This is a genomic window from Psychromonas sp. 14N.309.X.WAT.B.A12 (assembly GCF_030397575.1).
Classification (GTDB): Bacteria; Pseudomonadota; Gammaproteobacteria; order Enterobacterales; family Psychromonadaceae; genus Psychromonas.
This window is the reverse complement of sequence record NZ_JAPNXS010000006.1, coordinates 115344-173014: the sequence shown is the minus strand read 5'-3', so window position 1 is coordinate 173014 and position 57671 is coordinate 115344. Positions and strand designations below refer to the sequence as shown.

The following is a 57671-nucleotide window of genomic DNA, read 5'->3' as shown; positions in this document are numbered from 1 at the left end:
GCATATATATTAATAGCGAATTAGAAGAGATTCATAAAGTACTGGATGGCGCGTTAGATATTTTAGCGATCGGTGGACAGCTTTCTGTGATCAGTTTCCATTCCTTGGAAGATCGCATTGTAAAACGCTTTATTCGCAAACAAGAAAAAGGGCCAGAGTATCCAGCAGGTTTACCGTTGACTGATGCACAAATGCAAGTAGGTAAAAACGTGAAATCAGTAGGGAAGGCGTTAAAACCAAGTGCCGCAGAAATTCAAGCAAACCCGAGATCGCGTAGCTCGGTGTTGCGTGTTGCTAAAAAACTTAGACAGCCAGAGGCAAACTAAGATGGTGGCATCGCGTGATAACTTATTGTTAATTATTTTGGCTGATTTACGTCATAACGTTATTTTGGTCATACTTGGAATAATGATACTAATCAGTGCGTTATATAATATTTATGTTACACACGAAACACGTGAGTTAGTGACAAAAAAAGAATACCTGTCACAACAAAAAGACAACTTAATGATTGAATGGCGAAACTTATTGATCGAAGAGCATACGCTTGATGAGCATAGTCGGATCCGTTCCGTAGCTGGTGACCAATTATCAATGGCGCAGCCAACTAAAAAAAATAGTGTATTAGTGGAAATTCGATGAATAGAAAACGCAGTACATCAAGGCCTAAAGCGGGCCCGCAAACGCGCAAGAAAAAAGTCTATCCTACTTATTCGTCGGGTAGATATATTTTTGTTGCGGTGACTATCTCTTTGATCGCGGTTGCATTGATCTCTCGCCTTGCTTTTATCCAAATTTTAGAGCCTGAATACCTTACTAATGAAGCTGATAAACGTAGTTTACGTGTAACGAGCTCTGTTGCACATCGTGGTAATATCGAAGATCGTAACGGAGAAGAGTTGGCGATCAGTGTGCCTGCATATGCGATTTGGGTGGATCCTAAAGAAGTTAAAAAACATTTCGCTTTTACTAAAGACGAGTGGGAAAACAGTGTTGTTGTTAATCCTAAAACGGGTCTTGAACGCCATACCAAAAAATTCTTTTACGAATCTAAAAAGTGGCCAGCATTAGCTGAAGTACTAGATATCCCAATGGCTGAGCTTGCAAAAACTTTACAAAAGCCTAGATCTCGTTTTGCTTATTTGAAACGTCAAGTCAATGATCCAGTTGTACAGTATGTTAAACAATTAAAGCTGTCTGGTATTGCTAGCCAATTAGAATCACATCGTTTTTACCCTACCGGCGAAATTAATGCCAATATCCTAGGGTTAACAGATCTCGATGCACAGGGCATTGAAGGTATTGAAAAAAGTTACAACGATTATCTAGAAGGACAAACGGGTAAAAGACGTGTTCGTAAAGACCGTTTAGGTAATGTTATCGACGATATCGAAGTACTAAAAGAGAAAAAATTAGCTGGTAACTTGCAATTAACCATAGACCAACGCATCCAAGCCGTTGCATACAGTGAGTTAAAGCGCGCTGTTAAAATGAATAATGCGACTTCTGGTTCGATTGTGGTCATTGATATTCATAGTGGTGAAATCTTTGCTATGGCTAACTATCCTTCATTTAATCCTAATGATCGTAATCAATATCAAGCTTATAAATTACGTAATCGCGCTATTACAGATACCTTTGAGCCTGGTTCAACGGTTAAACCTTTAGTGGTTGCAAGTGCGCTAATTCACCATAAAACTAATGTTGACGAGGTCATTGATACTTCTCCAGGGTGGATGAATTTAGGTGGTCGTCGAGTACGTGATAGCCACAACTACGGTAAAATGCATTTAGGTAAGATTCTTAAAAAGTCCAGTAATATTGGCGTCAGTAAATTAGCTTTACGTTTAAAGCCTGAAGAGTTACAGCAAACTTTTGCTGACTTTGGTTTAGGTAATGATACGGGTATTGGGTTAATTGGTGAAAGTGTTGGCCGTTTACCGATACGTCATCGTTGGTCTGATTTCGAATTAGCGACCATGTCTTTTGGTTATGGTATTACTGCAACGACATTACAATTAGCTAAAGCTTACGGAATTTTAGGTAGTGGTGGTGTGCAATACCCACTGTCCATTATTAAAGGTGCAAAACAGCCTGGTGAACAAGTTATCCCGGAAAACATTGCGCGTGAAGTAGTCGAAATGATGGAAGGCGTAAGTGAAAAAGGCGGTACGGCACCTAAAGCGAAAGTAGATGGTTATCGTATTGCAGGTAAAACAGGGACTTCGCGTAAAGCGGAAGCAGGGGGATACGGTGATGATTACGTTGCTGTCTTTGCTGGGTTAGCACCAGCCACTCGCCCACGTTTTTCAATTGCTGTGATGATTAATGAGCCGCAAGGCGACCGTTATTATGCCGGTGATGTCGCTGCGCCTGTTTTCTCTGAAGTAATGAAAAGTACATTATTATTAACTCATGTATTACCTGATGGTGGAGATGAGAGTTACACCTATTTGGAGGCTAAGTAATGGCCTCGGATACACAGCAATCTCACCCTAGCTGTGTGCTGTCTTGGTTGTTGGCAACAAGCTTACCAACACCAGACGACTCGCTATCATCATTATCTACTATTATTTCTGGTATGACCTTAGACAGTAGAGAGGTTAAACAAGGTGATTTGTTTGTTGCCTTACAAGGCGCAGTCAACGATGGCCGCCAGTTTATTAATAATGCAATTCAGTCAGGTGCGGTGGCGGTTTTATCTGAAACTTTAGTGCAGGATGAAAATGGTTATCTAAGTTACCAAGGTGGCGTCCCTGTTATTCAGCTTTTCCAGCTACAACGGAAAATAAGCGCGATTGCTATGCGTTATTATTTCCCACAATCGAATTTACATAAGGTGACGGCGGTTACTGGTACTAACGGTAAAACAACGATTGCCAGTTTATTGGCCAATAGTTATACCTTGCTTGGACAACAAAGTGCACAAATGGGCACCATCGGTAATGGGTTGTATAACCAATTACAAGCGAGTTTAAATACTACATTAGACGCTATTTCAGTTTGCCGCGAATTAGCTAGTTATCAAACGCAAGGCGCAACACGTACCATCATGGAAGTCTCTTCTCATGGTTTGGTGCAAGGGCGTATTGCTGCAGTCCCTTTTAACACGGCTATTTTTACCAATTTAACCCGTGATCACCTCGATTACCATGGCACTATGCAAGCTTATGCTGATGCCAAACAAACGTTATTTGAAAAATTCCCATTACAACATCGTATTATCAATGCCAATGATCAAGTAGGACGAAATTGGTTAATGTTATACCCAGAAGCTATCGCTTACGGCTTAAACATCGACTTTAATTTCACAGAGCGTCAATATTTTAACGTCACCAAAGTAGACTACTTAGCGCAGGGATTAGCTTTTGAATTTATGTCAAGCTGGGGCTCTGGGGTTATTAACACACCCTTTTATGGTGATTTTAATGTGCTGAATATTGCTGCAGTTAGCTGTGCATTATTAGCCGACGGTTTCTCGTTAGCTGCCATTCAACAAGTGATGGCCAAACTAACTGTTGTACCAGGTAGAATGGAACAATATTTCTTCCCTAAACAGCAAGTCACTTTTGTCGTTGATTATGCTCATACACCGGATGCTTTGGATAATGCGCTTCAAGCATTACAACATCATAAGCAGCAAGGTCGTATTATTGCTGTATTTGGTTGCGGAGGTGACCGAGATAAAGGCAAGCGCCCACAAATGGCCAATGTTGCTGAGCAAGTGGCGGACTTAGTGATGATTGTTGATGATAATCCACGAAGTGAAGATGCAAAGTTAATTGTGGAAGATATTAAAGCAGGATTAACGGCTCCAGAGAAAGCCTTAGTAATACATGATCGTCAACAAGCGATTCAATATTTATTAGCAAACTCAAACCCAGATGACATTGTTTTATTAGCAGGTAAAGGCCATGAAGATTATCAAATATTTGGTGATAAGAAAGTGCATTACAGCGATCGAGAATGTCTGCAAACATTGTTAAACGAAGAAGCAATACAGGACAATGATAATGATTGAACTCACAATTGAACAGTTATGTGAAGCTACCCATGGTCGTTTGAGAAAAGGTTATCATAGCGCTGCAAAATGTGCCTCTGTTATTATTAACAGTGTCAGTACCGACACGCGCACCCTTCAAGCAGGTGATCTGTTTATTGCGTTAAAAGGGCCGTCTTTCGATGCTCACCAATTGCTGCCAAGCGCAGTTGAGCAAGGTGCTGCGGTATTACTGGTCGAAGAGGCAAGTGAACTTGCGATCTCTTTTAATAATGCAGTGATTGAAGTTCCCGATACGCGTATTGCATTAGGTTTATTAGGGCGTTATGTCAGACAGCAAATAACCGGTTTAAAGTGTGCTGCGATTACTGGCAGTAATGGTAAAACAACCTGTAAAGAGTTATTGAGTGCGATTCTTAGTGCGCATTGTGATGATCAAAACGCTGTACTGGCCACGGCGGGCAATTTTAATAACGATATTGGTTTACCATTAACCTTATTGAGATTATCTACTCAGCATCAATATGCAGTAGTCGAATTAGGCGCGAATCATATTGGTGAAATTGCTTATACTTCTGCATTAGCAAAACCTGATGTAGCTTTGGTTAATAATATTATGCCTGCGCATTTAGAGGGGTTTGGTTCTCTCGAAGGCGTTGCAACGGCAAAATCAGAAATTTGGTCAAACTTAAGTGCAACAGGGACTGCCGTCGTTAATTTAGATGCTAAGTTTGCACAACCGTTTATCGACAAACTAACTAATCAGCAACAGTCTTATCTTAGCTTTTCAAAAGATCCAAATATTAAAACTGCAGATGTGTTTGCTACTGATATTAATAGTAACCCATTAGGGCAGGCTCAGTTCAAATTGAACATTAATCCAGCAAGTTTCCCAAACTCTGCAAATATCCAACAAAATATTACCGTCCAGTTGAACCTTCCTGGGTTACACAATGTCAGTAATGCATTGGCTGCAAGCAGTATGGCGTTGGCTCTAGGTTGTTCATTGGCAATCATTAAAAAAGGGCTTGAATCCTTACAACAAGTCGCTGGTCGTGTTAATTGTTCTGTAGTGACTGAACAACTGACAGTGATTGATGACACCTATAATGCAAATTCTGCATCGGTTAATGCAGGGATTGATTTATTGGCACAATATCAAGGTCTACGTCTGTTAATTTGTGGTGATATGGGTGAATTAGGCGATTATGCAGAACAAGAACATGGTGCCGTGGGTGAGTATGCTCAACAACAGGGCATTGATAAATTATTTACAGTTGGACATTTGAGTCAACTAGCAACAAATGCGTATAATGCTGCCTCTCCAAATGCAGGGGCGGAACACTTCTCAGACAAACAACAACTTGAATTAGCTATTGATGCTTTTTTGAGCGGTCAAAAATCGAAAGTAGTGGTGCTTGTTAAAGGCTCGCGTAGTGCAAGGATGGAAGAGATAGTGGCTTTCATTAAAGGGAAATTTAGTGCGTAAGCTTTCATCATCAGCTATTAAGCTGCTTTACAAAATAGGATTTTAAAAAATGGTCGTCTGGTTAGCAGAGTTACTTTCGAGTCATTATACTTTTTTCAATGTTTTAACATACTTATCCGTGAGAATGGTATTAGCTGTGTTAACGGCACTGGCATTTTCATTATGGGCCGGGCCTAAATTAATTCGTTACTTACAAAGCCAACAAATTGGTCAAATTGTGCGTGATGATGGTCCTGAGTCTCATTTCAGTAAAGCGGGTACACCAACCATGGGTGGCGTGTTAATCCTTGCTGCTATTGTATTAAGTACACTGTTATGGGCACGACTCGATAACCTTTATGTGTGGATTGTATTGTTTACCACCGTTTCTTTTGGAGCGATTGGGTTTATGGATGACTACTTAAAAGTAGTGCGTAAGCATCCTGATGGTTTGATTGCTCGTTGGAAATACTTTTGGCAATCAGTTACTGCGTTAGTATTAGGTGTTGTTTTGTACCTTACGGCACAAGGCGATGCGCAATTAACATTAGTGGTACCTTTCTTTAAAGAGTATATGCCTTACTTAGGTTTATTATTTATTCCGTTGGTGTATTTCACTGTGGTAGGTAGTAGTAACGCCGTTAACCTAACAGATGGTTTAGATGGGTTAGCTATTATGCCAACTGTGATGGTCGCTTCTGCATTTGCATTAGTTGCTTACTTAACAAGTCATGTTAATTATTCTCATTACTTGTTTATCCCTTATATTCCACAGGCTAGTGAACTGGTGATCATTTGTGGCACCATTGCCGGAGCTGGTTTAGGCTTTTTATGGTTCAACACTTACCCTGCACAAGTATTTATGGGCGATGTAGGCTCATTGGCATTAGGTGCCATTTTAGGTGTTATTGCAGTATTAGTGAGACAAGAGATTTTATTGGTTATCATGGGCGGTATTTTTGTATTAGAAACTGTCTCGGTTATTCTACAAGTTGGCTCATATAAAATGCGTAAACAGCGTATCTTTAGAATGGCTCCAATTCATCATCATTATGAGAAAAAAGGGTGGCCAGAACCGCGTGTTATTGTGCGCTTTTGGATCATCACAATTGTATTAGTCTTAATCGGACTAGTGACACTGAAGGTACGTTAATATGACAAGCAAGCGAGTTGCTATTATTGGGTTAGGTGTCACAGGCTTATCTTGTGTTACATTTTTCAATAAGAAAGGGATTGATGTTACTGTCTTTGATACTCGCTCTACTCCTCCAGGTAAAGATAAGCTGGATGTTAATACTGAGTTGGTGATTGGCCCTTTATCCGCAACACGTCTTGCTAGTTTTGATCTATTAGTTGTTAGCCCTGGTATTGCCATTACTACGCCAGCGATTGCGAAAGCAATTGAAGCCGGTGCTGAAGTTGTCGGCGATATTGAGCTATTTGCTCGAGAGCTAGCAACACCTGCTTACCAAAATACTAAATTAGTCACCATTACTGGGTCAAATGGTAAGAGTACAGTTACCACGTTACTGGGTGAAATGGCTTCTCATGCTGGTGTTAATGTAGGTGTTGGCGGTAATATTGGTGTGCCAGCCCTAGATCTATTATCCCCAGATATTCAACTTTATATCTTAGAGCTTTCGAGTTTCCAGCTAGAAACAACAGAATCTTTAAACGCAGATGTATCAACTATTTTAAATATTAGTGAAGATCATTTAGATCGCTACCCAAGTTACCAAGCTTATATAGATGCAAAGCATAAAATTTATATGCAAAGTAACATGTGTGTAATCAATCGAGATGACCCTCTTACTTTTACGCAACAGCAACCGCAAATTAGCTTTGGTTTTGACCATTCAGAGTTTGGTATTGTATTGCAACAGGACGAGCCTTTTTTAGCTAAAAATCAGCAACCTCTATTACCTTGCAGCGCAATCAAATTAAGCGGTAAGCATAATTGGATGAATGCGTTAGCAGCCATTGCGCTAGGTGAGCAAGTTGCTTTGCCGATGGATCTGATGTTGGCAGCGTTACAGGCATATAAAGGCCTTAATCATAGGTGTGAGTTTGTTGCTGAACATCGAGGCGTACGTTGGATTAATGACTCTAAAGCCACCAATATTGGTGCCACTCAAGCGGCATTACTTGGTTTGTCTGAAACTATTTCAGGTAAAGTACATGTTATTTTAGGTGGAGATGGTAAAGGTGCAGATTTTACTGAACTAGCGAGTGCATTAACTGAAATTAAAGGACAGATTGTTTGTTTTGGTCAGGATGCCGCGTTAATTGCTGCGCAACATCCTGCGGCAGTTATTGTCGAGGATTTAGCACATGCGGTTGCTCATATTGAACAACAGGCAAAATCTGGAGATTTAGCTATTTTAACGCCTGCCTGTGCGAGTTTAGATATGTACAAAAATTTTATGGCGCGTGGTGAACACTTCATGCAATTAGTAAATGCGCTCACGGAGGCATCAGAGTGATGTTTGCTGCAATATTAGCTAAGTTGGGCAATATATATCAATCACTCACCGTGGAATCTGAAACACATCCTAGGGCATACGACCGTTCTTATTTGGTTTTAGTATTCACCTTGATGGGAATTGGCTTGATTATTGTTGCCTCTGCTTCAATGCCTGAAGGGATTGCGCTATCTGCCGACCCATTTCGTTTCTTAAAGCGTCACCTGATCTACATTATTCTCTGTTTATTTATCTTAGCGGCTGTGGTGTCTATTCCCATCGATCACTGGCATAAATATACGCCGATTATTTTATTACTTTCTGGTTTAGGTTTATTAGCGGTTCTGATTGTGGGTACTGAAGTAAATGGCTCATTACGTTGGTTACGTTTAGGTCCGTTAAATATTCAACCGTCAGAATTTGCGAAACTTTCTGTTGTCTTATTCATCTCTAGCTACCTTTTACGTCGTCAAAAGGAAGTGATCGACACCATTAAAGGCTTTATCAAGCCTCTAGTGGTATTAGCGATATTTGCTATGTTGTTACTATTACAGCCAGACTTAGGATCAACAGTCGTAATTGTAGTGATCATGATGGGCATGTTATTTATTGCGAATGCAAGAATGATCTCCTTCGTGGGTATTGCAGTTGCCTTGTTGTCAGTAATTATTTTGCTAATTGTGACGTCGCCTTATCGTATGGCAAGGGTATTTGGTTTTTTAGATCCATGGTCAGATCCGTTTGGTCGAAGCTACCAGCTAACCCAATCATTAATGGCCTTTGGTCGTGGTGGTTGGTTTGGTGAAGGGTTGGGTAATTCGGTTCAAAAACTAGAGTACTTGCCAGAAGCGCATACTGATTTCATCATGGCTATCTTGGCTGAAGAGTTGGGTTTTATCGGCGTAAGCATCGTTATTATTTTAGAGTTTGTTTTGGTTTATAAGGCTTTTACTATCGGTAAAAAAGCTTTAGAAAAAAACCTTATTTTTTCAGGGTATGTTGCTATTGGTATTGCTATTTGGTTTGCTTTCCAAACGGCGGTAAACATAGGTGCTGCGTCAGGTATTGCTCCTACTAAAGGTTTAACATTACCTTTAATCAGTTATGGTGGTTCAAGTTTGATCACTATCGCGATAGCGGTTGGTTTAGTGTTAAGAATAGATTTTGAAACGCGTATTCATTCAGCGCAAGCGCGTATAACTAGAAAGAATAATAAGAAAAAGCCGAGTGTTGCTCATAAAGCAACTAAGCCTGTGGTGGAAAATAATGAATAAAGCAAAAACGTTATTAGTAATGGCCGGAGGCACTGGAGGACATGTTTTTCCTGGCTTGGCTGTGGCTAATAAATTAAAAAATGAAGGGTGGCAAGTAAGCTGGTTAGGCACTGCTGCACGAATGGAAGCTAGACTGGTACCTGAGCATGGCTATGAAATTGACTTCATCGACGTCGTGGGCGTGCGAGGTAACGGTATTAAACGCTTATTAGCAGCGCCATTTCAAGTTATAAAGTCTATCTTTCAAGCTCGTAAAGTATTAAAAAAGCGCAAGGTTGATTTAGTATTAGGGATGGGCGGCTTTGCCAGTGGACCCGGTGGAATTGCGGCTTGGACAATGGGCATTCCGGTTGTGTTACATGAACAAAATGCAACGGCTGGATTAACCAATCGAATTCTTTCTTATTTTTCTAAAAAGGTATTAATGGGTTTTAGCGGTGCATTTTCTGGTGAAAAGGCTGTTTTAGTAGGAAATCCAATCAGAAAAGAGTTGTTAGACTTACCTGAAAAAGTCTTTTCTGCGCCAGAGCAAGCTTTAAAAGTATTAGTGATTGGTGGAAGTTTAGGCGCTCGTGTTTTAAATGAAACGGTTCCTGATGCTTTGCTGAACTTCGATGCTCAGCAGGTGTCTATTTTACATCAAACAGGTAAAGGCTTTGCTGAGTCGGTAACTGCTAGTTATCAACAAACTCAGGTTGATTATCAAGTACAAGAATTTATCAGCGACATGGCTTCGGCCTATCAGTGGGCAGACCTTATTATATGTCGAGCAGGTGCCTTAACCGTAGCAGAAGTTGCGGCTGTAGGACTACCAGCTATCTTTGTTCCTTTGCCACATGCTGTGGATGATCATCAAACTAAAAATGCACAGAACTTAGTGAGTGCAGATGCAGCAATATTGATTGCGCAAAAAGAGTTGAATGCAAATAAATTAAGTGAATGTTTAGTGACATTAAGTCAAAATAGGCATTTGCTTAATGAAATGAGCCAAAATTGTAAAAATATAGCTATTAGAGACGCTACGCAGCAAGTTGCAGCCGTTTGTCAGTCTTTAGTGTTAAAATAAAGTAGAAGTGAATCCTAATGATAAAAATTGAACTAGCAGAAATTCGTACCATGATCCCTGAAATGCGTCGTGTAAAACAGATTCATTTTGTCGGTATTGGTGGTGCGGGTATGGGCGGTATCGCCGAAGTATTAGCCTATGAAGGTTATAAAATTACTGGTTCTGATATCGCAGAAAATACAGTCGTCAAACGTCTGCGTTCATTAGGTGTTGAAGTATTCATTGGTCATGCTCAAGAAAATATCTATGGCGCCTCTGTGGTGGTTGTTTCCACAGCGATTAACCCAGAAAACCCAGAGTTATTAGCCGCTAAACAAGCGCGTATTCCTGTCGTTCGTCGAGCTGAAATGCTAGCAGAATTAATGCGCTATCGCCATGGCGTCGCTGTTGCCGGTACACACGGTAAAACAACTACAACCAGTTTGATTGCTAGTATCTACCGCGAAGCTGATTTAGATCCCACCTTTGTTATCGGTGGACTGTTAAATAGCGCAGGCACCAATGCTAAATTAGGGCAAAGTCGTTATTTAATCGCTGAAGCGGATGAAAGTGATGCTTCTTTCTTACACCTTCAGCCAATGGTTTCTGTCGTGACTAATATCGAAGCAGACCATATGGATACTTATCAAGGTGATTTTGAAGTATTAAAAGATACTTTTATTCAGTTTATTCAAAATCTGCCGTTTTATGGCACTGCGGTTGTGTGTTTAGATGACAAAGTCGTTGAAGAATTGATCCCGCGATTTGCTCGTCAATGTGTTACATATGGTTTTAGCGAACAAGCTGATGTGCGCATATCTAGCTTCAAACAAACAGTGAACCGTAGTGAGTTTGTTGTTCATAGAGCTAATCGCCCAGATTTAATTATTCATCTTAACTTACCCGGGAAACATAATGCATTAAATGCGGCTGCGGCCATTGCAGTTGCAATGGAAGATGATATTGAAGATGCTGCTATTCTTGCCGCATTGGAGAGTTTTGAAGGTATTGGCCGTCGTTTTGAACACTATGGTGAATTCGAAACTGGTCGCGGTAAAGCGATGCTAGCTGATGATTACGGCCATCATCCAACGGAAGTACAAGCTACGATTAACGCTGCACGTGAAGGTTGGCCAGAGAAGCGCTTAGTAATGGCATATCAGCCACACCGTTACACACGTACGCGTGATTTATACGAAGATTTTGCAAATGTGTTATCACAGGTTGATCAACTACTACTGTTAGATGTGTATGCTGCCGGTGAAACACCAATCGCTGGCGCTGATAGCCGCTCTTTGTGTCGTACTATCCGTCAGCAAAGTAATAAAGAGCCTATCTTTGTTCCCTCTCCAGCAGCATTACCAAGTGCATTGGCCAAAGTGCTACAAGATGGTGACTTAGTGTTAACACAAGGCGCAGGTAATATCGGTGCAGTAGTGAAAACACTAGCAGAATTGAAATTAGATATTGAAAAAATGCAACAAGCGAGCACAAATTAATGACAACTGAGTTTGGTAAAGTAGCGGTTTTATTTGGCGGTGATAGCGCAGAGCGTGAAGTCTCATTAAGCTCTGGTAAAGCAGTATTAAACGCATTGGTTCGTCAAGGCGTTGATGCCCATGCTGTTGACCCAAAATATGATGATGTATCGCAAATTAAAGCCTCAGGTTTTGAGCGTGTATTTATTGTACTTCATGGCCGTGGTGGTGAAGACGGCACTATCCAAGGTTTTTTAGATACACTACAAATTCCATATACGGGAAGTGACGTCTCTAGCTCTGCCATTGGTATGGATAAGGCAAAAACTAAACAAATTTGGCAAAGTTGCGCATTACCCACTGCAGCGTATCAAATTATTGTCAAAGAAAACTTTGAACCTGCGCAGGCTAAAGATATACTAAGCGCCTTGTCTGGTACTGTGATGGTAAAACCTGTACATGAAGGCTCAAGTATTGGAATGGCAAAGGCGGAAACGCCAGAACAACTGATTGAAGCATTAGAAGACGCGTTTAAGTACGATAAAAAAGTATTGTTAGAATCTTGGATCACTGGAGATGAATTTACGGTTTCCATGCTTAATGGTAAAGCATTACCGGCTATTAGTATGAAAACCACTAATACGTTTTATGATTACCAAGCAAAATATCAATCAACTGACACACAATACCTGTGTCCTTGTGGTTTAGATGACCAGCAATTGAGTGAATTAAATCAATTGGCTGAAGAAGCATTTATGGCGGTGGGATGTAGCGGTTGGGGACGTGTTGACTTTATGCGAGATCAACAGCATAACTGGTATTTGTTAGAGGTTAACACTGTGCCAGGTATGACTGAGACCAGTTTAGTACCCAAAGCGGCAAAACAAGCAGGTATTAGTTTCGATCAACTTGTATTACGTATATTAGAGCAAACCTTATAATTTATGTGGCTGAAGCTAAAAAAAATCACCATCAGCAAATGGCTTAGCTTCTTTGTTTTTTTGCTGTTGATTTATACTTTACAGGATGGTTTTTTCAAACTTAAGCATTGGCTAACGGATGAGAAGTCTTTACCCCTCACTGGTTTGATTTTAACTGGTGAGCGACACCATGTAACGGAAGATGTGGTTAGAAGTGTACTCGTAAAGCAAAAAGATAAATTAAACTTTTTTACTTTGCGAATTACTGAGATACAAAAGCAACTAGAAGCGAAACCTTGGGTTTATTCAGCGTCAATTCGTAAACATTGGCCTGATACATTAAAGATACATATTGTAGAGCAAGCGATAGCTGCTTCTTGGAATGAGAAGTCATTGTTGAATCGATTTGGTGAAATTATCGATGTAGTACCTGACCAAACAGATCAGTTTGTTGCGTTATCCGGTGAGGATGAGCAATCAGAGGCGGTGTTAAATACCTACTTACAACTAAAGCAGTTATTAGCGCCTAGCCATTATCGCATCGCGGCCTTGTCTAGTGACAAACGTAATGCCACGCAACTAGTGTTAAAAAATGGCATTAGTTTAAAACTTGGTAAAGAACAAAAGCTGGAGCGTATTCAGATATTTTTAAAAGCATTTCCTAGGATTGCTGAAAATTACGATATCAATACCATCGATTACGTAGATTTACGTTATGACACGGGGTTAGCAATCGGCTGGAAAGAAGCACAAGAAGAAAAATAGTTATGTTGAATATTTTCAACATAATCGGCTTAGTAAAATAGGCTAATTTAACTGTTTAAATTGTCTATATCGTTATGAGTAGAATTTAAAATAGTGAAATTAATCATATATTTACTATAATTAGTATTACAATAAAGTTAATTATTCTCTTATACGTAGAGAAAATGGTGATGAACGAATGGAAAGTAATTACACAGTTGGTTTAGACATCGGTAGTCATAAAGTTGTTGTCTTGATTGGTGAATTATTAGCAAATGATGCGATTAATATTGTTGGTGTGGGCTCTGCTCCTTCTAAAGGTGTCGATAAAGGCTCTGTGACTAACTTAGACTCTGTCGTTGAGTCTATTTCAAGTGCATTAAAACAAGCTGAAGATATGGCTGACTGTCGTGTTTCATCGGTGAACTTATCTGTGTCAGGTTCTCATATTGAATCGATTAATGAAACGGGTACATGGGCAATAGAAGCACATGAAGTCACAGCTTATGATGTTGAGAGTGTGTTACATAATGCTCGCTCTGTTAAAATACGTGATGAGCAACGTTTATTGCATGTTATACCTCAAGAATATTCTATTGACTCACAAGGCCGAATTAACAATCCAATTGGGTTGTCAGGAGTAAAATTAAAAGCAAATGTACATTTAATCACCTGTCACAACGATCTTGTTAAAAATTTAGAAAAAGCAGTTGAACGATGTGGATTAGTTATTGACCAACTTACATCATCAGGTGTTGCTTCAAGCGCTGCAATTTTGAGTGAAGATGAAAAAGAGCTAGGCGTATGCATGATCGATATGGGAAGTGGTACAATGGACTTGTCTATCTATATCGCAGGTGCCTTACAACATAGTATGGTATTAGATTATGCTGGTAATTCAGTGACTAATGATATCGCTATTGCTTTTAGCTCTCCGCCAACGTCTGCAGAAGAAGTTAAAGTTAAATACGGTTGCCTAGATAGAACATTGGTGAACAGTGACGAAATCATCGAATTACCAAGTGTAGGTGGTCGAGCAGCACGTAGTTTACAACGTTCTATTTTAGTAGACGTTATTGAGCCACGTTACAGTGAATTATTGACCTTAGTGAAGAATGAAATTTATAAACTAAACGATAAATTTGCACGTGAAGGCTTAAAACAGCAGCTTGCTGCCGGTGTTGTTATCACGGGAGGCGCTGCACAAATTGAAGGTTTAGTTGAAGTTGCTGAAGAAGTATTTGGTAATATTCAAGTCAGAATTGGTAAGCCAGAGCATATTAAAGGTTTAGCAGATGATGTAAACTCTCCAGCTTACTCAACAGCTGTTGGTTTATTACGACATAAAAATAATGAATTTTCCGGTGAAGAAGAAGCCGAAGCTGAAAATCGCTTTACAAGTATTTTTAGCAAAGTTAAAAATTGGATTAAAAAAGAATATTAGTTATCAAGTTTCATGGATTGGGTGGTAACAAACGATGTCACAAGAAGTTAATAGAGTGGAAGAAAATCAAATGTTTGAAATAATCGATGACGAAGATCATTCAGCACAGGCCATAATCAAAGTTATTGGCATCGGTGGTGGTGGTGGTAATGCGATCAATTATATGATCGAAAAAGGCCTAACAGGTGCCGAATTTATTGCAATGAACACGGATGCTCAGGCATTACGTTCATCAAAAGCAGATATTCGTTTACAACTAGGGTCAAATATAACCAATGGCCTTGGTGCTGGTGCTAACCCTGAAATTGGGTATAAATCTGCATTAGAAGATAAAGAACGTATTCGTGAAATCGTTACGGGTGCCGATGTTGTTTTCATCGCTGCTGGTATGGGCGGTGGTACAGGTACTGGTGCTTGTCCTGTTGTTGCTGAAATAGCAAAAGAAGAAGGTGCATTAACGATTGGTGTTGTATCAAAACCTTCTATGTTTGAAGGCCGTAAGCGTATGAATTACGCGACGCAGGGTATTGCACGTTTATCTGAAAACATCGACTCTTTATTAATTATCCCAAATGATAAATTACAGAAATCATTGCCTCGAGGTATCTCCTTCTTAGATGCGTTAAGTGCGGCTAATGGTGTACTTTATGATGCAGTTTCTGGTTTCTCGTCTATTATTAATAATGAAGAAAGTACTATTAATATCGATTTCGCGGACGTACGTACCGTGATGACAGAAGCAGGTACAACTGCAGTAATGGGGATTGGTGTTTCTGCTGGTGAAAATCGTGCAGAAGAAGCCGTTGAAGAAGCTATCTCTTGTCCATTGCTTGAAGATGTTGATCTTTCAGATGCGCGTGGTGTATTAGTGCACATTGTTGCTGGTATTGATTTCAGTTGGGATGAATACCACACAGTCGGCGATGCACTGAAACAATTCGCCTCTGAAGATTCTCAAAACATCATTGGTGTAACGGTTGATCCAACGCTTGAGAGCGGTGAATTACACGTTACAGTGATTGTGACCGGTATCGGTGAACGTAAGTCAGAACTGAATGTAGTTAAAAATCCAACATTAAATAGCAAAAAAGATGTAAATGAGACTACAGAAAGAACAGTTGCTGCCGATAATACTAGTAATGCTAGTGTACAGGCAGAAGAAAAAGCATTAGCTAAAGCAACTGAAGAAGCAGCTCAGGCTGAGCCTGAAATCGTTGAACCAATTGCTGAAGTTAAAGATAAAAACAGTGCTGAGAGTTATTTAGATATTCCTGCGTTTTTAAGACGTCAAGCGGATAACTAATATTACCTTGTAAATATTACAGTTTGTGATGTAAGTCGCAAACTGCTATAATTCGCAGCAGAAATTATCGTAGTGGAGATCATTCTTATGATTAAACAAAGAACATTGAAGAAAAGTGTAAAATCAACGGGCGTTGGTTTACATTCAGGGAATAAAGTAACTATTCAGCTACACCCTGCACCTGCCAACTCAGGTATTGTTTATCGTCGAATAGATCTCGACCCTGTAGTTAGCTTTAAAGCACATGCTCACGCTGTACAAGAAACATTATTATGTACTTGTTTAGTTAATGAGCAAGGTCAAAAAATTTCGACTGTAGAACATTTATCTGCAGCATTAGCTGGCTTAGGTATCGATAATGTAATTATTGACGTTGATGCACCTGAAATTCCAATTATGGATGGTAGTGCAAGTCCGTTTATCTTTTTACTGCAATCAGCAGGTATTGAAGAGTTAAATGTAGCTAAGAAATTTATCCGTATTAAGAAGACTGTGCGTGTTGAAGATGAAGAAGAAGGCAAGTGGGCCGAACTTCACCCTTCAGACAATGGCTTTAGTTTAGATTTTAAAATTGACTTTGATCACCCAGTATTCGAAGGTCAAAATCAACATGTAGAGATGCAATTTTCTGGTGACCTTTTTGTTAAAGAGATAAGCCGTGCACGTACATTTGGTTTCATGAAGAGTGTTGAATACCTTCAATCTAATAATTTAGCATTAGGCGCAAGCTTAGATAATGCAATTGGTTTAGATGAGTTCCGAGTATTAAACCCTGAGGGTTTACGTTACGAAGATGAGTTTGTAAAACATAAAGTATTGGATGCAATCGGTGACCTTTACTTATCTGGTTTTACCATCTTAGGTCATTTAAAAGCGTTCAAAACAGGCCATGCATTAAATAATAAGTTACTGTGTGCACTATTAGCAGATCAAGAAGCATTTGAAATGGTTACCTTTGAAGAGCCTGTGAGTGAATCTCCAGTGCAATATATCGAACCAGCATTTGTCCCTGCATAAATACTGTTGAGTTGGTTTATAACCGACTCTCTAAAAACCACCTTGTTAGCAATAACAAGGTGGTTTTTTTTTGCTTTACGAATAATGATGGCTTATACCAATCACATTAAATAACGAACTGTTTTACTTATTAAAATAACTTATTTTTGGTTGGAGCTCGGTAAAGGAAATAGCCATTAAAGAATTAACCTCTTTTCGTTAATCCCTTAAAACGATTATCGATGTTAATCTTACAAAGGCTTTACTAACGTCTCAAGCTAAGTCACTTTTTACTACGCAAAATTTAGAACTCTTATTTATAAATGGGATGAAATAATTGAACAGATTTCTCTTAAGACGGTTATAAAATAGAGTGAAGTTTATGACTCTTTATCACTTGAAAATTTTGCTAAAGATTGCAGTGCTTTTTTTAGTTGTGGGTCAGCATTTTCGGCTAATGCTAAAAAAGATTCAGCAATGCCTTTGCTCATTTTTTGTGCACGTTTTTTAACTGGTTTTGCTTTTTTTAGTTGAGTAGGGGAAGCTTTTGCTAGCTGCGGATTAACTTTCACTTTAATATTTTTAACTGATGAGTGATGTTGGCGTAATTCACTCAATAGGTCACTTCGTATAAATTGTAAGCGTTGCACCCAAAGTGCACTCGGACTTTCTATTAACAAGCTCCCATTTTCAATATTTCCTATACGACAACCACTGATATTGTGTTGTTTTAAAAACCTTTGTAGTACTATATCTAATTTAGTTATTAATGATGTGCTTTGTTGGAAGTTATTTTTATCCAACAATAACGAGATCGGTTTAGGTTGTTTTTTATTTCTTGTCATAACAGCCATCAAAAGTGAATTGGGTTTATGAGTATAACGGTTATTTATAATAGGAAGGAGTCTAAACACAGCTTTTCTATAACAAAATCTACTTTTATTTTTGCCTGCATTACTTTAGTGGCTGTATTGATGACCAGTGCTTGGTTACTACAATCACACTACCATCAACAGTTCATACAATACAAAATAAACGCATTACATGAAAAAAATGAAATTAAGCAACAATATCTAGAATCTATTGCCTCACAAACTAACCAACAACTACAATCACTGGCTGAAAAGGTAGGAGAGTTGCAAGCGCAAAGCAACCGTTTAAATAGTTTAGGCGAAAGAATCATTGATAAATCAAACTTACCAAAAGAAGAGTTTGAATTAGATACACAAACAGAACAAACAACTGAAACAGACGATAACCTTGCCGCGCCAGATACGAGTAGTGTGCCCCCATTAGATAATGACGAGCTTTTGCCATTGCTTAAAAAGGTGTCATTATTAGAAGAACAGTACAAAAACAATGAAAATTTGTTTCAACAACTTGAAATTACCTTTAACAATCTCCATCTTATTGATGAGCTATTCATTTCTGGTCGTCCAGTGCCTTACAAAGGGTCTTGGATTTCCTCTCCTTTTGGAACGCGAACAGATCCATTTACTGGACGTTTAAGCCGTCATAAAGGTGTCGATATTGCAGGTTATTCAGGCATGCCTATTATGGCAACTGCCGCTGGCGTGGTAACTATTTCTGAAGCAAGAAATGGTTATGGCTACTTAGTTGAGATTAACCATGGAAGTGGTTTGATGACACGTTACGCACATGCTTCTGCGATCACTGTTTCTGTTGGTGATGTTGTTGAAAAAGGGCAGCAAGTTGCGGTAATGGGAACTACTGGCCGCTCAACAGGCCCACATGTACATTATGAAGTACTTAGAAATGGCCAACAAATAGATCCAAATTATTATATACAAAGAACACCAAGTTAAATGACAATTTTTTCCGACTTTATACAATGAGAAAAGCAAAATGATCACATCGATAATAACAAAAATAATAGGCAGTCGAAATGACCGTTATCTTAAGAACTTACGCAAAGTTGTTAATGAAATTAATAAACTTGAGCCAGAGATAAAGGCACTGTCCGAAGAAGAGTTAAAAGCAAAAACTGCTTATTTCAAGGAACGTCTTGCTAATGGTGAGACCATTGATGATATCCTTGTTGAAGCCTTTGCTGTTGTTCGAAGTGCATCTGAGCGTGTATTTGGTATGCGTCACTTTGATGTACAGTTAATTGGTGGAATAGTATTAAACGAGAATAAAATTGCGGAAATGCGTACTGGTGAAGGTAAAACCTTAACTGCTACGTTACCGGCTTATCTAAATGCTTTAACAGGCAAGGGCGTTCATGTTATTACCGTGAATGATTACCTTGCTCGTCGTGATGCTGAGTGGAATGCAAAGTTATTTGAGTACTTAGGCTTAACGGTTGGTATTAACTTATCGGGTATGTCAGGTGAAGAGAAACGCGCGGCTTATGCAGCTGACGTTACTTATGGGACTAACAACGAATTTGGTTTTGATTACCTACGTGACAACATGGCTTTTGAAGCGTCACAACGTGTAATGCGCGGTCTGAACTTTGCTATCGTTGATGAAGTTGACTCTATCTTAATCGATGAAGCAAGAACACCGTTAATTATCTCTGGACCAACTGATGGCGATGCGACACTTTACACCAAATTAAACAGTATTATTCCTTTATTAAGCAAACAAGATAAAGAAGATACTGAAGAATATGTTGGCGAAGGTGATTTCACCGTTGATGAAAAAAGCAAACAAGTATTGCTAACTGAACGTGGTCAGGAAAAAGTAGAACGTATTTTACAAGAGCGTGGTTTATTAGAAGAAGATACTTCTCTATACGCAGCTTCTAGTATTAGTTTATTACACCATGTTAACGCTGCTTTACGTGCTCACACCTTGTTTGAAAAAGATGTTGAATACATTGTAACAGCTGAGGGCGAAGTGGTTATTGTTGATGAGCATACTGGCCGTACAATGCCAGGCCGTCGTTGGTCTGAAGGTTTACACCAAGCGGTAGAAGCAAAAGAAGGTGTGCAAATTCAAAACGAAAACCAAACATTAGCTTCAATTACCTTCCAAAACTACTTCCGTTTATATGAAAAACTAGGTGGTATGACAGGTACAGCGGATACTGAAGCATTTGAATTCCAATCTATCTATGGTTTAGAAACTATTGTTATCCCAACTAATCGTCCAATGGCACGTAAAGATGGCGGTGATTTAGTTTATCTGACTGAGATAGAAAAATACCAAGCTATTATCGAAGACATCAAAACTCGTTTAGAGCGTCGTCAGCCTGTATTGGTTGGTACTGTGTCTATCGAAAGTTCTGAGTTGCTATCAAGCTTAATGGAAAAAGCTAAAATCAAACACAGCGTGTTAAATGCTAAATTCCATGAAAAAGAAGCTGATATTATCGCACAAGCGGGTGCACTTGGTTCTGTGACAATTGCTACTAACATGGCCGGTCGTGGTACGGATATTGTTTTAGGTGGAAATTTACAAAACCGTCTTGAAAAACTAGGTAACTTATCTGAGCAGCAAATCGAAGCTGAAACGGCGAAATGGAAAGCGGAACAAGCTGAAGTATTAGCGGCAGGCGGTTTATACATTATTGGTACTGAACGCCATGAATCTCGTCGTATCGATAATCAGTTACGTGGTCGTGCTGGTCGTCAAGGTGATGCTGGTGAGAGTCGTTTCTACCTATCAATGGAAGATTCGTTAATGCGTATCTTCGCTTCTGAAAAAGTATCTAATATGATGAAGAAATTAGGTATGGAAAATGGTGAAGCGATCGAGCATCCATGGGTAACTCGTGCCATTGAAAATGCACAACGTAAAGTGGAAGGCCGTAACTTTGATATGCGTAAATCATTACTGGATTTTGATGATGTTGCCAATGATCAACGTAAAGTAGTTTACCAACAACGTAACGGTGTGATGGACAGCGAAACAATCACTGAAAATATTGAACAGTTCTGGGATGACGTATTCAATGGTTGTATTGATGAGTATGTACCTCAACAATCGTTAACTGAACAATGGGATCTAGAAGGTTTAGAGAAGCGTTTAAAACAAGATTTCCTCATTGAACTACCTGTTCAACAATGGCTAATCGATGATGCTAACTTACAAGAAGAAACGATTCGCGAAAAAGTAGTTACACATGCCCGTACTGTTTACCAAGATAAAAAACAGCAAGTAGGTGAGTCAATCATTGCTGGGTTTGAAAAATCAGTAATGTTGCAAACTATCGATATGCTTTGGAAAGAGCATTTAGCGGCGATGGATCATCTTCGTCAAGGTATTCATCTACGTGGTTACGCTCAAAAAGATCCAAAACAAGAGTACAAACGTGAGTCTTACGAGTTATTCATTGCTATGCTCGAAAACTTAAAAACAGATGTTGTAGGAATCTTGTCTAAAGTACAAATTCAAAGCAGAGAAGAAGCTCAAGCGATTGAAGAGCAACGTCGTGAAGCGGAAGCAAAAGCGAATATTCAATACCAACATGCACAAGTTAACAGTGATGGTGAAGAAGAAAAACCTGAAGCTGCTGAAGTAGACGAGACATTTGTTCGCCAAGATAAAAAAATAGGCCGTAATGATCCGTGTCCTTGCGGTTCAGGCAAAAAATACAAGCAATGTCACGGTAAACTAAGCTAGGCTTATCGGTAAAGCTATGAATAATACCAATGACACTAATTAACTGATCTATTTTAGTTGTTAAAATAACTGGTATAAAAAGGTGGTACTTCGTTGAAGGCCACCTTTTTTAATAAGAGGGAAGTAGATGCCACAACAAACCATTAGTATTGCTATTGTGCAAAATAAACAACAACAGTTGTTAATTAGCCGACGCCAAAAAGGCCAACATTTAGCTGGTAAATGGGAATTTCCTGGCGGGAAAGTCGAACAAGGCGAAGCGCTTGATGTAGCCATGTGTCGAGAATTAAAAGAAGAGGTGGGCTTAACTGCCACCGAATATAGACTCTTTGATTCTTTAAATTTTGATTATGATGATCTCGCTTTAACCCTCCATTTTTATTTAGTCACCGATTTTACTGGTGAAGCAAGTGAACTAGAAGGGCAACAAATAAAATGGATTCAACCTGCTGATTTAATCGATTATGATTTTCCAAAGGCGAATATAACGGTCATTAATAAACTGCTCTAATCCGCATAAAAGAAGCAAATCGAGGGATGTTATGACGTGTTTTACCGGTGTAACGATAAGTGATGACCGAACCTATTGGTGGTGGATTTTTTCTTTCTTTATCACTGAAGCCTGTGCCAATTTTAAAACGGATACCATCTTCTGTTTCGACCTGTAAAGCCCCTAATAAACCTTGATACTTGCCTTTACCGGGCAAGTAGCCAATCACTGTGGCTTCGGCATCCTCAAAGCGTTTTAATTTCATTAAGTCACGACTGCGAATATGCTGATATAAGGCATCTTGGTGATGTAGCATCAAGCCCTCACCGCCTTCATTAACCACTTTATCTAATAAGTTAAATAAAGCGGCATTGTCTTTAATCTTTTGCTGAGGGATTAGTTTAAAATAAGCACTATCTGTTGTAGTCACTAACTTTTGCATTGCTGCAACACGTTCACCGAAAGGGTACTGGCTAGTAGGCAGGTCAAATATCATAAATCTGACCAGTTGCCAGTCTGGATTTTGGCTATCGCGAGTGCGCACAATGCTAGAGACTTGCTCAAAGGTTTGTCTGGCGATCCATAGCTCTCCATCAACCGCTTGTGTTGGAAAGTGTGCAACAAACCAATCTGGTGCAGTAAAGATATTGCCTTGTTTGGAAAGTAGCTTATGTCCATCCCAATATGCACGAATACCATCTAACTTTTCGCTAACATAATATTCATTGACCTTAATATTTTCTCGATATTGAGTAGGTAACTGAATTGCAGGAACAGTTTGCTTTTTAGAGTCTTCTTGAGCGGCTTTAGCATTAACGATTAGTGAGCTGTTGATTAACAAAAATAAAACGATTTGTGTAATCAATAAATAGCTAAGTCGCTTTGTAGTGAGGCACGTGATTAGTAATTGGTTAAGGCTAGATAACTGTCCATGTAAAATTGGCATAAAACCTCTCTATACTTAGTTAGTGGCTGAACCGAGTGTACTAAGTGTAGAAAGGTTTTCAGATAATGGTATTAATTTTTAAGTCTTAGCCTTGTACAAAACGCATTGATAAGTCTATCGCTTGAACATGCTTGGTGAGTGCACCAACAGAGATGTAATCAACGCCTGTTTCGGCATAACTGAGTATTGTTGAGTTATCAACATTACCAGATACTTCTAAGTCTGCTTGCACTGGATTACTTTTATTAATAGCAACTGCCTCTAACATCATCGGGATGGTGAAGTTATCCAGCATGACCCGTTGTGCGCCTGCATCTAAGGCTTGTTTTAATTCATCGAGGCTTTCTACTTCAACTTCTACCCAACGTTCAGGGTGTTGTTGGTTTGCGGTGGCAATTGCTTGTTTAATGCCACCACACGCCATAATATGGTTCTCTTTAATCAAAAAGGCGTCGTATAAACCGATGCGGTGATTAAACCCACCTCCGCACGTTACTGCATATTTGGAAGCATTGCGTAAACCGGGTAAGGTTTTTCGAGTATCTAATAATTTACAATCAGTATTAGCAATCAGATCTGAGTAATATTTGGTGGTGGTCGCGATGCCAGAAAGAGTTTGAATAAAGTTTAGTGCGGTACGTTCACCGGTTAATAGAATTCGAGCTGGGCCAGTTAAGGTAAATAATGGGCTATTGGCTTGAACAAGGTCACCATCTTTAACATGCCATGTAATAGTGGTGCAATCACCTAATTGTTTAAATACTTCGTCTGTCCATGCTTTACCACAAAATACAGCATCTTCACGGGTGATCACTGTTGCTTTTGCATATTTATCTTCGGGAATTAAATTAGCGGTAATATCGCCTTCTGCGGCAGATAAGCCATTTAAATCTTCATGTAAAGCTAGTCTAACACTTTGTGCAACTTCTTGTTCAATCATGGTAAGTTTCCAGACAAGGGTAAAAAGTGAAATACTACCTTAATGAACATTGAATACCAATGATCTAAGTAGTTATGATCTATAAAATAAAACGATTCAAGTAAGAGAGCAAAATATGCGAGTTATTATTGGGTTAACGGGCGGGATTGGCAGTGGTAAATCAACAGTTGCTAATGAATTTAAAGCGTTAGGGGTAGAAGTCGTTGATGCCGACCTTGTGGCAAGAGAAGTTGTTGCACCAGGGCAGCCCGCTTTAGCAGAGATTGAACTTTATTTTGGTAAAGAAGTCATAGATGAAAGTAGCGGACTGAACCGAGCAATGCTGAGACAAATCATTTTCTCTTCGGATCAGAAAAAGCAATGGTTAAATAATTTATTGCACCCGCTTATTAGAGAAGCTTTATTAGCACAACTTGCACAAGCAGAAAGCCAATATGTAATATTAGAAGCACCGTTGTTGCTAGAAAATAAATTAACACAATACACCGACTTTACGCTGGTGGTTGATGTACCAGAAACCTTGCAAATTGAACGTGCTATGCAGCGCGACAATAATTCAAGGGCACAAATACAAGCAATTATAGATGCACAAATTAGCCGATCAGAAAGACGACAGCAGGCTGATTATATTATCGATAATAGCAAATCCGATCTTGTTGCACTTAAGGAACAAGTTAAAATGTTACATTTACAGTTTTTATCCATACAAAAGTAAGGTTTTTGATTGTTTAGTGGTAGCTCCTTAATGTAACCTTACTTTTTTATAAAAATGAATAGACAGTCTTATGATCTCTTTTGAATATCCCCTGACAGAAAAAAGCCGTAGCTATTTACGCTTTGAATCGCTTTTCCTACAAATTAGTCAAAGTATCTCATTGAATAACGATAATGATGCCATTACTTATTTCAAATCATTATTCGAGTTAATTGAATTAAGTGACCGCAGTGATATTCGACATGACTTAATTAAAGATTTACGTGCATTATCTGAAGAAATGCAATCTTGGTTGAGCAGTGAGCAAGCTGATACACAAGCAATTAAAGCCTTAATGGTAGAGATTAGTGAATTGATTAGTGCATTATTAGTGATGTCTAAACAGCTTAAATTCTTCAAAGACAGCCGTTTTTTAACCTCACTTAAACAGCGTTTCTTTATTCCTGGTGGTTGTTGCAGTTTTGATTTGCCACAGTTTCACTTTTGGTGTGCACAAGCAATTGAAGTTAAAAGAGCAGATACCAAAAATTGGTATGAGTATTTTCAAGTGCTAGAGCGCGCTTTGTTTTTATTTTTAAAAATTAAGCGTCATCAAGGGATTAAATCAATTCAGAAAGCGAATAATGGCTTCTTCCAAGGGGAAGTTGAGCATGCTTTGTTTATTATCTTAAATGTTGATCCTAGTTTGCAGGTCTACCCTATGGTATCTGGCCATAAACATCGTTATTCTGTGCGCTTTATGAATGCAGATGCGGAAAATAGCCAAGCTGAACATATAGAATTTGAACAAATATTTTGTTAATGGTGAGGAGTAAAGATGAAGGTTAATTGTCCAACATGTCAAAAAGAAGTGGTTTGGGATAAGACCAGCATGTATCGCCCATTTTGCTGTAAACGCTGCCAACTTATTGACTTAGGTGAATGGGCTGACGAAGAAAAACGCATTAAAGGTGAGTCGGTTAGTCCTGAAAATATGCCACAGAATAAAACTATTTATTTCGAAGAAGATTAATATAATCGCAGAAAATATAAACGTAAAAATAAAAGGGTACAGGATGTTATTACAAGATTTTTTAAATAAGCTGAGCAACACACCAGAGCAAGTTGAGTTTACTGAGACTATGGCGGTGATTGAAGATAATTATGAATTTAAAGCAACAGCTTTTAATAATGGTCAGCAAAAAAATGCTGAAGGTGAAAATGCTGGCTCATGTAAAATATTTTCATTTGCACAGTTAAATAAATTATCAGAAGCACAAACGTTAGCTTGTTTTGGCACTTATTACCGTGATGATGTATTAGCGCATCCAGAGGCACAAGATCATCAAAACATTCGTCAGTTTATGATTAACGGTTGGGCGGGGATTGACTTTGCAGGTACAGCGTTAACCGCTAAATAAATTTAAAAACGGTATAAAGTAAAAAAAGGGGCTATCGGCCCCTTTTTTTAGTAGTCACATTTTTGAGTTAGCCACCCGATAGTTTTACCTGGTAACCTTTTTTCTCTAGCACGCTTTTAATAATGTCACGTTGGTCTGTTTGAATTTCAATGACAAAATCTTTTACTGTGCCGCCACAGCCCGTTTTCTTTTTAATGTCTTTCGCTAATGCTTTGATTTCAGGTTCATTCAGCTGTAAACCTTTGATCAGTGTTACGCCTTTTCCTTTACGACCTTTTGTTTCTCTATGTAAACGAATAATGCCATCGCCTTCGGGAGCGCTTTGTTTTGGTTTGGTTTTTTCTACTTTTCCGCCATCGGTAGAGTAGACTAAATTCAATTCACTAAAGTCCATGAGTATTCCTGCATATTAAGTTCTTGTTTATGTTTATACCTGTTCCTATTAAAGATGTAAAACTCAACTCTCTATTCATAAAATCTGTTTAAATCGCGTGGCTAAATTGATCTAAAACAACAGACTCTTTATTACCTAGTCAAGCGCTTCAATTTGTATTGTTAATGATAATAGTTTGTATTAATTTCCTGTTTAAAACATCTCAATGAATAAATGATAGGGGTCACTATGAGATTATCTGAGTTAAAAACAGGGCAAACCGCAAGTATTGTTAATATTAATGCGCTGGAACCGGTAATGCGTAAAAAGTTACTCAATCTAGGTTTTTTGCCGCGTGCAAAGGTACAGTTATTACGTACTGCGCCATTAGGTGACCCTTTAGCTATTCGATGTGCTAATAGTGCAATTGCTCTGCGTAAAAGTATCGCTAAGCAAATTATAGTGGAGTATTAATATGTCAATGAATATAGCCACCATAGGTAACCCTAATTCAGGTAAAACGACCTTATTCAATGCACTCACAGGTAGTCATCAAAGAGTAGGGAATTGGAGTGGAGTGACAGTTGAAAAGAAAACCGGACACTTCAACATTAATGATAAAGCAATAAAAGTGATCGACCTACCCGGTATCTATAATCTAGATATCGACCAACAGGGGAGTTCAATGGATGAACGTGTTGCCTTTGATTACATCATGCATAGTCAGCCGGATATGGTATTAAATATTATTGATGCTAGTTGTTTAGAAAGAAGTTTATATTTGACCGTGCAGTTATTAGAGTTAGGTCTGCCAGTGATGGTGGTGTTAAACAAAATAGATGTTGCAGATAAACAGCAAAAAGTGATTAATGATAAGCTGTTGAGTGAACAATTAGGTTGCCCAGTTATTGCTATTTCAGCACATAATCAACAGGCGGTAACTAAGCTAACAACAATCATAGAAAAGTTAGATCCTGCTGCGTTAATACCTGATTTATCTTTAGATTATGGAGACCAGTTAGAAGCTGTATTGTCGAAAATAGAATACTATTTTGACACGGAAAGATACCTTCATAAAAAAGCGTTTGCCATTAAGTGTGTAGAAGGTGATGCATCGGTTATTGAACAGTTACCTATACAGACTCGCTTAAAAGTGCAACATATCAGCAGCCAAATATCATTCGATATTGACTTACAGATTGCTGATACGCGTTATACCTATATCTATCAATTGACCCAATTAGCAGTGCGTACCAAAGGCTGCTTAAGTAAAAGCTTAACCGATAAAATAGATGCAGTTGCATTGAACCGTTATACCGGTTTACCCGTCTTTTTATTGGTGATGTACTTGATGTTTATGTTTGCTATTAATGTAGGTAGTGCGTTTATTGATTTCTTTGATATTGCTTCTGGTGCTTTATTTGTTGATCAAACGGCACAATGGTTGACCGCAGTCAGTGCACCAGATTGGTTAATTAATGTTTTAGCCTATGGAGTGGGCGGTGGTATTCAAACGGTCATGACTTTTATTCCCGTTATTGCTTGTTTGTATTTGTTTTTAGCTGTGCTTGAAAGTTCTGGATATTTAGCACGAGCGGCATTTGTGATTGATAGACTGATGCAATTAATTGGTTTACCAGGTAAATCGTTTGTACCTATGATTGTTGGATTTGGTTGCACGGTTCCTGCTGTAATGGCTGCAAGAACCTTAGAGAAAGAACGTGAACGTTTGTTAACTGTTGTGATGTCACCATTTATGTCCTGTGGAGCACGTTTACCTGTGTATGCTTTATTTGCTAGCGCATTCTTTCCAAATCAAGGTCAAAATATCGTTTTCTTGCTTTATCTGATCGGGATTTTAGTCGCGGTATTAACCGGTTTTATTTTAAGCAGAACCATTTTACCAGGGAAAAGTGAAAATATGATCTTGGAGATTCCTGATTATGAGCTGCCAACGATAAAGAATACTGGGATTAAAACTTGGCAGAAGTTGAAAGGTTTTGTATTTGGTGCAGGACAAACTATCGTCTTAGTGGTGACACTGTTAAATGTGGTTAACTCAATTGGTATGGATGGGAGTTTTGGCCATCAAGATACTGAAGGCTCTGTATTAAGTAAAATTGCACAAACTATTACACCGGTACTTTCACCTTTAGGAATCAATGAGCAAAACTGGCCTGCGACGGTGGGTATCGTAACGGGTATCTTTGCTAAAGAAGCAGTGGTAGGCACCTTAAATAGCCTGTATGACAATGAAGTCCGTGAGGAGGAAGAGGCATTAAGTTTATTAGAAAAATTATCTATTGCTGTAGCCACCATTCCAGAAAATTTAATGGGTATTGATATCAGTGACCCACTAGGCATTAATGTCGGAGAATTAGAAGACTTAACGCTTGCAGCTGAAGAGCAAGGCGTTGACTTAACTATTTACACAAATATTCAACAGGCTTTTGTTAGCCAGCAAGCTGCTTTTGCTTATTTACTGTTCATCTTGCTTTATGCTCCTTGTGCAGCGGCAATGGGGGCGATAGTCAGAGAAGTGGGGATGAACTGGGCACGTTTTGTGGCTATTTGGTCTACAGGTATTGCTTATATCGTTGCCGTTGTTTATTACCAAATAGCGACTATTGCTGCGCACCCAATACTTAGCTTTACTTATTTATCGAGCGCTATCTTAATCATTGTGGGAGCTATATATGCCCTAAGAAATAAAGGCAATTTATTACTAAAATGCAGTTCTCGCGAGCAACAAAAGTGGGTTAGAGCATGATATTAAAACGTTTATCAAATTATATAGAAACTCATCAATATGTCGCAGAGAGTCGTTTATTGACGACCTTTCATATCAGTCGAGAAGGTGTTGCGCCGATGTTAGCGATATTGATGAAAAGAGGGCATATTCAAAAGATAGTGAATAGTCGGGGTGATAAGTTAAGTGCACAAATATTTTATACTTGGCAAAAAGATAAAGTGATTCCATTAGTCACATTTGTATAAGTTGTCGTTTATTTTTCAAACAATTTTTTTTGTGAAACTTCAAATAATGCTTATGCAACAAGTACCTGATGCCAGAAATGGTTCAGGTATTTTTTTAGTTAAAATTTGTGACTAGCATCGGGTATTCAAAATATGTACAATCCCCCTCCGAATTTATACCAGAATTAGTCTAGTTGAGGCATCGCATGAGTCAGAAAAAAGTAAACCTATTAGATCTAAACCGTCAAGGTTTACGCGATTTTTTCACTGAAATGGGTGAAAAACCGTTTCGTACAGAACAAGTAATGAAATGGATCTACCATTTTGGTTGTGATGATTTCGATCAAATGACCAACATCAATAAAGCATTGCGTGAAAAATTAAAGCAACGTGCTGAAATTGTTGCACCTGAAGTAAAAGTAGAGCAACGCAGTGAAGATGGCACCATTAAATGGGCAATGACACTGGGTGACCAAGAAGTTGAAACCGTTTATATTCCTGAAAAAGACCGCGCGACCTTATGTGTATCTTCTCAGGTAGGTTGTGCATTGGCATGTGATTTCTGTTCAACTGCACAACAAGGTTTTAACCGCAACTTAACGGTATCTGAAATTATTGGTCAGGTGTGGCGTGCGGCTAAAATTATTGGTGTAATGGGGGAAAGTGGTCAACGTCCAATTACCAACGTAGTAATGATGGGGATGGGTGAACCATTACTTAACTTAAATAACGTGATTCCAGCAATGGAGTTAATGTTAGATGATTTAGGTTATGCGTTATCTAAACGTCGTGTGACTTTATCTACATCAGGTGTTGTTCCTGCATTAGATATCTTAGGTGACCGTATTGATGTTGCATTAGCTATCTCATTACATGCGCCAAATGATAAATTGCGTTCTAAAATGATGCCAATTAACGATAAATACGATATCGCTGACTTCTTAGCGGGTGTTAAACGTTATGTTGCAAAATCAAATGCAAACCGCGGTAAAGTAACGGTTGAGTATTTACTGCTGGATCACGTGAACGACTCAACAGATCAAGCACATGAGCTTGCACATCTGTTAAAAGATACGCCGTGTAAGATTAACTTAATTCCGTTTAATCCTTTCCCTGGTAATGATTACACTAAACCAAGTAACAGTCGTGTTGACCGTTTTAATAAAGTGTTGATGGAATACGGTTATACAGTGATCGTTCGTAAAACACGTGGTGATGATATTGATGCAGCATGTGGACAGTTAGTGGGGGACGTAATTGACCGTACTAAGCGTACTATGAACAAACGTAAACACGGTGAAAACATTAATATTCAACAAAGTTAATCCTCTTTAAAATCAGACTGTTCTTGGGTAAATAGATCAAAACCCAAGAACAGTTAAAAAAAACATGCATCCGGCCTCAAGTTACTTCACAATAGGGGAACTTGAAATAATTTTCCTGCACGACTATTAGCGCCTGAGGAATGTATGCGATTTATCTTTATAATTTTATCATCTATTTTTTTTATCTCTGCTTGTGTATCAAGTGAAACTGTCACGACCTTAAACAATCCTAAAGGGCAGAAAATGGCCTTTGACCCAGAAGGGGCTGCCGATACACGTATTAAACTTGCCCTCGTGTATATTGAAAATGAACAGATGCAGCAAGCCAAAGAGAACTTAGACAAAGCTTTATCTTATCAACCTGATAGTGCAAAAGTGCATCGTATATTTGCCTATTATTATGAGAAGGTACAAGAGAATAAAAAAGCAGAAGAGTTCTACAAAGAAGCCATTTCCTTAGATGCTAGCAACGGTGATACTTATCATAACTACGGTACATTTTTGTGTGGTCAAGCGCGTTATGACGAAGCGGATGCTGCTTTCTTAAAAGCAATTTCCGCCCCAAAATATACTCGTGTTGCGCGTACTTATGCGAATGCTGCTATTTGCTCTGAAAAGGCCGGTTTCAATGAAAAAGCGATTTTCTATTATCAATATGCATTAGCGCATAGTCCTAAAAGTAATGAGATTAATTTATCTTTAGCAAAACTCAACATTACCGAAAAAAATTATAAAGAAGCGATATTAAACCTATTTTCTTTCCAAAAAGCGTCGGACGCTACTGCTGAAAGTCTATGGCAATGGATTCGTTTGAGTTATGCTACTGGGAAAGAAAATAGTTTAGAGCGATATTCTGAGCAACTATTAACGCAATTTCCCGAGTCTCAACAAGCGTTAGACTATTTGACTAATAAGCATCACAATATTTAACACTAAGTTGATAATGGACACTGTAATGACTCTTGATCAAGCCTTAAAAGAACACCGTATAGCCGCCAATTTCTCCGTAGAAGAGCTCGCGTTAAAACTCAACTTAAAAGCCTCTGTGGTAAATGACATTGAAAATGACTTAGAGTTGCTGATAGCAGATAAACGTTATCCTGTTATCTACCTTCGTGGCTACTTAGCCAATTATGCAAAAGCGGTGCAATTAGCAGAAATAGAATCATTTTCTGAATATCAACAACTCAGCATACCGTCAAGATCAAACAACACACTAAGCAATCCCTATTTATTAAGTACCAAGAAAAAATCATCTAATAAATTTGGCTGGTTTATTTTAATTGTATTTATTGCCGCGATTGCAGGTACTATTTCTGAATGGGATAATATAGTTGATGCGTTATATACAGAGACTTCAGTGGATACTGAAAACATTCACATGCGCTTACCTGACCCTGAACATACCAACTTGATTGACCCACTTAACCAACAAGCTATGTCAGCTACAGAAGAGACTCCTACGGCCGTTGCTGAGCCTGATGTTTCAGCTAGCGAAGTAGAAAGTGCAACTGAAGCCGCGCCCGAATAAGAACAAGTTAGCACTTGCAGGGCTTCGATGATTTCATTTAAAATCATTTCATTAGCGTTGACGTTTCGTTAATAAATCATTTGAACTTTATTGGTTTCAACGAATCAATTTAATGTAAAATAACCTTGTGATTTAGAAGTGGCATTAAAAGTGGCGTTTTCACTGACTTAATTATTAATTAAGTAAAACCCAAAACACTTCTCCATTAACGTTACATTCGTCATAAAATAATTATATGTAATGCATTGATTATTATTCGATCTTTAACTTTTTAAGAGTAAATACAATGAGCCATACCTCTCCAATTAAACGCCGCGACTCTAAACAGATCATGGTGGGCAATGTCCCTGTGGGTGGCGGTGCGCCGATTACCGTTCAATCGATGACTAATACATTGACCACGGACGTTGAGGCAACGGTTGCACAAATTAAACGATTAGAAGCTGTGGGTGCTGATATGGTGCGCGTTTCTATTCCAACGATGAACGCTGCGGAAGCATTCAGAGAAATTAAAAAACAATGTAATATTCCATTAATTGCTGATATTCATTTTGACTATCGTATCGCCTTAAAAGTGGCAGAATACGGTGTTGATTGTTTACGAATTAACCCTGGTAATATCGGTAATGAACAACGTATTCGCAGTGTAGTGGATTGTGCACGAGATAATAATATTCCAATTCGAATTGGTGTTAATGGCGGTTCATTGGAAGCAGATATTCAAGAAAAGTACGGTGAGCCAACAGCGCAAGCATTAGTTGACTCTGCACTACGTCATGTAGATATATTAGACCGTCTAAACTTTGACCAATTCAAAGTCAGCGTAAAAGCTTCTGATGCATTGTTGGCCGTAGAGTCATACCAATTATTAGCTCAACAGATCGTTCAGCCATTACACCTTGGTATTACCGAAGCAGGTGGCTTACGTAGTGGCAGTGTTAAATCTGCGGTGGGTCTTGGTATGCTTTTATCGCAAGGTATTGGCGATACATTACGTGTATCATTAGCGGCAGACCCAGTGGAAGAGATCAAGGTTGGGTTTGATATCCTTAAATCATTACGTATTCGTAGTCGCGGTATCAACTTTATTGCTTGTCCAACTTGTTCACGTCAAGAGTTTGATGTTATTGCAACCGTTAATGCACTAGAAGAACGTCTTGAAGATGTAGTGATGCCAATGGATGTGTCAATTATTGGTTGTGTAGTAAATGGACCGGGTGAGGCATTAGTCTCTGACTTAGGTATTACAGGCGGTAAAAACAAAAGTGGCTTCTATGAAGATGGTACACGTCAGCGTGACCGTTTTGATAATGATAAAGTGATTGATCAAATGGAAGCTAGAATTCGCGCACGAATTAGCCGAAGTGATGAAAGCAACATTATTATTAAAAGCTAGTTGCTTAAAATGACGACAATAACGTTAACTGCTTAATATAAAATAAATATTAGTAAATAGTTTAATATTTTAGCCGAAGCCCAAATGTTTTGAATATTTGGGCTTTTTATTAGACTTTAAACGAGCAAAGCCGAGTTGTATTGTTCCATCTCACCGTAAACTTCCTTATAATGACTCTCAATTTTATTGAGAATACATCTTAAATGTATTTTTATTCATCGACAGAATTCGGAAATCATTGTGGCAAAGAAGATACAAGCTATTCGTGGTATGAATGATACCCTTCCTGAGCAAACCCCAGTTTGGCAGAAACTAGAATCCTTAATTAGACAAACCGTGAGCAGTTACGGTTATTCTGAAATCCGTATGCCAATCGTAGAGAGTACACATCTTTTTAAACGTTCTATCGGTGAAGTCACTGATATCGTTGAAAAAGAGATGTACACCTTTGATGACCGCAATGGTGATAGCTTAACGCTTCGCCCTGAAGGTACAGCATCTTGTGTGCGTGCGGGTAATGAGCATGGTTTATTATACAATCAAGAACGTAGAATGTGGTACATCGGTCCTATGTTTCGCCATGAACGTCCTCAAAAGGGGCGTTACCGTCAGTTCCATCAAGTAGGCATTGAAACTTTCGGCATGGCCACACCAGATATCGATGCGGAAGTCATTTTATTATCTGCTCGCTTATGGAAAGCATTAGGTATTGAACAGCATGTTGAATTACAACTTAACTCATTAGGCAGCAATGAAGAACGTAATGCTTATAAAGAGAAATTAGTTGAATTCCTACAAGCGCATGAAGATCAATTAGATGAAGATAGTAAACGTCGGATGTTAACTAACCCATTACGTGTGTTAGATAGTAAAAATGAAGGCGTACAAGCATTATTAGAAAATGCACCGAAACTATCGGATTATTTTGGTGACGAAACAGCTGAGCACTTTGCTAAAGTACAAGCTTATTTAGATGCTGCGGGTGTTAAGTACGTGATCAATGAACGTATTGTTCGTGGTTTAGATTACTACAACCGCACCGTATTTGAATGGGTAACATCAAGCCTTGGCTCTCAGGGAACTATTTGTGCTGGTGGTCGTTACGATGGATTAGTAGAACAACTTGGTGGTAAAGCAACACCTGCAGTTGGTTTTGCAATGGGCCTTGAACGTATTATCTTAATGCTAGAAACATTAGAGCTTAATGGTGATGTGAAAGGCGATGTTGATATCTACAGCATTCTAGTAGGTGAAAACACCGATGTTGCTGGTTTCAAAGTGGCAGAGTTAGTGCGCGATCAATTACCTCACCTAAAAATGATGCATCACTGTGGCGCGGGTAACTTCAAAAAGCAGATGAAACGTGCAGATAAAAGTGGTGCGTCAGTAGCGTTGATTATCGGTGAAAGTGAATTAGAAGACGGCACAGTAACAATCAAAGATTTGCAGGGTAATGCAGAACAAAAAACCGTTGCAATTGATAGCTTAGTTCAGGTATTACCTACCTACTTTGCATAAATTATTCATCAAAATATAGAATAAGTAAGGAATACACGTGGTTGATATTATCGAAGGTTACGAAACAGAAGAACAGCAAGTTGATGCCATTAAAAAATGGTGGAATGATAACGGCACCATGCTCATCGTGGGTGCGGTAATCGGTTTAGCAGGTTTATGGGGATGGCGTTACTATGGCGAAAGCGTAACAGCTAGCCAAGAAAAAGCATCTATTGAATTTGCACAAGTATCTGAAAAATTCAATGCTCAAGGTGAAGCGCACGATAGTAGTGAATTAAAACAGTTTGTTGCTGAAAACGAAGGCAATAACTACGCAACATTAGGTGCATTACTACTAGCTAAAGAAGCAGTAGATGCAGGTGATTTTGAGCTAGCTAAAACACAATTAACAGAGTTATTGGCAAGTAATGAATATGCGGCATTAACACCTATCATCGCATTACGTTTAGCGCGTGTTAGCGCTGAGTTGGGTGAATACGACGACGCATTAAGCACTTTGAACACGGTAGAAAATGAAGCCTTTTTAGTGAAAGTAAATCAAACTAAAGGTGATATCTATCTAAAACAAGGTGATACAGACGCTGCTCGTTCTGCATATCAAACTGCTGTTGAAGCAAGTGAAGGGCGTGTCGATCCAGTATTGCAATTACAATTAAACGATTTAGCTGTAGAGAAAAAGGCAACAGCACCTAAATTAGATGACGCGCAATAAACTGAGATAAAATCATGATTAAATGGGTTAAAAATATCACCGTTATTGCTACCAGTGCTGTTGTGTTAAGTGGCTGTTCTATTTTTAGCGGTGACGAAGATGTGGTAGTAATGGCTGAATTGCCAGTGTTTGAAGCAACTTACAAACCACAAATAGCATGGTCAACTAGTATAGGTGATGGCGTGGATAAATATTATTCACAACTACAACCTGCTGTAGATGATAATGCAGTTTATGTTGCTGCGCGAGATGGTGAAGTGGCTGCTTTTTCTGTTAAGAAAGGAAAAGAACTTTGGTCGATTGACCTAGATGATCATAAATCTAACGAATTTAATCGCTCTGCTCGTATATCAGGTGGTATCGGCATAGATTTCGACACACTTTATGTTGGTACTGAAAATGCACAAGTATTTGCCATTGATAAAGAAAAAGGCGACATCAAATGGGTAAGTGAAGTCACCGGTGAGGTGATTGCACAGCCTGTTTATGACAGTGGCTTAGTCGTAATCCATACTTCTCGTGGTGATCTCGTTGCATTAGACAGCGATACCGGTGAACAACGTTGGGCATTGCCTAACGCACAACCTCGATTAACATTACGTAGTAGTGCAACTCCAAGTATTTCACAAGGTGGGGTTATCTACGGACGCGCTGATGGTTATGTTTCAGCAGCATTATTAGAAACTGGTCAGCCTCTGTGGCAATTACCAGCGGCACGAGCTTATGGTGCAACTGAACTAGATCGCATAGCTGACGCAGATATGAAACCGGTGATTGTTAATGGTACCGTTTACGCATTGGCTTATAATGGTAATCTAGTGGCTATCGACCTGTTAAAAGGTGAGCAGTTATGGGCTAAGCCTTATTCTGGTTACAATGATATTAGTGTTGCTGGCCGTGATATTTACCTTACAGATTATCGAGGTTATGTATTTTCAATTAACCGTAGCAACGGCGAGCAAAATTGGTCTAATAAGCAACTTGCTTATCGTAATCTAACCGGTGTAACAGTCGCGAATGACTTTATTGTTGTTGGAGACGCTGAAGGTTATTTACACTGGATTGACCGTGAAACGGGGCAGTTTGTTGCACAACAAGAGTTAGATTCTGATGGGCTTTATATTGAGCCTGTTGCAACCTCGACTCATCTTTATTTACAAACACGTAGTGGTGATTTAATCGCCATTGAAAAACCGATTTTAAATGTAGAATAATTTAATCGTTTTTTACGCTATACTGTAGCCCCTTGCTGTGCATGGGGCTTTTTTAGTTTTATAGGATTTCAAAATATATGTTACCAGTCATCGCTTTAGTAGGTCGCCCTAATGTAGGTAAATCTACGCTTTTCAATCGTTTAACACGTACCCGAGATGCGTTAGTTGCCGATTTCCCTGGCTTAACGCGTGACCGTAAATATGGTCAGGCGAAAGTTGAAGAACTTGAGTTTATCGTGATTGATACCGGTGGTATTCAAGGCGATGAAGAGGGGATTGATGCATTAATGGCAGAGCAATCACTGATTGCTGTCGAAGAAGCGGATGCAGTTTTATTTTTAGTAGATGCGCGTGTGGGGTTAACTGTAGCTGATGAAGCGATTGCTGCACACCTGCGTAAGCAAAATAAAAAAGTTATGGTGGTTGCTAATAAAACTGATGGTATCGATGCTGACTCAATGTGTGGTGAGTTCTACGCATTAGCCTTGGGTGAGATCTTCCAAATCGCTGCAGCACACGGTAAAGGTGTGCGTCAGATGATTGATGCAGCACTAGAAGAGTTCCAAGAAGAAAACCCAGTAACAGATGAAGTTGATGAGTACGAATTCGCATTAGAATACGATGATGAAGACGAAGACAAAATTGCTAAAGAGCAAGAGCGCCTTGCAAACTTACCCATTAAATTAGCATTAATTGGTCGTCCAAATGTAGGTAAATCAACACTGACTAACCGTATTTTGGGTGAAGAACGTGTATTAGTTTACGATATGCCAGGAACAACACGTGATAGTGTTTATATTCCAATGGAACGTGATGGACGTGAATATGTATTGATCGATACTGCTGGTGTACGTAAGCGTAAAAAAGTTAATGAAACCGTAGAAAAATTCTCTGTAATTAAAACCCTAAAAGCAATTGAAGACTCAAACGTTGTATTGTTAATTATCGATGCTCGTGATGGTATATCAGATCAAGATTTAAGCTTATTAGGTTATACCTTAAATTCAGGTCGTTCATTAGTGATTGCCGTGAACAAATGGGACGGCATGACAGAATACGATAAAGAGCGTGTTAAAACAGAATTAGACCGTCGTTTAGGTTTTATCGACTTTGCTAAAATACACTTTATTTCTGCGTTACATGGTACAGGGGTAGGTCACTTGTTTGAATCAGTTGAAGAGGCGTATATGTCTTCAACTAAACGTATCTCTACAGCGATGCTAACACGTATTATGGGCATGGCAACAGATGACCATGAGCCACCAATGGTTGGGGCGCGTCGTGTTAAATTACGTTATGCGCATGCGGGTGGTTACAACCCTCCATTAATCGTAATTCACGGTAACCAAGTGAAGAAATTAGCTGACTCTTACAAGCGTTACTTAATGAATTACTTCCGTCGTACATTAGGCATTATGGGCACGCCAATTCGTATCGAATTTAGAGAAGGTAGCAACCCATTTGAAGGTCGTCGTAACAAATTAACGCCGCATCAAATGTATAAGCGTCAACGTATGATGCGTCATCATAATAAGAAGTAATAAATGCAATTGCTTTGCCCGCATTGTGAATCAGAATTAATTCGTAGTGGTGAGTCAAAACGCCGCTGTGAAGCATGCCACACTGATTTTATACTTAGTATCGAGTGTCATGAATGTGGGGAAGCATTACAGCGTTTAAAAGCCTGTGGCGCTGTTAATTTTTGGTGTGACCATTGTAACGAGTTAAAGAGTAAATCTTCGGCAAGTTATATATTGGTTGATGCTTAATAAAATGACTTTTAGCCATTAAAAAGGAGTGTTGATACACTCCTTTTTTAATTTATGGAAATTGCTTTTGAGAATTTTTCTGAGGATGAATGATTAGAGCCGAGCTATTTAGCTGGGATAATCTCAAACACTCTCACTACCTGCTTTACACCATCAATATTACTGGTGATCTCAGTGGCAAAGTCAGACATCTCTTTGGTTACTTGGCCAATTAAAAATACTTCCGCATCTTCAGTCACTACTTTAATTTTTAATGGATTAATCTTGTCGTGACCTGTTAATTGGCTTTTCACTTTAGTGGTTAACCAAGTGTCTTGTGTTTGTTGCACAATACTAATCGGTTGATTAATGCGTAATTGATTATAAACACCTGCCACCCCCTTAATATTGTTTAATAAGCTTTCAATCTCATTACTGTGCTCTTGAGAATCAATCTGACCGATTAATAATAGGTAGCTATTATTGGCGACGATATTAATGCGAATCTCTTTACTATAAGCATCTGAAGCAACGATGGCGTCGATAGCTGCTTCTGCTAAGTCATCATCCTTCACTAGTTGTGCAATGCTGCGTTCATCACTGCTTACTGCTACAGCAGTACCTGCTGCAACGATTAAACCTCCGGCACAGCCTTGTAACGCAAGTGTGGACAATAAAAGTGTAACGATATAAAAAGGTGATCTCATTGTCTGTCCTAATATTGAGGGAATAACTGTTGGTCTATTAAATCGCTTAAGCAATTTACTACTAACATGTGGATCTCTTCAATACGCGCACCTTTATCACTTGGTGCACGAATTTCGATATCATCTGTGCCTAACAGGCCGGCAATCTCACCGCCATCAACACCTGTCATGGCAATTATTTGAATATTTTTGCTTAATGCTGTTTCCACTGCCTTCACCATATTACGGCTATTACCACCGTGGCTGATAGTGATTAACACATCACCCGGTTGTGCTAAGGCTGAAATTTGACGTGCATAAATTTGGTCAAAGTGACTGTCACTGGCAATTGCTGATACTAAAGATGAATCAGATGTGATCGCAATCGCTGGCAGAGCAGGGCGGTCTGTTTCATATTTATTTAGTAAATGTGACGCGAATATCTGTGCTAAACCTGCTGCACCACCATTGCCACAGATTAATAATTTGTGGCCGTTTATTAAACAATCTTTTAATAAAATGGCCGCTGCTTCAATTTGTTCTGGTAAGGCTTCTGCGGCAACGATTTTTGTTTGAATGCTCTCTGCAAAGTGAGCTTGGATTTTTTCATTAACCATGTGATTTATTACTCTTGAAATGCATCTTGTATCCATTGCGGTTGTATTGCTGACTCACTAATAGCAATAACATCAAAGCGACAATAAGGTTCATCATCAAGCTGTGATAAATAATGCTTAGCGGTCTTTATTAATTTTCGCTGTTTTTGCGGTGTAATGGAAGCTGTTGCCCCACCAAAATCCTGATTTTTTCTATATCGTACTTCAATAAAGACCAAGGTGCCTTGATCTGACATGATTAAATCGATTTCACCAAACCGACAATAAAAATTTTGACACATTAACAACAAGCCCTGTTTTTGTAAAAACGCCAGAGCTTGTTGTTCGGCTTGAACGCCGCGAGTATTACTGGCTTGAAAGAGGCGAGGTAACTTCAACTAAATTGCCGTCTTCATAGGTCGCCCAGCTTAACTTACTCTCCACTGTATTGCTCGCATCCAAAGTCAGCTCTCCTACTAAACCTGGAAACTTGTAGCCTTCTATCACTTGTAGAGGTTTGAGTTGCTCAATTAGGTTGTAGCTATCATAACCTAAGGCGAATAAACGTAATGTACCTAAACGCTGTTTTGGCCAGATTGCTTGAATTTTTTCATTCATTTGTGATTCATCATTAATTAAGAAATTCACATCTGAGAAAGTTAAACCAGTAAGTTCTTTATCCTGTGTATTAGTAATATCTGCTGAATGACTGCGTGAACTCGCATACAGAGGGATATTCTCAGCAAACGGACTGATAGTCACCGATAGGAAAGGTTTAATGAAGAGCAGTTCACTACGTTTGCTGATAATATAAATAGCATCAACATCACGACGACTTCTTGCTTCAGCTTCTAGTTTTCTGCCCAACATACCTTGCATCTGACTAATACGTTCTTTACTTTGATCCGTATGTAATGCACTTGCTAAGAACTTTCCATAGTCAGAATCTTTAGAGAAGTAATGCGTTTCAGCAGGGTAGCTCTCAACGGTTTCATCTGTTGCTTGTTGTGCTTCAGATAATGACTTCCAACGTGCTTCAAAAGCTGCCGCTGTTCGGCGACCAAAATCAGAATTTGGTGCTAACAGTAATGGTTTTTTATGCTTGTTTTGAAAGATAACTTCAGCTGCTTGCTCGGCTTCACCTTCTGGTGATAGTGGGAATGCATAGTGAATTGACGAAGTACGCTGATCCGCAGGAAAACCATTTAATGCTAATACAGGAATATCTTTCACTAAAGGGAGTAGTACTTCTACATTAGGTTTTAATAGCGGACCAATAACAAATCCAATATGCTGGCTGTGTAGCTGGTCTGCAATTTCTTGCATACTCATCTTGTTTGTATCAAGGAATAACATGTGTGGTGGGGTTGCAATGTAGTCTCTGTCTGAACGTGCAGAACTAATGTTTTGTGCATCACCAGCACTGTTTACTAGGCTCGTATCATAACCTGCATCTTGTTCTTCCTGTTGACGCTTTTTATCATCAGCTTGGTTATAAAAGGCGTAACTAATACCGTATTGAATGGCTTGTGCTGGCTTCTTAAAGCGACCTGTGAGTGGCAATAACACTGCGATTTTAGTTGGCTGGTAAGGACTCGCTTCTGGAATGTTTTTCAATTGTGATGGCATGTAATCAATCACAGGATGCGCTGGGTAAAGTAACTTCCATGCCTCTACACCACGTAATAATTGATTGGTACGTAATTGGTAACGGTGGTAGATACTTGCTAACGAGTACCAACCTTGAACAAAGGCTTGCTCATCGGTTAAAGGAGTCTCATTTGTATTGTTTGTTTGACGTGCGTTTAATTCCGCTTCAATTGCTGCTAACTCACTGTCGAAGGCATTACCTTTTGTTACATCTGAAACAGGTGCCGAAGTCGCGCTTTTATTGTTATTAACAGGTGTGCTATTAAACTGGTTCAATACACTTGGATCAAGCATGTTTAACTCTGACAACATTAAGTCGTTGTATTGTTGTTTTTGCTTACTCACCGTTAATAACGGTGTTAATTCAAATAACGTATCCACTGCTGCCTGATGCTCTTTATTACGCACATGCAGTTCAGTTTTTAGTTTTAGGTAATGTAATTTAGCTGGAACAGAAACTAGCTCTGGATCAACACGTTTTAATGTTTCCATTGTGTCATCAAGTTGGTTCTGTGCATATTGATTATCGGCTATCAATAATAAAAGGTGATTCTTTTGCTGTGTATTCAGCGTTTTATTTTGTAAATATTCAATCACTGAGTCAGCTAAAACATATTTACTTTCTTTGGTTAGCGCCTGTATTGCGGCTAACTGCCATTCAGTATTTTGTGGTTCCTTCACTTCCTCTGCTTTTTGTAGTAAGTATTCCGCTGTTTCATAGAATTCAGTGAACAGAGTAGGCGCGCCTTTTTTATCTTGCCCCACACCAGTACAAGCTGAAATAAGCAAAATGCTCAAAGCAACAAGGTAGAAATGTATAACACGTTTAGATAAATTTGCAGTGGTCAAATTATTGTCCTTTTTAATCAAACTAATTCAAGATCAGTTTTCAGATAGGTATCAAGATGCCTATAGTGTAATATTGCCGACTTAGTTAAACAATCCTTAACACTTATTAGAGTCGAATATGTCTGAAAATAATCAATTAAATAACGAAGTAAGCGCAAAGTTGTACATTGTCGCCACTCCTTTGGGTAATATCGGCGATATTACCTATCGTGCCGTTGAAATCTTAAAAAACGTCGATTTAATTGCTGCCGAAGATACTCGCCACAGTGGTAAACTATTAAGCTACTATCAAATCAGTAAACCTACTTTTCCATTACACGACCACAACGAACGTCAACGCGGTAGTGTTTTGATTGAAAAAATAAAAGCAGGTCAATCTGTTGCATTAATCTCTGACGCTGGTACGCCATTAATCAGCGACCCTGGTTATCATTTAGTTAATGAATGCCGAGAAGCTGGCGTTGATGTTGTACCTGTACCTGGTGCATGTGCTGCAATTACTGCTCTTTCAGCCGCTGGCTTACCTTCTGACCGCTTTTCTTTCGAAGGGTTCTTACCTGTTAAAGAAAAAGCAAAAACAGAGAAGTTAACAGCACTCTCAGAAGAAACTCAAACCATGATCTTTTACGAATCTCCTCGCCGTATGCAGGATACCGTAAAACATATAATTAATATCATGGGGGAAGACAGAAAATTAGTGGTCGCGCGTGAATTAACTAAAATGTTTGAGTCTTATTACGCGTTACCAGCAGGTGAAATGTTGGAATGGTTAGCTTCAGATACTAACCACTGTCGTGGTGAATTTGTGTTAATGGTAGCTGGTGCTGCAAAAGAGCAAGATGCACTGTCTGTCGATGCCATTAAAACGCTAACATTATTGAAAAAAGAATTGCCGCTCAAAAAAGCAGCCGCGATCACAGCTGAAATTCACCACCTTAAGAAAAATGACTTATATAAATGGGGTTTAGAGAACCTCTAGCCCTTGTTATCTCTATTGGTTTCCGTATAATCCGCCGCGGAGTTGGTTAGATCGTCGCCGCTTTAATGGGTTGGTAACTTGTTATCAGTGTTATTAGAGGGGAGGAAAGTCCGGGCTTCAAAGGGCAGGGTGCCAGGTAACGCCTGGGTAGCGCGAGCTAACGACAAGTGCAGCAGAGAGGAGACCGCCTGCTAATTTATTAGTAGGTAAGGGTGAAAGGGTGCGGTAAGAGCGCACCGGCTAATGGGTAATCATTAGTGCAAGGTAAACTCCACCCGAAGCAAGACCAAATAGGCTTCCTGAGGTATGGCCCATACTGGAAGCGGGTAGGTTGCTTGAGCCTGTGAGCGATTACAGGCCTAGACGAATGACGATTCACGACAGAACCCGGCTTATCGACTAACTCCAACCATTTAGCCCCTAGTTTATGAAAATAAACTAGGGGCTTTTTCGTTTCTGGAGCAAGTGACAAGGTACAAGGTTACAAGGTGCAAGGTGCAAGGTTACAAGGTGCAAGGTACAAGGTACAAGGTTACAAGGGGACAAAGTACAAGGTAATGTTACTGGACTAGATGAAGAGTTAAGCGATGAACTCACTTCTTTACATGTTAATACTAAGCTCATTTTGGTGCGGTGTTGGAGACGGTTTTTTATACAGAGGAGTCAATATTCCATATTACCGTTATTAATTCGGATTTTTTCCATCTATTCTCGTGATGAAGATTTGATAAAATAACTTAATTGATTGATTTTATGGTTGATAAAGGTATGTTTATATTAATTTTAACAAATTAACATATTCCGTATTTCCACCTGAAATATGGAATTTTTCGGTTTAATAAACAGTTACATGTACTGTCAAACTGGGGTGGCATGAATAAATTTACGAAATGGATTTTGAATCGGTTATTAAAAAAGCCATGCCCTGTTCAAACCCCGAGAAGCGGTCAATCAGGAAAGAACATAAATTGCTATTCTATAAGTATTTACGATGGTGACTCTCCTATCATGCTGGTTAACTCTATTGAGAGTAATGGTATAACTGGTAGTCACTTTGAAGGAGGTGGTTTCCGTACAGAAGCAATAATCCCGTTTTTACTTTACCCTGGCTTACGTTTACGAATTGAGCATTATCATGGTTTAGTCACACATACATACAAAGGTGTTTGCGATTATATGCTTCATGAGTGGACTTGGTTTTATAAGCTACAGTCGTTCTATGTACTTGCAAAGCACTCTGTTCCCCAATACTTCTTTAATAAAAAGAACCTTCAACTCCCAAAAAGAATGAAGGTTTTAGAAAGTATAATTGTAAAACAATCTGAGGATCCTCATAAATCATTTTCATCACTTGATCTTATGAGTTACATGTATTCAATTAGGTGGTACTTACATCCTCAAAAAACAGAGATGCGTAAAAAAATGGATTTGTATTTATCTTCTTTTGTAGCGTCTGGAGAATTAAAAAATAATGGTAGTAGCTTTGACTTTATAATTACAGGAAAAGCAATTGCCACTTTAGAGCAATATCAAATTGAAACAGCAAGAGCTAAATCTGCAAAATCTGCAAATTCATGGATGCTTCGTCTCACAGCTATATTAGCTTTTTTCGCTGCATTTCAATCTGGTGTAATCGTGTCACCTGCGTGGATTGACTTAGGTAAAATTTGTGGCTGGTTGTCATCGTACATGTAACAACACTCCCTGAGGTGGACAGCTAGTAAAATTTAACTATTAATTGTAAATTTATAAGAAATTACGATTTTTAACTTGTTGTTTTATTTGATTATTAAATTTTATAAATGGCAGTGTATTCTTGTAAATAGAGAAATTCTACAGCCTTGTTAGCATTCATATGGAGAATAGTGTGGAACTCGTAAATCAAATACTAAGTTGGCCAACAATAGTTCAAGGTGTTATAGGCTCTGCTATTTTTTGGTTTATTTTATTTTTTGGGCAAAAATTAACTAAACATACCGAGTCTATTTGGGGGAAACATAAGCATGAGATCGCAACCCGAGATCAACTTATTACACAGGCAATCAACTCTAAGAATCTTGTGACGTTATCAAGCACATTAAGCCTAGGGACATATATGGGAGTTCATTATATTGTTAAGGCTTTTATATTCATTACTCTCGGGTTATCTCTCCAAAGTTTGTTACCCATATTTTCAGTTATTGGTTATTTGGGTGGGGTAATATATTTATTTTTAGCGCTTAGATCTTGTCCGCATCTTAGTGTTTATGACAAGAAGTAATGTTTTATAATTTAGTAAATGCTAACAAGAAGGCTTTGGTTGCAGCCAAAGCTTGGGCCTCACTTTACCTAAACAGGTTTAAAAGGTAACTATTTGGTGGGGTTATTATCCATACAAGGCGCTTAACTGTGACCCAAAACGCTTGGCAGTTTTGCTTCGCAAAAAGTCTAGCCAAGGTTTTGTGCACGTTAGCTTAGCGTTATATACCACACTAAATTCAGTAAAATTGACATGCTATAAGGGTGTTGTTCTGTATAATGGGTTCTAGTTTCAAAATTACAAAAAAGTGACGTCTATGAAATATTTTATGATTCTCGCAACACTATTGATCTCATTTGGAGCTCAAGCTTTACCGAAGCAAAATACGCAAGAGTTCTACGAACAAATGTCTAAGCACTCGCTATGTGCAGCGGCTGCAACCTATACTAATAACGACTCTGCTAGTAATGAAATAACGAATTATATGTATGAAAAGTTAGACTTTTATGCAAACGGCGAATACTTGAGTAATACTAAGCGTGGTTTCATGGTGGGCTATTCTGTTGGTATGTCTCAAGCTGTGTTTGGGCAACTGTACAAGCAACAAGGTGAGCCTAAGGGGATTGCAATAAAAGAGTTTGCTAAAATGGTTTGGGGAAAAATGTGTAAGAATTTAGAGCTATAGCCCTAAACCTAAATTAATCCATTGCAACTACCTTCTGAGCTAGTCATATAACAGGAGAACTATGGGGCATATATGGACGCTCCACATAGTAGTAGCGGACACCCATCTACTTTGAATTAATTTAAAACCTAAACTATCTTTTAGAAGTGCTTATTTCAGCTTCTTGGAGGTAGTGTGTTATGACTCAGTCTCGCCAATCGCAAGTATCGTTATCTGATACCCCTTATTACCATTGTATTTCACGCTGTGTTCGCTGCGCTTATTTATAGAACTATTATGGGACACCCAAAACTTTGACGAGTCACAGAAGATTTTTCTGTCTTTAATTATTTCCTTAATTACCCCACTTAACTATTACTTTAAAAGTGACGAAACATGTTTTGACCTTGGGGCGCTGGGCGAGTTAGCCGGCAGGCTAGTATTACGAGCGGAAGAGCTCTGCGATTCCTTTTTTTAGCCTGCATGCTTTCACCTTTAACCTTTAACCTTTAACCTTTAACCTTTAACCTTTCACCATCCCCATTCCCTAACCTTAATTTATCCAACCTAATAAGTTCCACCATAGATAATCCAGTGGCATGAGTATCACAATGGTGATCAGTGCGAGTGGTAGGGTGATTTTTAACAAACTAGCCAGTGACTCTTTGGCCAGTTGCATGGCAATAATCAATGGCGCAACTTGGTACGGGAAAATAACCGTCGAGAAACCGATCACTTGTGTCATTAATACTGCTGGAACTGAAAAGCCGGTTGCCTGTGCAAAATCAGCTGCCATAGGTGTTAATACTGTCGGCACACCAGGCGTTGTGGTGACTAAACCTGTTACAGTTGAGATTAATGACAAGGATATAAAGCTTAAAAAAGTACTTTCAAGGGAACTTGGCAGTAGATGGATAAATGCTTCACCCATGGTTTCTCCCACGCCAGATACATTCACTAAGGTACCTAAACCTAACGCGGCAGAGACAAATGTCACGGTGCCAAAGTCGATTGAGCTATTGAATTTCTTCGCTTCTAAAACACCGAATTTAGGCATTAATAGAAGAATCGCAGCAACTAAACCCACCCAAGCTGCATTTACGCCATGCAATGAGTCAGTGACCCAAAATAGTAGGGTAATACCTAAAATAACTAATACTTTTAATTGTAATTTATGATCAAACTCAGTCGCTTGTTGCTCTGCTTGTGTTGAATTTTCAGATGCGCTGATGGCGGCAGGGAATAGTTTTAGCACCAACCAAATTAATACTAAGGACTTTACTAAGCCTAAAATAGGAAAGTGCAGTAACAAATATTCCATGTAACCAAAATGGACATCAAATAAATTTTCACTAGAGCCAGCTAAAATCATATTAGGAATATTGGCAGGCAATACTGCAAAGCTTGGCATGTTACAAGCAATGGCTAATGCTGTTGCAATGCCGCGGCGACCATTACTACCTTGCACAAATCCTACTTTTTCTGCCAGTGCCATGCCTACTGGAATCAAAACCACGGCTCTGCCAATGGATGAGGGCATAATAAACCCTAGCATGATAGCGCTGACCACTAGCCCTGCTATCAGGCGTGGGTAGCTGATGGTGAGATGTGGTGCGATAACAGCTGCTAGTCTTTTATCTAACCCTGATGAAGAGATAGCTGAGCCAATAATGAACCCCGCAATAATTAACCAAACGGCAGTGGAGCCAAATCCTGCAAACAATAAATTAGGTTCGATTAATTGTAATGTAATGGCTAACGCAAAAAAGATTAACCCTGTTAAGAAGGGCGGCAGCAATGACGCACTCCAACAGGTAAGTGTAATTAAAATGACCGCAGCGCTATAGGAGAAGGCAGCAGGCTGGTCAGCCATGGGAAATAACATAATATAAACAGCGAATAGGATAAAGACGAATGCGATCGACTTCTTAATACCGATTTTATTTTCCACTTGTTGCATCCTTGATCATCGAAAATGTTGGTAACTAGGTCATTGATGGTTATGATAATCAAACTTTAATGACGTTTTAAGTGTGAATTATGACAAATGATATTCTTGATGCGACAAGGTTGCCGCCGAGTGAGATGGCATACATTATCGACCCAGAACAACCTGTGCTTTCTCATGGCAGAAATATGCGAGCCGAAGCCGGAATGGTGGTGCATGATCATCCGCGTGGACAATTGTTATGGTCAGAGCAAGGCGTGCTTAGAGTAAGCGGTGAAGAGGCGGTTTGGGTAGTTTCATCTACACATGCGATGTGGATACCCGGTGGTATTACCCATCAAGTGAGTAGTGAAACGGACACTAAAATCCGCAACCTTTATATTGACCCTTTTTATCCTGTTAGAAAGCATGAAAAGAATATTGCCATGTTAACCATGACTCCATTAATGCAAGAGATTATATTGCGTTTAACTGATCAGAAAAATCCGTTAACGGAGCAGCGAGTTAAGCATTTGGGGCTAGTAGCGATAGATGAGTTAGCAATATTAGAAAGGAGTGATGTGTATATTCATTCCGGTAAAGACCCGCGTTTGCAACGTTTGGTGAGTTATATGGTACAGCACCCACAACACAATCTGTCTTTGGCTGATTTATCAAGATTAGCAGGGGCGAGTGTTCGTACTATGGAGCGCTTATTTAAAGCTGAAACGGGGATGACCTACCGACAATGGAGAAGTCGCTTTAAATTGATGAATGCATTAGGGCAGTTAAACGAAGGTGAAAGTTCTACGACAGTGGCGCATCAGTTAGGGTATAAAAGTGTCAGTAGTTTTATTCATGCTTTTAAAATGCAGTTTGGTTTTACACCACAAGCCTATGCAGGTAGAAGTTAATTATAAGGGGGCTTGAGATAGGTTGTTGTGTAATGACTGACTATCGTTAAATCCTAAAATAGGAACACAACATTGGTTATTGGTGTTGTGTTCCCATCTTAGTTAATCGCATCGTTATTACATTGAAATACCACGGCCGATTGAGGTGATTGGGCCCGTTGGTTTACCCGTTGGTGAGCCGGTTTCCTGCTCTAGGGTTAACTCAAACAATTGGTTTTCAGTGAGTGGTGGTAGCTTATTGATATCCACTTTAAGCGTTTCGCCTTTTTTCACTAAACCCAATGAGACAGGAGCATCCCAACCTTCTGCTTTAGTCCAGAACTGTAATGCTTTACCTGCTGGTATTTCCACTGCACCTAATGGCACTAGCTGCATTTGGTTACTGTGACTAGTTTGTATTACCCAGCCTGGTGTTTTATCTTCTGGCTGCACTAATACGGCAATATAAGTTGGTTCACTTAGGACTGGTTGTAATGTTTGTAATTTGAAACCCAATACCATTACCAATACTAAACAGACCACTGAAATACCACGCCATACGGACAGGTTGTGCCAAAAAGAGAGTAATGGGTTAGTTGTGCTCTGCACTGCTGGTTTAGGCTGCTTTTCAAGCTCATCTAGGCTACGTTCAATTCGTGCAGATAAAGGTTGAGGTGCGGTAATAGGATCTAATCTATCGGTTAGGGATAAAAAGTGCGCTTGCCATTGATTCACCTGTCTTTGTAATTCAATGCTGCTTGCTAAACGTTGCTCAAATTCATGGCGTTGATCAGCCGTCAAGGTACCTAGCACATATTGTCCTGCTAAATCGTCATCTATCTCAGGAGTTTTGTATGTCTTTTTGTTCATTGTAAACACTCCTTTAAAGCATTTAGACTGCGTTTGATCCAAGATTTGACAGTACCCAGTGGCTTATCAATCAATTTAGCAATTTCGTCTTGTGTATAACCGTCAACATAAGCATGTAATACACATAATTTACGTTCAGGCTCTAGGTGTTCTAAGCAAGTTTGCAGCGACGCTTGGGCAAGATGATCTTCTGCTAATTCTGTCATGTCGTCGGCTTGTCCCGCTGAGGCTAACACTTGGTTATCGCAGAGGTCGAGTAGAAATTCTGGCTCGGCTAATACTTGGCGATTTGTATGTTTAAGTGCATTTAACGCTAAGTTACGGGTTAATGTGTAGATCCAACCACGGGCAGAGCCTAGCTCTTGTTGATAAGCATCTGCATTTTTCCAAATCTTAATAAAAGCATCATGCACTACATCTTCCGATAACGGTTGGTTTTTCAGAATGCGCGTGACCACAGTGAGTAACCTTGATGCTTCTTGCTCGTACAATTGCATTAAAGCGCGACGATCACCCGTTGCACATTGTTGTAGTACGCCTTCATAATCAAATCCTGTTGATGATGACAAATGATTTCCTTAATCAAAAAAGCCCAGTAGGTTACTGGGCATATTAAGGCATTACATTCAGTTACTCTAGAAAATAGTTTTCCAAAGGTGAGAATGAATGCTTATTTTGCTTTCCAGAATAGGTATTCACCAGAGTAATTAACCACGACTTTATGGCCGACCTTATCCATATTACAACCTGTTTCAGGTGCCGCACCGCCGCTTAAATTAATACGTTGTATGTAAGTAACATCTTTTAATGCGCCTGGGCGAGCTGATTCATTAGCTTTTACTAACTGCATTGGAATGCTACCTTTTGCTGAAGGTGATACTGCTAATTGTTTACCAGTGATCGATGAACCATCTAATGACTCCCATGTTGCTGGTGGACCAAAGTAAGACACTAAATGATTACCTTTGTTATCGCTTAAGATGGCACGAGGACCTGCAAACGCCCATTTTGCTTTTTCTTCGTCTGACGTATCTACTTTACATTCCCACGTGATATTGCCTTTTGCAGCGGTAAACATTGCGACTTTGTTTCCTGCGGGTACGCGTACTTCGCTTGGTAAATTATCTTGAGAAAAAGTACCTGCATAAGATTGGCTAGCTGCTGCCATTAATACCGATGCAGCTGTCATTTTTAGTGCTTTCAACATGTATTGGTTTTTCATTGTCGTTTCCCTTTTAATTGGTAAATGTAGAATTTGAAAAACAGTCATTTTTCTACTGTTATTAAGTACTACAATCAGCAAGCTGTTTTGGATGCAGCAATAGTGAAATAAAGTTAAATTATTTTAAAAAAGGCGATGAATAGGAGTTGTAAGTACCATGATTAACTCTTAAGTTGTTGAAGTTAAATTGATTTATTTTTAATGCCTATACATTGTTATTTTTAATAAATTATATGAAATTAAATGATTTTGTTATTAATAGGTGCTTTTTAGGAAATATGCGAAGTATATTTTGGAGCGTTGTCCATTCATCTAAATTAATAGAGAAGTACGGAGATTGGCATACTGGAAGGCTGAAAAGGAGCGAATAGCTTAGCTGCTGATAAGGATAAGCGATCCTAAGACTGCTACTCACAGATTAATACCTAGGGTAAATTAGCTACAGCCCTGAGAATAGAAGCGACCTGCGACTGTTTATTTGGTCTGCTAGCATGAACTTTAGTGTTTACTTTGTAGTTGGTAGCGTAATATTTTCTGTTTATTATTTTCACAATAAAAATAACCTAAATATTTTCCTCCGCTCTTTTCTATCAGTCTTTTGCTCGCGATATTTTTATCAGAGCAGGTAATGATCGCCTGCTCTTTTATTACATGGGTTAATACCCAATTGAGCATTGTGAAAGCAATGCCATTGCCTCTGGCGGTTGGGAGGGTTTCAAAACCGATATGGCCAGTTATATTTTCTATACTTTCATTTGTTCCATGACGAACTCTTATCGCACCTAGTATATGATTCGACTTAATATAGAAGTAGGTCGATATGGGAGGCCAATCTGCTGGTAGCTGTTTACCTTCTGCATAATCTAATCGTTTTTTAAAATAAGTTTGATGATTTTCAATGGTCGATAAATATAAAGGTAAGCCATCCTCAGCACACTGTTTAGCATAGACTAGAAAGCTCTGTAGATGACTCATATCTGCTTTTATGATGTACATATAATGATGCCCCTTATTTTTATCAACGCTGCAATGTCAATGTAGTTGTTTTCATCATTAAAATAGCTCTGCTAGTTAATGGAATAGGCAGTATACAATATAGCGGTTCATTAATTAGTACCATCTCATCAATACTTTATTGTCATATCACAAGGTAGGTTTTGGGGTTACGGCCTCAGCACTTTTTCAGTGAGTGAGAAGGTGGTTTACTCAGCTTTAACACTGCTTTTTTGATTAATTGAATAGAAGTGTAGTGAATACCAATTACACTCATTAATAGCTCTATTTTGCTTGTTAAAATAATTTATTGCTTCGTTGTAAGTTTGCTAATGGGCGTTGCTACTTGCGCCTTAAACAAAATCATTTTCCCTACGTAACATTCAAATCTATTATTTAATAAAATTGCTATAACGGGGATGTCTCCATTTATCTAGGCACAGTCTATATTGATAAAATTTCTTACTTTCATCTTTCTCATGACACCATTATCTTTATAGTATTGTATGAAAAATGATTTAGTTTTTGTGTTTTTCAGTAGTGAGGATAATTTGTGATTATTGATTTTTTATTGTGCAAGTTACTGAAGTATTGGTTATTTATAATAATAATACTTTTGTTGTTCATCTTTTACTTTTACTCAAAGTATTTTGAGCTCAAATTGAGTGTTAATGCAGAGTAAAATATATTTGATAACATATTTTTTAGATATGTTTTTATTTTTGTTATTTATCAGTTGTTTACTTATATTTTGGTAAGTTCAATAAAGAAATCCTGTATTAGTCATAAATGTGAGCAATGAACGTTAAGTCAGTTAAAATTTTGTTTTTGGTCGCTTTTTTCTCTCCTTTTGGTTGTTAAGTATTACAAATTGTCTAATCCTAATCCGCGCATTTTATGCGATAAACAATTTTTAAATTCATCAATGATAGGAGATTAATGCTTTACCACTTCTATGGAATCTAACTCTTAAGGAAATCTTTTATGCAACTCAATACAAAACTTAGATATACAACAGCGCTTGTTGCTGCTGCATTATCTGTCACTGTTATCCCAGCAGCTAATGCGGCATCTGTTAGCATTGTAAATGCTGGTTTTGAAGATGGTTTTACCAGCGATAGCTGGATAGATACAGACCCATCCTCAATTTCTAGTGATCAACGTAGCGGTAGTAAAGCGGCTAAGATCACTGGCGATGGCGGTAAGTTTGAACAAGATGTATCAGTTGAGGCTAATACGGACTATGAACTGACAGCATATATCAAAGGCACAGGGAAAATAGGTGCAACAGTAGATGGCACGCGTTATACACGTACTGGTGGTGGCGATGACTATGAACTTGTGACTGCCTCTTTTAACTCTGGTTCCGCAACCACTATTACTATTTTTGGTAACTATTATGGTGATGAAGCGCGTTTTGATGACTTTGCTTTAACTAGTACTGGGTCGAGCGAATCGGTTGAGGAAAGTATTGATTCAGGCACGTGTAGTGGTAGTGCTTCATTAGCGATAGATTCAGCAAGTGATGATGGTACTAACGATGGTCATGGTCCTGAAAATGCGATTGATAAAAATACCACAAGTGATTCTCGTTGGTCTTCAAAGGGAGTAGGCAAAGCCATTACCTTTGATTTGGGTGGTGAAGCATCTGTAAAAGAGTTAGCAATACAGTGGTATAAGGGCAGTGAGCGTAGTTCTTATTTCGACATAGAAACATCAACAGATAACAGCAATTGGTCTTCGGTTTACGCTGGTGGTATATCGTCAGGCAGTGATACAAGTTATGAAAGTATTGATGTCACTGATTCTGAAGCCCGTTACGTTCGTGTAACAGGCTCTGGTAATTCTGCAGGTTCAACGTGGAATAGTATCGTTGAAACACAAATATTAGGTTGTTCTGATGGTGGAGTAGAGGAATCGATTACAGAAGACACAACCGAGGAAACAGAAGAGTCAACGGTTGAAGAGACTTTCGTTGGCAGTTGTAATATTGATATGTCAATTTGGGGTTACACAACCGGTGACGGTGTTTCGATGAACGATGTGGATGATATTCAAGACTTAGTGGATAACAAAACATTAGGCTCAAATGGAGCAGAAGAGATCACTTGGGAAGATGGTTGTCCTACCTTTACTGTCGCAAATGATGCTGCCAGCTCTGGTGGTTCAACTTACCCTCGCTCTGAATTACGTGAGTTGATGGCAAGGTACACAGATGGCGGTGATGCAAACGTTAAAGGCTTTACTAAAAACAATTGGGTAACTAGTGAAGCATCTGAAAGCAATCAAGACTTGGTAGGTGGTGTTGACGGCAACATGAAAGCGACGTTAATTGTCAATACGGTATCGGTTGATGCGGACAGTGAAGATCAAATTGGTCGTATTATCGTTGGCCAAATTCATGGTGAAGATCATGAGCCAGTGAAAATCTACTACCGTAAATTACCTGAGCATGAAAAAGGCTCTGTATTCTTTACTGTGGATGATTCTAGCGGTGACCCAGGCGATCGTATTAATGTAATTGGTTTTACTGATAAAAACGATACGGATCAAGATGCAAGTGGGGACCCAGTTGAGCCAGAAAACGGTATTGCTTTGGGTGATGAGTGGAGTTATGAGATTGACCTAACAGGTGACCAATTAAAGGTAACGGTATGGCATGACGGTTACACTTATACGACTGCTGATTCAATTGAGTATACTAAAACACGATCTAAGCAGTTAATTCGTGTATCAAGCGACACGGATGCGATCACCATTGATGATTTTTATGCCGATGATTACATGTACTTTAAAGCCGGTTTATATAACCAAAATAAAACAGGAACAAGCTCGCCTGATTATGCATCGGTTACGTTTAAAGTGATTGATGTTAGCCATTAATAAGGCCTGTATTATTAACTCAGTTATTTTATAACGAGTATTTTATACACAATAAAAAAGCCCTGTCATTCCAACATGATGACAGGGCTTTTTATTCATTTACCGTTAGTTATGGCTAATTAGAACTGGTAAGAAGCAGATATTTTGATGTTACGTCCAGGTTCATAGTCCGTTGTGTATCTATCTTCTTCTAGACTCGTGTAATTAGAAGCATGTGAAGCATATTGCTCATCAAAGATATTATCGATACCAGCTGTTAATGTTAGGTCTTGCACTTGTTTAGGCATCCATTGAATAGATAAATCATGTACATCGTAACCCGCTTTCGAGGTATCTTCTGATACATCTTTATGCAAATCTAACGTCACCATACTTGTCCAGTTTACTTTCACGTTGACGCTTGGGAAGGTGTAACCTAGGTTAAGTGAGAAACTATCACCTACTTCATTATCCAATGCTTGGCCAACTGTTTTTAGGTAATCTGAGTTAGCATCTTCATTAACATCGGTGTATTCAGAATCAGAGTGTGAGTATGTTAAACGGCTAGTGAATTGACCTTTACGCATGTTAACACTTGATTCAACACCTTTAATTTGCACGTCACCTAAGTTCTCAATACCCACTTTACCAGTGATTGAGTTATCAATGTAATCATCAATTTGCGTTTCAAATAAGGTAACAGAGAAACCAAATGTATCCATACCCGCAAAGTTTAGTGTTTCGTAAGATAAACCTAACTCATAGTTGATACCCGTTTCAGCTTTTAGATCTGGGTTGTCATCATGTACTGTTGATAAAAATGAACCTGGTAATGCAGGACCTTGGAATAACTCTGTTGCACTTGCACGAGTAGTCCATTGATCATTAATCATGTATTCAGCTGCTAATGCAAAGCTTACCTCTTTGAATGTTTCATCAGATGAATTTGCATCCATTGCATAGACATCGTAACGGACACCTGGAGTCACTAAAAGCTTGTCAGTTAATGCTATTTCATTTTCTGCATATACAGCGATGCTTTTAGTTGATTCTTTATTGCCTACTCTTTCGCCGTCAGTGGTTCTTTCCGCATCTTGTGTTTGACCTTCAATACCGTAGCGTAACGTATAAGAGGCTTCACTTGCTTGAACATCAGTCTCTGCCAATACTTTGAAACCTATGTTGTTGGTAATACCTTCATTATTGGTACTGCCTTCACCGTAATCTGGATTATAAGTCATGGTGTTACTGTACAGTGTTGAGTTAATCTGAGTTTGGGCGAGTGATAACTCGTGGTTTAACGTGATAGTTTCTCTGTTATATGAAATATCATAGATTGCGCCTGTTGGATCATACTCTGCACCTAAGTTGGTTCGAAGTGCATAGTCACCTGAATCATCGTAGTAGTCATAACTCAGCTCTAATCTATTTGAATCACTGAAGTTAAAACCTGCTTTTAGTAAGATATTTTGCATCTTACCTTCTTGGCCTAGTTTCTCGTTACCTTCACCGTCAACAGAGTTGTTACGGTCAATCGCGTTATAATACGCTAAGAAATCAAAGTGCTCATTGATACGTGAATAAACAGTACCTGAGTATGAGTAATAATCATTGTCTGCATAACCACCGTAAATACGTGCTCCTACTGTTTCACCCTCTCTTAATAGGTCGTCAGCATCTTTAGTTTCAAAAGCTACGCCACCACTCAAACCACCATTAATGATAGAGTTTGTGCCTACTTGTAAATCAACAGATTGAAGAATATCTGGATTGATTAGCAGGTTACCAACGTGATGGAATACATTGTTACTTTGGTCTGCGCCATCAATAGTGATATTTAAATCTGTTTCAGTTACACCACGAATATTAATCGATTGGTTTAGTGAGTGCGAGCCGCCTACATCAACACCTGCTTGGTCACGTAACAAAACACTTACGTGGTGAGCTTGTTTTGATTCAATATCATGTGTTAATAAAGACGTTTCGTTGTTAATTTGGGTACCCCAAACCTCAACTACACCATAAGTTGTTGCCGTAGATATTTCTGACTCTGTTGCAAATGCAGAAGCAGAAAGTACTGAGCTGATCATGATGGTAATAGGTAGGCGCTTGAATGGTAATGAATTATGCATTGTTTATCTCATCCTGAAATAATACTGAACTTATTTTAACGTTATCAATCATATAGATAACTTACACAGAGTAGGAACGCTGTTAATAGGTACGGTAT

Annotated in this window: 54 protein-coding genes and 1 other RNA gene (1 of these 55 only partly in view); 41 read left to right on the top strand and 14 right to left on the bottom strand. The window is 38.9% G+C overall.

All coding sequences use genetic code 11. The features are described 5' to 3' along the window. From rsmH to lpxC, 15 genes are all read left to right on the top strand, one after another. Positions 1–326: the 3' end of a 16S rRNA (cytosine(1402)-N(4))-methyltransferase RsmH gene (gene rsmH, locus OW492_RS09800; RefSeq protein WP_290039778.1), read on the top strand. Its footprint begins 622 nt before the window's first position; 326 of the gene's 948 nt are visible here — the last part of the coding sequence; the start codon falls outside the window, past its left edge; the stop codon is at positions 324–326. Position 327: 1 nt separating this feature from the next. Next, a complete protein-coding gene (ftsL, locus tag OW492_RS09795; RefSeq protein ID WP_290039777.1) occupies positions 328–642 on the top strand; it encodes a cell division protein FtsL in 315 nt (104 codons plus the stop codon). Further along, the gene (locus tag OW492_RS09790) at positions 639–2468 is read left to right on the top strand and encodes a penicillin-binding transpeptidase domain-containing protein (RefSeq protein WP_290039776.1); all 1830 of its coding nucleotides are present in this window, start codon (positions 639–641) and stop codon (positions 2466–2468) included. Before ftsL ends, OW492_RS09790 begins: the two co-directional genes overlap by 4 nt. Next, positions 2468–4021 (top strand): UDP-N-acetylmuramoyl-L-alanyl-D-glutamate--2,6-diaminopimelate ligase, encoded by a 1554-nt coding sequence (gene murE, locus OW492_RS09785; protein ID WP_290039775.1) that lies wholly within the window; start codon positions 2468–2470, stop codon positions 4019–4021. Before OW492_RS09790 ends, murE begins: the two co-directional genes overlap by 1 nt. Continuing rightward, complete coding sequence (murF, locus tag OW492_RS09780; RefSeq protein WP_290039774.1) at positions 4014–5489, top strand: UDP-N-acetylmuramoyl-tripeptide--D-alanyl-D-alanine ligase; 1476 nt, start codon at positions 4014–4016, stop codon at positions 5487–5489. The genes murE and murF overlap by 8 nt, the downstream gene beginning before the upstream one ends. A 49-nt stretch (positions 5490–5538) precedes the next feature. Beyond that, positions 5539–6621 (top strand): phospho-N-acetylmuramoyl-pentapeptide-transferase, encoded by a 1083-nt coding sequence (gene mraY, locus OW492_RS09775; RefSeq protein WP_290039773.1) that lies wholly within the window; start codon positions 5539–5541, stop codon positions 6619–6621. Position 6622: 1 nt separating this feature from the next. Further along, entirely contained in the window at positions 6623–7951 is a 1329-nt protein-coding gene (gene murD, locus OW492_RS09770; RefSeq protein WP_290039772.1) for a UDP-N-acetylmuramoyl-L-alanine--D-glutamate ligase, read from the top strand. Continuing rightward, entirely contained in the window at positions 7951–9204 is a 1254-nt protein-coding gene (gene ftsW / locus OW492_RS09765; RefSeq protein ID WP_290039771.1) for a putative lipid II flippase FtsW, read from the top strand. Before murD ends, ftsW begins: the two co-directional genes overlap by 1 nt. Beyond that, on the top strand, positions 9197–10270 hold the full coding sequence (gene murG / locus OW492_RS09760; RefSeq protein WP_290039770.1) for an undecaprenyldiphospho-muramoylpentapeptide beta-N-acetylglucosaminyltransferase: 1074 nt from the start codon (positions 9197–9199) through the stop codon (positions 10268–10270). The genes ftsW and murG overlap by 8 nt, the downstream gene beginning before the upstream one ends. A 17-nt stretch (positions 10271–10287) precedes the next feature. After that, positions 10288–11748, top strand: a complete 1461-nt coding sequence (gene murC / locus OW492_RS09755) for a UDP-N-acetylmuramate--L-alanine ligase (protein ID WP_290039769.1) — start codon at positions 10288–10290, stop codon at positions 11746–11748. Then, positions 11748–12668, top strand: a complete 921-nt coding sequence (locus OW492_RS09750; protein ID WP_290039768.1) for a D-alanine--D-alanine ligase — start codon at positions 11748–11750, stop codon at positions 12666–12668. The genes murC and OW492_RS09750 overlap by 1 nt, the downstream gene beginning before the upstream one ends. A 3-nt stretch (positions 12669–12671) precedes the next feature. Further along, positions 12672–13412, top strand: a complete 741-nt coding sequence (locus tag OW492_RS09745) for a cell division protein FtsQ/DivIB (RefSeq protein ID WP_290039767.1) — start codon at positions 12672–12674, stop codon at positions 13410–13412. 178 nt (positions 13413–13590) lie between these two features. Beyond that, positions 13591–14835, top strand: coding sequence for a cell division protein FtsA (gene ftsA / locus OW492_RS09740; RefSeq protein ID WP_290039766.1), 1245 nt, complete (start codon positions 13591–13593; stop codon positions 14833–14835). A gap of 34 nt (positions 14836–14869) precedes the next feature. Further along, entirely contained in the window at positions 14870–16138 is a 1269-nt protein-coding gene (ftsZ, locus tag OW492_RS09735) for a cell division protein FtsZ (RefSeq protein ID WP_290039765.1), read from the top strand. Positions 16139–16225: 87 nt separating this feature from the next. Next, positions 16226–17155 carry a UDP-3-O-acyl-N-acetylglucosamine deacetylase gene (gene lpxC, locus OW492_RS09730; protein WP_290039764.1) on the top strand — a complete coding sequence of 310 codons (930 nt, stop codon included), beginning with the start codon at positions 16226–16228 and terminating at the stop codon, positions 17153–17155. Between the two features lie 359 nt (positions 17156–17514). Here the strand turns inward: lpxC and OW492_RS09725 are convergent, their stop codons facing one another. Further along, positions 17515–17979 (bottom strand): DciA family protein, encoded by a 465-nt coding sequence (locus tag OW492_RS09725; RefSeq protein ID WP_290039763.1) that lies wholly within the window; start codon positions 17977–17979, stop codon positions 17515–17517. Positions 17980–18006: 27 nt separating this feature from the next. On the opposite strand from OW492_RS09725, the gene OW492_RS09720 reads away from it, so the two are divergent. From OW492_RS09720 to mutT, 3 genes are all read left to right on the top strand, one after another. Continuing rightward, positions 18007–18960 carry a M23 family metallopeptidase gene (locus tag OW492_RS09720; RefSeq protein WP_290039762.1) on the top strand — a complete coding sequence of 318 codons (954 nt, stop codon included), beginning with the start codon at positions 18007–18009 and terminating at the stop codon, positions 18958–18960. A 40-nt stretch (positions 18961–19000) separates the two neighbouring features. Continuing rightward, entirely contained in the window at positions 19001–21727 is a 2727-nt protein-coding gene (secA, locus tag OW492_RS09715) for a preprotein translocase subunit SecA (protein ID WP_290039761.1), read from the top strand. Between the two features lie 127 nt (positions 21728–21854). Beyond that, entirely contained in the window at positions 21855–22238 is a 384-nt protein-coding gene (gene mutT, locus OW492_RS09710; RefSeq protein WP_290039760.1) for an 8-oxo-dGTP diphosphatase MutT, read from the top strand. On the opposite strand, the gene OW492_RS09705 is transcribed toward mutT, so the two are convergent. Together OW492_RS09705 and nadC are read right to left on the bottom strand one after the other, a co-directional pair. After that, positions 22222–23163 (bottom strand): DNA ligase, encoded by a 942-nt coding sequence (locus tag OW492_RS09705; protein WP_290039759.1) that lies wholly within the window; start codon positions 23161–23163, stop codon positions 22222–22224. The two genes, mutT and OW492_RS09705, sit on opposite strands and share 17 nt — an antisense overlap. Positions 23164–23248: 85 nt before the next feature. Beyond that, a complete protein-coding gene (gene nadC / locus OW492_RS09700) occupies positions 23249–24103 on the bottom strand; it encodes a carboxylating nicotinate-nucleotide diphosphorylase (RefSeq protein ID WP_290039758.1) in 855 nt (284 codons plus the stop codon). Positions 24104–24218: 115 nt separating this feature from the next. Here nadC and coaE point away from each other — a divergent pair, with 115 nt between their 5' ends. The 4 genes from coaE to OW492_RS09680 all read left to right on the top strand — a co-directional run bounded on the left by coaE (position 24219) and on the right by OW492_RS09680 (position 26218). Beyond that, a complete protein-coding gene (gene coaE, locus OW492_RS09695; protein WP_290039757.1) occupies positions 24219–24818 on the top strand; it encodes a dephospho-CoA kinase in 600 nt (199 codons plus the stop codon). Positions 24819–24888: 70 nt separating this feature from the next. Then, positions 24889–25620, top strand: a complete 732-nt coding sequence (gene zapD / locus OW492_RS09690; RefSeq protein ID WP_290039756.1) for a cell division protein ZapD — start codon at positions 24889–24891, stop codon at positions 25618–25620. Between the two features lie 15 nt (positions 25621–25635). After that, positions 25636–25830 carry a DNA gyrase inhibitor YacG gene (yacG, locus tag OW492_RS09685; protein WP_290039755.1) on the top strand — a complete coding sequence of 65 codons (195 nt, stop codon included), beginning with the start codon at positions 25636–25638 and terminating at the stop codon, positions 25828–25830. A gap of 43 nt (positions 25831–25873) precedes the next feature. Further along, positions 25874–26218, top strand: a complete 345-nt coding sequence (locus tag OW492_RS09680) for a HopJ type III effector protein (protein WP_290039754.1) — start codon at positions 25874–25876, stop codon at positions 26216–26218. Positions 26219–26285: 67 nt separating this feature from the next. Here OW492_RS09680 and yciH read toward each other — a convergent pair whose 3' ends face one another. Next, entirely contained in the window at positions 26286–26612 is a 327-nt protein-coding gene (yciH, locus tag OW492_RS09675; protein WP_290039753.1) for a stress response translation initiation inhibitor YciH, read from the bottom strand. Positions 26613–26840: 228 nt separating this feature from the next. Between yciH and OW492_RS09670 the strand changes: the two genes are divergently transcribed. From OW492_RS09670 to OW492_RS09615, 12 genes are all read left to right on the top strand, one after another. Next, a complete protein-coding gene (locus tag OW492_RS09670) occupies positions 26841–27065 on the top strand; it encodes a FeoA family protein (RefSeq protein WP_290039752.1) in 225 nt (74 codons plus the stop codon). 1 nt (position 27066) lies between these two features. Next, on the top strand, positions 27067–29361 hold the full coding sequence (feoB, locus tag OW492_RS09665) for a Fe(2+) transporter permease subunit FeoB (protein ID WP_290039751.1): 2295 nt from the start codon (positions 27067–27069) through the stop codon (positions 29359–29361). Further along, entirely contained in the window at positions 29358–29588 is a 231-nt protein-coding gene (locus OW492_RS09660; RefSeq protein ID WP_290039750.1) for a FeoC-like transcriptional regulator, read from the top strand. The genes feoB and OW492_RS09660 overlap by 4 nt, the downstream gene beginning before the upstream one ends. Before the next feature lie 185 nt (positions 29589–29773). After that, a complete protein-coding gene (locus OW492_RS09655) occupies positions 29774–30892 on the top strand; it encodes a bifunctional tRNA (adenosine(37)-C2)-methyltransferase TrmG/ribosomal RNA large subunit methyltransferase RlmN (RefSeq protein ID WP_290039749.1) in 1119 nt (372 codons plus the stop codon). A gap of 144 nt (positions 30893–31036) precedes the next feature. After that, positions 31037–31822 (top strand): type IV pilus biogenesis/stability protein PilW, encoded by a 786-nt coding sequence (gene pilW, locus OW492_RS09650; RefSeq protein WP_290039748.1) that lies wholly within the window; start codon positions 31037–31039, stop codon positions 31820–31822. A 25-nt stretch (positions 31823–31847) separates the two neighbouring features. Next, complete coding sequence (locus OW492_RS09645) at positions 31848–32423, top strand: helix-turn-helix domain-containing protein (RefSeq protein ID WP_290039747.1); 576 nt, start codon at positions 31848–31850, stop codon at positions 32421–32423. 286 nt (positions 32424–32709) lie between these two features. Next, positions 32710–33819 carry a flavodoxin-dependent (E)-4-hydroxy-3-methylbut-2-enyl-diphosphate synthase gene (gene ispG, locus OW492_RS09640; protein ID WP_290039746.1) on the top strand — a complete coding sequence of 370 codons (1110 nt, stop codon included), beginning with the start codon at positions 32710–32712 and terminating at the stop codon, positions 33817–33819. Positions 33820–34059: 240 nt separating this feature from the next. Then, positions 34060–35337 carry a histidine--tRNA ligase gene (gene hisS / locus OW492_RS09635; protein WP_290039745.1) on the top strand — a complete coding sequence of 426 codons (1278 nt, stop codon included), beginning with the start codon at positions 34060–34062 and terminating at the stop codon, positions 35335–35337. Positions 35338–35374: 37 nt separating this feature from the next. Further along, positions 35375–36049: a tetratricopeptide repeat protein gene (locus OW492_RS09630; RefSeq protein WP_290039744.1), complete on the top strand. Its 675-nt coding sequence runs from the start codon at positions 35375–35377 to the stop codon at positions 36047–36049. A 14-nt stretch (positions 36050–36063) separates the two neighbouring features. Beyond that, positions 36064–37263 (top strand): outer membrane protein assembly factor BamB, encoded by a 1200-nt coding sequence (gene bamB, locus OW492_RS09625; RefSeq protein ID WP_290039743.1) that lies wholly within the window; start codon positions 36064–36066, stop codon positions 37261–37263. Positions 37264–37340: 77 nt separating this feature from the next. Next, positions 37341–38804, top strand: a complete 1464-nt coding sequence (der, locus tag OW492_RS09620) for a ribosome biogenesis GTPase Der (protein WP_290039742.1) — start codon at positions 37341–37343, stop codon at positions 38802–38804. A gap of 3 nt (positions 38805–38807) precedes the next feature. Beyond that, on the top strand, positions 38808–39032 hold the full coding sequence (locus tag OW492_RS09615) for a zinc ribbon domain-containing protein (protein ID WP_290039741.1): 225 nt from the start codon (positions 38808–38810) through the stop codon (positions 39030–39032). 104 nt (positions 39033–39136) lie between these two features. Here the strand turns inward: OW492_RS09615 and OW492_RS09610 are convergent, their stop codons facing one another. The 4 genes from OW492_RS09610 to OW492_RS09595 are packed head-to-tail and all read right to left on the bottom strand — an operon-like array spanning position 39137 to position 42792. Beyond that, entirely contained in the window at positions 39137–39718 is a 582-nt protein-coding gene (locus OW492_RS09610) for a BON domain-containing protein (RefSeq protein ID WP_290039740.1), read from the bottom strand. Between the two features lie 8 nt (positions 39719–39726). Further along, a complete protein-coding gene (locus OW492_RS09605) occupies positions 39727–40314 on the bottom strand; it encodes an SIS domain-containing protein (protein WP_290039739.1) in 588 nt (195 codons plus the stop codon). 8 nt (positions 40315–40322) lie between these two features. Beyond that, positions 40323–40691 (bottom strand): YraN family protein, encoded by a 369-nt coding sequence (locus tag OW492_RS09600; protein WP_290039738.1) that lies wholly within the window; start codon positions 40689–40691, stop codon positions 40323–40325. Beyond that, a complete protein-coding gene (locus tag OW492_RS09595; RefSeq protein WP_290039737.1) occupies positions 40660–42792 on the bottom strand; it encodes a penicillin-binding protein activator in 2133 nt (710 codons plus the stop codon). Before OW492_RS09595 ends, OW492_RS09600 begins: the two co-directional genes overlap by 32 nt. Before the next feature lie 118 nt (positions 42793–42910). Here OW492_RS09595 and rsmI point away from each other — a divergent pair, with 118 nt between their 5' ends. The 5 genes from rsmI (at position 42911) to OW492_RS09570 (ending at position 46695) form a co-directional block, all read left to right on the top strand. Further along, a complete protein-coding gene (gene rsmI, locus OW492_RS09590) occupies positions 42911–43771 on the top strand; it encodes a 16S rRNA (cytidine(1402)-2'-O)-methyltransferase (protein WP_290039736.1) in 861 nt (286 codons plus the stop codon). Positions 43772–43809: 38 nt separating this feature from the next. After that, an RNA gene (rnpB, locus tag OW492_RS09585) (RNase P RNA component class A) lies at positions 43810–44182 on the top strand. Positions 44183–44644: 462 nt separating this feature from the next. Then, positions 44645–45466 carry a hypothetical protein gene (locus OW492_RS09580; RefSeq protein WP_290039735.1) on the top strand — a complete coding sequence of 274 codons (822 nt, stop codon included), beginning with the start codon at positions 44645–44647 and terminating at the stop codon, positions 45464–45466. A 172-nt stretch (positions 45467–45638) separates the two neighbouring features. Beyond that, on the top strand, positions 45639–46031 hold the full coding sequence (locus OW492_RS09575; protein ID WP_290039734.1) for a hypothetical protein: 393 nt from the start codon (positions 45639–45641) through the stop codon (positions 46029–46031). 295 nt (positions 46032–46326) lie between these two features. Beyond that, positions 46327–46695 carry a hypothetical protein gene (locus OW492_RS09570; protein WP_290039733.1) on the top strand — a complete coding sequence of 123 codons (369 nt, stop codon included), beginning with the start codon at positions 46327–46329 and terminating at the stop codon, positions 46693–46695. A 532-nt stretch (positions 46696–47227) separates the two neighbouring features. On the opposite strand, the gene OW492_RS09565 is transcribed toward OW492_RS09570, so the two are convergent. After that, the gene (locus OW492_RS09565) at positions 47228–48625 is read right to left on the bottom strand and encodes an SLC13 family permease (protein ID WP_290039732.1); all 1398 of its coding nucleotides are present in this window, start codon (positions 48623–48625) and stop codon (positions 47228–47230) included. A gap of 89 nt (positions 48626–48714) precedes the next feature. Between OW492_RS09565 and OW492_RS09560 the strand changes: the two genes are divergently transcribed. Next, positions 48715–49515 carry a helix-turn-helix transcriptional regulator gene (locus tag OW492_RS09560; protein WP_290039731.1) on the top strand — a complete coding sequence of 267 codons (801 nt, stop codon included), beginning with the start codon at positions 48715–48717 and terminating at the stop codon, positions 49513–49515. Positions 49516–49632: 117 nt separating this feature from the next. Here the strand turns inward: OW492_RS09560 and OW492_RS09555 are convergent, their stop codons facing one another. From OW492_RS09555 to OW492_RS09540, 4 genes are all read right to left on the bottom strand, one after another. Then, on the bottom strand, positions 49633–50364 hold the full coding sequence (locus OW492_RS09555) for an anti-sigma factor (protein WP_290039730.1): 732 nt from the start codon (positions 50362–50364) through the stop codon (positions 49633–49635). Continuing rightward, positions 50361–50933 carry a sigma-70 family RNA polymerase sigma factor gene (locus OW492_RS09550; protein ID WP_290039729.1) on the bottom strand — a complete coding sequence of 191 codons (573 nt, stop codon included), beginning with the start codon at positions 50931–50933 and terminating at the stop codon, positions 50361–50363. Before OW492_RS09550 ends, OW492_RS09555 begins: the two co-directional genes overlap by 4 nt. 101 nt (positions 50934–51034) lie before the next feature. Beyond that, entirely contained in the window at positions 51035–51586 is a 552-nt protein-coding gene (locus OW492_RS09545) for a DUF3455 domain-containing protein (protein WP_290039728.1), read from the bottom strand. 498 nt (positions 51587–52084) lie between these two features. After that, positions 52085–52582, bottom strand: a complete 498-nt coding sequence (locus OW492_RS09540) for a GNAT family N-acetyltransferase (RefSeq protein ID WP_290039727.1) — start codon at positions 52580–52582, stop codon at positions 52085–52087. A gap of 981 nt (positions 52583–53563) precedes the next feature. Here OW492_RS09540 and OW492_RS09535 point away from each other — a divergent pair. Then, entirely contained in the window at positions 53564–55462 is a 1899-nt protein-coding gene (locus tag OW492_RS09535) for a polysaccharide lyase family 7 protein (protein WP_290039726.1), read from the top strand. Positions 55463–55581: 119 nt separating this feature from the next. On the opposite strand, the gene OW492_RS09530 is transcribed toward OW492_RS09535, so the two are convergent. Then, complete coding sequence (locus OW492_RS09530) at positions 55582–57573, bottom strand: TonB-dependent receptor (protein ID WP_290039725.1); 1992 nt, start codon at positions 57571–57573, stop codon at positions 55582–55584. Positions 57574–57671: the final 98 nt, after the last annotated feature.

Excerpts from the sequence above, each read along its gene's own strand:
- yacG (WP_290039755.1), top strand. The coding sequence starts at position 25,636 with ATGAAGGTTAATTGTCCAACATGTCAAAAAGAAGTGGTTTGGGATAAG.
- OW492_RS09720 (WP_290039762.1), top strand. The coding sequence starts at position 18,007 with ATGAGTATAACGGTTATTTATAATAGGAAGGAGTCTAAACACAGCTTT.
- OW492_RS09745 (WP_290039767.1), top strand. The coding sequence starts at position 12,672 with ATGTGGCTGAAGCTAAAAAAAATCACCATCAGCAAATGGCTTAGCTTC.
- OW492_RS09705 (WP_290039759.1), bottom strand. The coding sequence starts at position 23,163 with ATGCCAATTTTACATGGACAGTTATCTAGCCTTAACCAATTACTAATC.
- feoB (WP_290039751.1), top strand. The coding sequence starts at position 27,067 with ATGTCAATGAATATAGCCACCATAGGTAACCCTAATTCAGGTAAAACG.
- secA (WP_290039761.1), top strand. The coding sequence starts at position 19,001 with ATGATCACATCGATAATAACAAAAATAATAGGCAGTCGAAATGACCGT.
- lpxC (WP_290039764.1), top strand. The coding sequence starts at position 16,226 with ATGATTAAACAAAGAACATTGAAGAAAAGTGTAAAATCAACGGGCGTT.
- OW492_RS09530 (WP_290039725.1), bottom strand. The coding sequence starts at position 57,573 with ATGCATAATTCATTACCATTCAAGCGCCTACCTATTACCATCATGATC.
- OW492_RS09570 (WP_290039733.1), top strand. The coding sequence starts at position 46,327 with ATGAAATATTTTATGATTCTCGCAACACTATTGATCTCATTTGGAGCT.
- pilW (WP_290039748.1), top strand. The coding sequence starts at position 31,037 with ATGCGATTTATCTTTATAATTTTATCATCTATTTTTTTTATCTCTGCT.
- OW492_RS09725 (WP_290039763.1), bottom strand. The coding sequence starts at position 17,979 with ATGACAAGAAATAAAAAACAACCTAAACCGATCTCGTTATTGTTGGAT.
- bamB (WP_290039743.1), top strand. The coding sequence starts at position 36,064 with ATGATTAAATGGGTTAAAAATATCACCGTTATTGCTACCAGTGCTGTT.
- murC (WP_290039769.1), top strand. The coding sequence starts at position 10,288 with ATGATAAAAATTGAACTAGCAGAAATTCGTACCATGATCCCTGAAATG.
- ispG (WP_290039746.1), top strand. The coding sequence starts at position 32,710 with ATGAGCCATACCTCTCCAATTAAACGCCGCGACTCTAAACAGATCATG.
- ftsW (WP_290039771.1), top strand. The coding sequence starts at position 7,951 with ATGTTTGCTGCAATATTAGCTAAGTTGGGCAATATATATCAATCACTC.
- OW492_RS09660 (WP_290039750.1), top strand. The coding sequence starts at position 29,358 with ATGATATTAAAACGTTTATCAAATTATATAGAAACTCATCAATATGTC.
- OW492_RS09560 (WP_290039731.1), top strand. The coding sequence starts at position 48,715 with ATGACAAATGATATTCTTGATGCGACAAGGTTGCCGCCGAGTGAGATG.
- ftsL (WP_290039777.1), top strand. The coding sequence starts at position 328 with ATGGTGGCATCGCGTGATAACTTATTGTTAATTATTTTGGCTGATTTA.
- OW492_RS09605 (WP_290039739.1), bottom strand. The coding sequence starts at position 40,314 with ATGGTTAATGAAAAAATCCAAGCTCACTTTGCAGAGAGCATTCAAACA.
- OW492_RS09670 (WP_290039752.1), top strand. The coding sequence starts at position 26,841 with ATGAGATTATCTGAGTTAAAAACAGGGCAAACCGCAAGTATTGTTAAT.
- OW492_RS09610 (WP_290039740.1), bottom strand. The coding sequence starts at position 39,718 with ATGAGATCACCTTTTTATATCGTTACACTTTTATTGTCCACACTTGCG.
- OW492_RS09750 (WP_290039768.1), top strand. The coding sequence starts at position 11,748 with ATGACAACTGAGTTTGGTAAAGTAGCGGTTTTATTTGGCGGTGATAGC.
- OW492_RS09535 (WP_290039726.1), top strand. The coding sequence starts at position 53,564 with ATGCAACTCAATACAAAACTTAGATATACAACAGCGCTTGTTGCTGCT.
- murG (WP_290039770.1), top strand. The coding sequence starts at position 9,197 with ATGAATAAAGCAAAAACGTTATTAGTAATGGCCGGAGGCACTGGAGGA.
- OW492_RS09615 (WP_290039741.1), top strand. The coding sequence starts at position 38,808 with ATGCAATTGCTTTGCCCGCATTGTGAATCAGAATTAATTCGTAGTGGT.
- mraY (WP_290039773.1), top strand. The coding sequence starts at position 5,539 with ATGGTCGTCTGGTTAGCAGAGTTACTTTCGAGTCATTATACTTTTTTC.
- OW492_RS09545 (WP_290039728.1), bottom strand. The coding sequence starts at position 51,586 with ATGAAAAACCAATACATGTTGAAAGCACTAAAAATGACAGCTGCATCG.
- murF (WP_290039774.1), top strand. The coding sequence starts at position 4,014 with ATGATTGAACTCACAATTGAACAGTTATGTGAAGCTACCCATGGTCGT.
- ftsA (WP_290039766.1), top strand. The coding sequence starts at position 13,591 with ATGGAAAGTAATTACACAGTTGGTTTAGACATCGGTAGTCATAAAGTT.
- nadC (WP_290039758.1), bottom strand. The coding sequence starts at position 24,103 with ATGATTGAACAAGAAGTTGCACAAAGTGTTAGACTAGCTTTACATGAA.
- OW492_RS09790 (WP_290039776.1), top strand. The coding sequence starts at position 639 with ATGAATAGAAAACGCAGTACATCAAGGCCTAAAGCGGGCCCGCAAACG.
- coaE (WP_290039757.1), top strand. The coding sequence starts at position 24,219 with ATGCGAGTTATTATTGGGTTAACGGGCGGGATTGGCAGTGGTAAATCA.
- murE (WP_290039775.1), top strand. The coding sequence starts at position 2,468 with ATGGCCTCGGATACACAGCAATCTCACCCTAGCTGTGTGCTGTCTTGG.
- OW492_RS09655 (WP_290039749.1), top strand. The coding sequence starts at position 29,774 with ATGAGTCAGAAAAAAGTAAACCTATTAGATCTAAACCGTCAAGGTTTA.
- mutT (WP_290039760.1), top strand. The coding sequence starts at position 21,855 with ATGCCACAACAAACCATTAGTATTGCTATTGTGCAAAATAAACAACAA.
- rsmI (WP_290039736.1), top strand. The coding sequence starts at position 42,911 with ATGTCTGAAAATAATCAATTAAATAACGAAGTAAGCGCAAAGTTGTAC.
- OW492_RS09555 (WP_290039730.1), bottom strand. The coding sequence starts at position 50,364 with ATGAACAAAAAGACATACAAAACTCCTGAGATAGATGACGATTTAGCA.
- OW492_RS09680 (WP_290039754.1), top strand. The coding sequence starts at position 25,874 with ATGTTATTACAAGATTTTTTAAATAAGCTGAGCAACACACCAGAGCAA.
- OW492_RS09645 (WP_290039747.1), top strand. The coding sequence starts at position 31,848 with ATGACTCTTGATCAAGCCTTAAAAGAACACCGTATAGCCGCCAATTTC.
- murD (WP_290039772.1), top strand. The coding sequence starts at position 6,623 with ATGACAAGCAAGCGAGTTGCTATTATTGGGTTAGGTGTCACAGGCTTA.
- OW492_RS09580 (WP_290039735.1), top strand. The coding sequence starts at position 44,645 with ATGAATAAATTTACGAAATGGATTTTGAATCGGTTATTAAAAAAGCCA.
- ftsZ (WP_290039765.1), top strand. The coding sequence starts at position 14,870 with ATGTCACAAGAAGTTAATAGAGTGGAAGAAAATCAAATGTTTGAAATA.
- OW492_RS09540 (WP_290039727.1), bottom strand. The coding sequence starts at position 52,582 with ATGTACATCATAAAAGCAGATATGAGTCATCTACAGAGCTTTCTAGTC.
- zapD (WP_290039756.1), top strand. The coding sequence starts at position 24,889 with ATGATCTCTTTTGAATATCCCCTGACAGAAAAAAGCCGTAGCTATTTA.
- der (WP_290039742.1), top strand. The coding sequence starts at position 37,341 with ATGTTACCAGTCATCGCTTTAGTAGGTCGCCCTAATGTAGGTAAATCT.
- yciH (WP_290039753.1), bottom strand. The coding sequence starts at position 26,612 with ATGGACTTTAGTGAATTGAATTTAGTCTACTCTACCGATGGCGGAAAA.